This window comes from Oceanobacillus alkalisoli, assembly GCF_022213125.1.
GTDB lineage: Bacteria > Bacillota > Bacilli > Bacillales > Amphibacillaceae > Oceanobacillus > Oceanobacillus alkalisoli.
On sequence record NZ_JAKNRA010000016.1, the window covers coordinates 1 to 57,671 of the forward strand.

Below are 57,671 nucleotides of genomic sequence, written 5' to 3' on the forward strand. Positions count from 1 at the left end.
CACCGCCAAAAACTCCAAAAAAATAAATAACGATGATAAATTTCTATCAAAAAAGAATCCAAGCCGCATTTTAATGACTTGGATTCTTTTTTTATTATTTTTGGCTAGTTATGTCCCAGCCTCTTTTATTTAATTATTACGGTTTACATAGATTCGTTTATGATCTTCCACTCCAGATAAGTAGACTGCAGCAGGGTCGTTTGCAGCATCGAGGCTGGTGGTTGAACCGTCTGCTGGTAAGGTGTCAGCAAATATTTCCTCATATTCCTCTACACTTACTTCCTGACGCGCTTTAAAGAGCTCCTCATGCTGATTCACGTATAGATGTTGTTGATAACCATGCTGCAGAATCCCTGTGAAGAATTCACCAACTGCACCTGAACCATAACTATATAACCCAATTCTGTCGCCACCCTTTAAACTGTCATTTTTCTCAAGAAGAGAAAGTAAGCTCAAGTACAAGGAACCAGTGTAAATATTACCGACTTTCCGGTTATATTGAATACTTGTCTCATAATGTGCTCTCAAGCGTTCTCCGCAAGCTTCCGTTCCTTCTTCCAGAATAGTGCGTAAAGCTTTCCAGCCCATCTTCGTATATGGAACATGGTAGCAGAGTGCAGCGAAGTCTTCTAAGCTGCGGCCGGTTTGTTCTTTATATTTTTCCCATACGGTGTTGAAAAAATGAATATACTGTTCATTTGAAAATTTACCGTCGACGCAAGCTGTATCGGAGTAAAGCGGGCGCCAGAAGTCCATAATGTCATTCGTAAAATATGTACTTTCATTTTCTATCGCAAGTAATTTTGGATCTTTGCTTATAACCATAGCTACTGCTCCTGCTCCTTGGGTTGATTCACCAGGAGTTGCCAAACCATACCTTGCAATATCTGAACCAATCACCAACACTTTACTTTTCGGATTTAAAGCAATATGACCTTTAGCCATTTGAATTCCTGCAGTGGCACTATAGCAAGCTTGCTTCAGTTCAATCGAACGAGCATAAGGATTCAAGCCTAATAAGTGATGAATATAAACTGCTGCAGATTTAGAATGATCAATTCCTGACTCCGTACCGAAAAGTACAAGGTCGATTTTTTCCTTGTCCACTTCATCTAATACTTGTAACGCAGCATTGGCAGCGAGTGTCACTGCATCTTGTGTAACTGGAGCAAGCGCCATTTCATCTTGGCCAATCCCAATTGTAAACTTATCCGGGTCAATTCCTCTTGCTTCTGCGAGCTTCACCATATCTACATAATAATGCGGTGCATAAAAACCAATCTTATCAATTCCAATTTCCACTAGCGATTCCTCTTTTCCCTATATATTCCACTTCAAAAGTGATGTTTTTCACATATTTATTTTTCAGCAATATTTAAATTTTAATATAAATAGTCGAAAGAAAGCAAATGATATAGGATAATTTAAAAAACGGCTAAAGAATAATTGCACCTCTTTAGCCGCTTTCAATTAGAAACCATATTCCGCTTCTTTTGCTGTTCGAATATCTCTTAAGGCATGTGTTAAAGATACGGTATCTTCGATTAAACGTTCGATTCGGAAATGAATATCATCATTCATGATTTCTTTCCGGTAGAAGTCTTTTTCTTCAATAAACACATACGACTGCGTAAGTTGGCCTTTCATGTATGAAATGATTGGTTTGATTTGTGTCTCTGGGATCAGATAGTGCTTAGAGGAACCCGCTGTAACGACAATACTTACAACCTTATCTTGGAATGCTTGCTCTGGAAGCAAATCAAAAATATTCTTCAGAGTAGCCGGCATCGAGGCCTGGAAAATCGGTGTTCCAACTACGATTGCATCAGACTCCATCAATGTTTTCGTTACAAAGCCTGCATCACCTGTATATTCCAAATAATTTCTCCCGTCACTGAATGGGATATTATAATTAGCTAAATCTAGCATCGTTACCTCGATATCCGGATATTTATCTTTAAACACCGTTTCTACATACTGGAGGGCTGTCCTCGTCTTGGATCCGACAATCGACCCTTGCAGTAATGCCACTTTCATCCTTGTCCACTCCTTAACTTCTCCATATATAATCAGATATAATAAGTTAGTTTCGCTTTATAAGTATTTTAATTAATAACTTCATGCAATACAATTGAAACGAACTGGAGATGGTAAAAATTAAGGAAATGACAAAAAAGAAGAGGAATGAAATGACTATTCACTCCACTTCCTCTCTTACAATTTCAAGCTTGATTTCTTCCATTTCCGTCGCTGCTTCCTGGAAGATGCGTTCTAGTTCATTTTCCATTACCTTTTTTCTTTCGGGATCTATTTCTCGGATTTCATTAAGTTCAGCAATTTGTGTATCCGTATGTTCCCGCAGAATGGTAAGCTGCCTTTGCTTCTCCACTTCAACAAATTCATCCCACTCTTGGTCAACTTCTGCAATCTGTTCAGCAAGAACCTCTTTCAGACGCTCTGTCTGTATTGCTTGCTCTTCTTTAATTGCATTATCGAGTTCTACAATCGAGCGCTCCGTCTTAACATCGAACCAGCTCGTTATTATTCCTGAAAGGGAAGAATCAGCAACCGTAGCAGTAATCCCTCCACCAAACAGAAAAATAATAAATATTGTAAGTGAAATAATCCATTTCTTATTCATTGATGCTCGATACGACATCGTCAAGCGCTGTTTTTGCTTCTTCACCAAGTTGCTGGGCGGTTACCGTAATTAACTCCTTTTGTTCGTCCGCAAGCCTTGTTACGACTTGTGTAACATCTTCGCGAAGATCACGAATGGTCCAATCCACTTGGTTCATTAAATTCCTAGTCGTAATCTCCTGATTCTCAGCTACTTCTGCTGCAAGCATTTCCTGTGCTTGACGAATTGCTTCTTCCAGCTCTTCAACTGCTTCATCCCTCGCTTGTCCGATATCCGCTGTTAATTGTTCAATTGCTACATTTCCTCTATCTGCTGTATATGCAGTAAGATCATCCGTTGCAAAGTTTAGAGCAGCATTCGCATTATTTCCGATTTCTAAATACCCATCAAGAAACACGTTGTAAAACTCTAAGCCAATTCCAGCTAGAATTTCCTGTTGCTCTATATCAATCTCACCGATATGCTCAAGTTTCGCTTGAATAATTTCTTCTAAGGTTTCTCCAGTTGCAAGTTCCCTGCTTAGGTCAATATCGATGCCAACCTGTTCTTTCAGCTGGTCATATTCAGCTTGCAGCTCCGGTAAGCGACTTTCCATATATGCTTCCGTATCAGTTTCAATCTCAGCAACCGTCTGATTGAACAAGTCATCGTACCAAGCACGAAGCTGTTCTCCAGCATTTGTCGACGCAAACACCGCTCCTGCGCTCCAGACGACAACAATAGCTAATCCAATCGAAATAACTTTCCCTTTGAATGTTTTAAGAAATGATTTCAACTAATAACTCCCCTTTTTTATTTATTTTTGTGCTAATAAATCGTTTAGATATGCTGCAATCTCTTTTTCTATTTCCACTTGTATCTGCACACCTTTTTCTATTTCATAAGCAGCATACACTTTTTTTGCCGATTGCTTCTCTAATAAATGATTTAATTGCGCCTCTAAGCCCTTCCCGTATCCCCTTACTTCCGATCTAACCTGCACCCTTTCTTTATCTAACAACACCTCCAAATCTTTCGAGTTTTCTTCCCTGATCCTCTCCCACTCCTTTTCTGATTTAATAGATTTATCATAAAAGTATGCTTGCATGCTCTGCACGACTTTCTGGGATGATTCTTTATGTAATTTCCATGGATTGTAATCACTTGCTGCTTGAATAGACACATTAAAAAAAGAAAGTAAAAGTAAAACGATTACTCCTGCTCGGATTATTTTTTGCATGTCCCTCCCCCTTTAACAGATGTTACGTCCAATCCTATCAGATGGAATAGTTAAAAGAATCGGATAATTAAACTATTTTTCTAATAGGAGGAAAGATAGTTTACTAGGAATCTTTCCGAAAGAGATAGACCTTAGACGCACTCAAATGCTAGGATCTATTTCCCGAAAGCATACTTTTCCTCGTATCTTTCTTTGCAGAGGACAAAAACATTAGAAAAACAGTCTAGCTTTAGAACTATAAACAAAAGGTATTTTTGCTAATCCATGACTTAATCATTAAAAAACTGCCATTCAGAATAAATTTCTGGAATAACACGCGTTTTTTCGACAATTTCTCTTTTCCTATCTAATGAAAAATGACAAAACTGAATCCAGTAGTTATTCATTTTATTGAAACCAATTCTATTAAAATTCGTATAGAGTAGGGAGATGATTAAAGACAGGAGGAATTTCAATGGAAGCTTTGACAAAGAAACGATTAAAAGCCTCACTAATTGATGCTGGTATTAGCACTGTAGTTTCACTAGGCGTGGAATACTTCTTACGGAAAAAAATTAAAAATGAAGCCTTCCACACCATTGTATTGCCAATGTTGAGCCAGTACACATTAGAATACGTACAATTAAAAAATGGCGGGCAAACAATTGGTTACAGACTAATGGGAATTGAATTAAAAAGTGAGGATGGCAAAGGTTTGACTAGCGATCAAATTTTAAAAAGAATGCTGCACCGTGACACGACTAGCACTATCGCATACTTCAAAAATAGAGATAGCTTTGAAGCCCAAGCAGGCAGACTCTTCCCGCATGACCTCAAAACCGGCACAATTGTAAGAGAAGCAACAGAATAATGAAACGACAGCTCTTCTAATCAGATAGAGCTGTTTTTTTCTAGAAACAAACCATTTGATTTTTACTTTAATACATAAAAGCATTACTATATTAAAGAAAAATGATTGACTATTAACGAAACTCGTCATATAATTTACTCCAATTACGTTATACAGGGGAGACAAGGAGAGATGAAGGATTTTGTCAGCAAATTATTAAATGGGATGAGCATTGGGATTGTTGTTGCGTTAATTCCGAACGCTTTATTAGGGGAAATTTTAAAAATATTAATCCCATATTTTCCGTCTTTAGAACATTTATTTGATATTACGGTGATGGTTATGAGTCTACTACCTATCTTAATCGGGGTAATGGTTGGGGTTACATTTAAACTGACACCAATACAAACTGCTTCCGTCGGCATTGCAGCAATGATTGGCAGCGGGGCAGTCACAAAAACAGAAGAAGGATTATTTGCATTAAATGGAATTGGAATTGTTATTAATACTGGTATTACAGCGGCGCTTGCAGTCTTATTTGTCTTATGGATTGGTGACCGGTTGAAAGGCTATTCTATTTTATTAATACCGACATTAAGTATTATCGTGCCAGGGATGATTGGCTATGCGTTACTTCCTGTCATTCGTCATTCAACAGGACTGTTAGGGGAATTAGTTGCAGCAGTTACGACAATGCAGCCGGTACTGATGGGCGCATTGATTGCGGTAATCTTCTGTCTGATCATTCTATCGCCTATCTCTACTGTTGGTGTTGCAACAGTTATTATGCTTTCAGGGATTGGCTCTGGAGCAGCAAATCTTGGGATAGTTGCGGCTGGAGTTGGACTTGCAATTGCTAGTTATAAAGCGAATTCTCTTGGTACTGCTCTTGCCCATGTGCTCGGTTCGCCGAAGATTCAGATGCGGAATTTCTTAATGAAGCCGAAAATTGCTTTCCCGATGTTAGTTACAGCGGCATTGCTCGGTGGGCTTGCAGGAGTGCTGAATATTCAAGGGACACCATATAGTGCTGGATTCGGTCTATCCGGACTTGTTGGGCCGCTTAATTATATTAACCTGGCTGAAGGTGGCTGGACGTTGCATAATATCACAATTATGCTAGGGACATTCTTCATCTTACCAATTTTGTTAAATTTGGGGTTAATCTATGTGTTCTCAAGGAAGCTCAAAATGATTAAAGCAGAGGATTATAAATTAAACTTTGAATAGGGCCGAGGGTTGAACATCCCCCGTCCCTATTTCTTTTCCAATTCACATCGCTGTTCATTGTGTAATCTTTTCTTTATCTTTTGTTTTAGACGAGCTTGATTCACTTTTTAAAAATCGGAGAATAGTCGTTGTTGCTTCCTCTACCTTTTCTGCCAAATAATTTGTGCGTTCATATAATATACTGCGGAAATGATCGAGTTGGCGTACAACTTTTGCCGTTAAAGCCTCCTGCTCTTCCATCCGTTTCTTAAGGTCCTCCATCTTCGTTTGGTCAATGGCGAAACGTTTCGTGATTTCTTCCTGGCTCCTCAAATAAGCAGTGACTTGATTGGAAAGCTGTTCATTTTCCTTTGAGATAGCTGTCAATTTGGCTAATATATTTCCGTAGTCTGCCTCAAATTCTTCCCATTTCTGCCGGTTCCTTATATATTCCCTGTCAGCTGATGCTTTCATTCCAGCAAGATGCTCCCGAGTGGATACGTTAAAATCCTCCTGTTCTTTCAGCCTTTCAGAAGCACGGTCATGGACATAGATTACTTGATTGTTATCATTAACCGCTTCATCAGACTGATATATATCTTCGTAATCGCCATTGATATATAATCCCATGGTTTCACCCCTCGCTTGATTACTCCCATTATTTTATGCAGGAATCGACGAGTTAGCGACTTACCGGTGATCCCGAGTAAGCGGGATTGTGTAATTCGCTTTCCGTCGGCCAATCCTCCGTCCAATTTTTTCTAAGATTGGTTCAAGTGACGCTTCCTCGTTCAAGTCATAATCTGCAATATTAATCCGTAAAACAGGGCAAGCATTAAAGCTGTCAATCCACTTACTGTAACGCTCATGCATTTCTTCCCAGTAGCTAACCGGTGTTTTCTGCTCCATTTCCCGACCACGTTTGTTAATCCGCCCAATCACTTCATCTAAAGACCCTTCCAAATAAATCAATAAATCTGGATGTGGAAAATATGGTGTCATCACCATCGCTTCAAATAAATTTGTATATGTTTCATAGTCCGTCGGTGACATGGTACCTTTCTCATAATGCATTTTCGCAAATATTCCTGTATCTTCATAAATCGAGCGGTCCTGCACAAATCCTCCACCATATTCAAATATTTTCTTTTGTTCTTTGAAACGCTCTGCCAGGAAATAGACTTGTAAATGGAAACTCCACCGTTCAAAATCTTGATAAAAACTTTCCAAATAAGGGTTTTGCTCCACTTTTTCAAAAGATGTTTTAAAATGAAGTGCCTGTGCCAAGGAAGTAGTCATCGTTGACTTACCGACACCGACTGTCCCGGCAACTGTGATTACTGCGTCGTTCGGTATACCGTATTTCTCTCTCCAATTCATTTGTTTACTCCTTTAAGCCTCAACTGCTCGTGAATCATTTCTAATATTGTTTCCAGATGTTCTTGATTCTGCATGAAATCTGTTTTATCGCCGTCAATTCGGATAAGCGGGATATCCGGATGTCCTTTTTCAAATGCATCCATGAATTGTTTATAATCCTCTGTCAATTGCTGCAAGTACGTTGCTTCGATATTCTTCTCTATACCTCTTCCCCGTTTGCTAATCCGTTCCATAATCGTGTCAAGACCTCCGGTTATATAAATCATCAGATTAGGCAAGGGCATATCCTTCGTTAAAATTTCATATATTTGTCCATACTTATCAAGCTGGCTTTCATTTAATGTCCGTCTCGCAAAAATCATATTTTTTGCAATATGATAGTCCGCGACGACTGGACGTGCGTTCTTCAGAAAATCATTTTCGATATCTTCTAGCTGCTTATATCGATTGCACAGGAAAAACATTTCCGTTTGAAAACTCCACTCATTTATATCTTCATAAAATTTGTCAAGAAAAGGATTCTCACTCACAATCTCTTTCAACAAATGAAATTCAAAATGACTGGCTATCTTTTTTGCAAGTGAAGTCTTGCCGATACCAATCGGACCTTCAATCGCAATAAAAGGTACTTCCGCCATCATTACTCCTCCTTCAAATTAGATCTTTCATATTTTATCATATTTCGCATGTTCAAACCATCGCGATTCGCTGCTTCTTTTTAACAATATAGTACATTCGCCTTTCCCAATTTTTAAATTAAAGCATTTATTATTATAAGCTCTATTTTCGCAACCTGAAAAAGCTACGTACACCTTTATACAAACTAAAAACTGCCAATTGCTTTCATACAGTGTAAGTGTGCCTAACTCGAAACTTTCTACTGGAGGTCCGCAGTCCAGACACCTCTCGCACCTGCTGAGCGGCCGGCAAGCCTCCTCGCGCTGAGCACTAGCAGTGCCTAAGGATGCGCATCCGTCCACCGGGCAATTGAACGGCGATTAGAACGCCAGTCTAGAGAATGAGCAAATCACTTACGCTGGATGAGAGCAATCGGCAATTCATTTAATGGCTAGCCACAGATGCGAAAGTGGAGTTATTTGTAAGATATGAGGTGAAAAACATGCAGCGACTAGAAAAATTTGTAGATCCCCTTCCAATCTTGAACACACTCCAGCCAAACAAAAGGACAAAGCAAGGAGCGTATTACGATATTACAATGGAAGCATTCAAGACTAAATTACATCGTGACCTACCACGAACAACTTTATGGGGATATAACGGGCAATTTCCCGGTCCGCTAATTGAAGCCTTCCGCGATGAGCCTGTATCTGTAACATGGCATAACGAACTTCCAGACCGACATATTCTCCCAGTTGATACGTCGATTCACGGACTGGATAAACTCCCTACTGTACGTACAGTTGTTCATTTACATGGAATGGAAACAACTCAGGAAAGTGATGGCCATCCTGAAGCTTGGTATACAAGAAATTTCCAAATCACAGGACCGACGTTCAGCAAACGGACATTTCATTATCCAAATCACCAGCGAAGCACCTTGCTTTGGTATCATGACCATGCAATGGGACTGACAAGACTCAATGTATATGCCGGACTTGCCGGAATGTATCTATTACGGGATAAACAGGAAGCATCCCTTAACCTTCCTAGTGGCGAGTATGAAATTCCGCTAATGATTACAGACCGAAGTTTCCATCCAGACGGTTCTTTATCCTATCCTGCACAACCGGCTGACGCAGGGCCGAATTTACCATATCCTTCGATTGTTCCGGCATTTTTAGGTGATACAGTTGTGGTGAATGGAAAAGTCTGGCCATATCTGGAAGTGGAACCGCGTAAATACCGTTTCCGCATTTTGAATGGATCCAATACGAGAGCTTATCAACTATTTCTTGATGATGGAAGTGTCCTTCATCAAATCGGGTCAGACGGCGGACTGCTTCGAAAACGGGTGGATATGGAGATAATCGGGCTTCAGCCTGCCGAACGAATTGATGTTATTGTTGATTTTTCACAACTAGCCGGGCAAACGATTACACTGAAAAACAATCTTGGTCCAGATGCGGATCCAGCTGACGAAATGGGAGATATTATACAATTCCGTGTCACGAATCATGTGAAAAATAAAGATTCGAGCAATTTGCCCAGCAACCTTTCCTATGTGCCGTCTTTAAAACAAAACGATATCTCCACGGTCCGGTATTTAAAATTAGTCGGCTCAGCAGATGAATTCGATCGTCCGTTATTACTCCTAAACCATCTGAAATGGCATGACCCTGTAACAGAAAAGCCTAAGCTTGATTCAACAGAAATATGGGCATTTGTGAATACGACAGACTTTTCCCACCCTATCCATATCCATCTCGTCCAGTTTCAAGTGCTGGACCATCAAACCTTTGACCTTGAACGCTTCAATGAGGATGGGACGCTTATCTTTACAGGTTCACCTGAAGCGGCCAGCCCAAATAATCGCAGCTGGAAGGATACAATTGAAGTACCAGCTGGAACAGTGACTCGCGTGATTGCAAACTTTGGCCCTTATACTGGTGATTACGTATGGCATTGTCATATTCTTGAGCACGAAGATTACGATATGATGCGGCCGTTTCGGGTAATTACAGATGACGAGGACAAAAAATAAGGAAACCAGCTGGAAAAACTTACAATTTCCAGCTGGTTTTCTTATAATTGGGATGATTTATGGTGAAAAAAACGGGACAGAGCCTCTGTCCCGCTTCGATTAAATCGTGCGAATCCGGATAACGTCTTGAATTGTATTAATTTCCGCTTCCATACCTGGAATGACGTCTCCATTCACTTTCTCATCAATATCAATCATCGTATATGCTAAATCTCCACGGCTTTTGTTAATCATCGCCGCGATATTTAGGCCACGCTCAGAAATAATTGAATTGATTTGGCCCAGCATATTTGGTACATTATGGTGAAATACTGTAACCCGGCGTTTCCCTGTATAAGGAAGAAACGCATTCGGGAAGTTCACCGCATTTTTAATATTACCTGTTTCAAGAAAGTCTTTCACTTGGTGGGTTGCCATGCGAGCACAATTTTCTTCCGATTCAATCGTTGATGCACCTAAATGTGGTAACGTTACCGCATTGTCCATATGAAGTAAGCGGTCATTCGGGAAATCAGTAATATATTTACCGACCCGGCCCATCTCGAGCGCTACTTCTAGCGCATCTTCATCAACGAGTCCGCCACGGGAAAAGTTAAGAATATGAACACCAGGCTTCATCTGTTCGAACGCTTCTCTATTTAACATGCCATTTGTTTCATTTGTAAGCGGAACATGGATTGTTATATAATCCGCCTGTTCAAACACATCCTCTAATGACATCGCGCGCTCAATGTTCCGGGATAACTCCCAAGCGGTATCAACAGAAATGTACGGGTCAAACCCAATAACATCCATATCAAGGCTAAGTGCATCATTCGCTACCATTGCTCCAATTGCACCAAGGCCGATGACTCCCAATTTTTTTCCTTTCGCTTCACGCCCAACAAATTGCTTTTTCCCCTGTTCAACAAGCTCTGGTACTTCTTCGCCTTTTCCTTTTAATTCTTTCACCCAATCGATTCCGTTAAACAGATTACGAGAAGATGCCATGATGGAAGTAAGCACGAGCTCTTTTACCGCATTCGCATTTGCTCCCGGCGTGTTGAAAACGACAATCCCTTGATTTGAACAAGTATCAACTGGGATATTGTTTACACCAGCTCCCGCACGTGCAATTGCCTTTAAGTTGCTATCAAAAGCCATATCATGCATCGGATAGCTTCGGACGACAATCGCATCCGGATCCTTCGCTTCATTATCAATACGATAATCTTCCTTATTGAATACTGAGAGACCAACCTCAGCAATATGATTTAATGTTTTAATTCTTTTTGTTTTGTCTAATGTTATTGTTGTCATTTCTCTACTCTTTCTCCTTTTTATTTGAACTTTTCTTTCTAATCTCCAAAACGCAGCCTAGAAACATAAAAAGAGACTGGAAAAAAACTCCAATCTCAGAAAGATCTAGAAAACAACAAATAAACCTTTGTTGTTCTTCTGTCCTTTTGCCTGAGATTTTGAACCCTTCGGCGATGCATATGCATTCTCTCCAGAAGCCGCTCCCGTTATAGTGTCACCCATAACATTCGTCGCTTTTGAATATTCTATTCAATCACGTCGCCTCCTTAAACATAAAAAGGCAAGGAGTTAAAAATCCCTTACCTCTGCCCAGGCGATCGACATGATTTCATTATGTGCTCCCCCGCGGTGGTCTCCGCGTTTTCGCCAGTTACACATAACGTTTCAATTGATGATGTTATCTTATCAGAATTAAATTACTTTTTCAATGGATAAACACATTTTTTTTAAATTTATTCGTTTCGTTCCTGTTCCCTGTATTTAAATATCCATAATGCAAATTGCAAAACAAGGGCATCATGAAAGATGCGCGGATCGTAACCCGTCTCTTCTTGAATCTTATTCAGCCGATAAATCAATGTGTTCCGATGCAGAAATAATGCATCTGCTGCTTTTAGGATATTGAGATTATGATCAAGAAAGAATTGAAGATTCATTTGCTTAGTTTCGCTTATGTTTTGCAGTACCCTCTTCGCAAAACGTTTGGATAGTCTGTCATCTAATTCATGAATTAATCCCTCTACTTCTATGTTTGCAAAAGATACAATACTACGATCACTAACACGAAGCGCTAAATTACAATCTACATAAGCTTGATGAAATTCAAGCTGATGAATGAATGGCAAGCTATAAGAAATTCTTCCGGAGAGAGATAGCCTTTGCATTAATTCATGAAGGTCTTTCATTTTCCTAGTCAAGAGTTTCTCATTGATTTGACACATCGCGATATGCAGCTTATGTATACTGATAAATCCAGCAATTGTTTTATCTACTCCGAGTAATGTTTCAACGCGGCGAATGATAGCTTGTCTTTGGAATATTTGCCTATCAAATTCTATAACTATTCCTAAAAATGGTGGCGTAAAATCCAACTCAAGCAAACTAATACCACGTTCTACCTTGCTAAAAGAAGGGTGTTCTTTTAAAAGTTGTTCAATCACCATTTCTTTCATACGCTGTTTCCATTCAAGTTGGGAAGCAATAAATTCTTGATTGATCATAAGCTCTGTAGTCATTTTTACTAATTCTCCAATATTCCCCATTTTATTTGGATCCCCAGTTATCCCTATGACACCAATCACTTTATCTTGAAATACGATAGGAAGATTAATTCCAGGTTGGGCCCCTTCCCAATCTTTGTCCTGGACAGAGTAAATATGAATACTTTCTCCTGTTTGAATTACTTCTTTCGCCCCTTTATGTACTGTATCAATTCGAGAATCATCCATGGATGCAATGATTTTTCCATCTGTGTCCATAATATTGACATTCCGCTTTATCCGTAGAGATGTTTCGTTCACAATAGAGTTAGCAATATCCCTTGTCAGCAAAAAATCACCTCCCAATAGTTATAATACACATAAATAACTTAATAATAGTCTTAATATTTGTATAGTATAACCATATACAAATGATGTCAATGCATCTATAATTTATTTTACGGAATGTAAACGCTTACCTAGGAGTGATGTTTTTGGATATTATTATAGCACCAGATTCATTTAAAGGCAGTCTATCAGCAACTGAAGCGGTTGAAGCAATGGATAGAGGTATTAAACGCTGCTTCCCTCATGCTCGTACCATACATGTTCCGATGGCGGACGGTGGAGAAGGAACGATGGAAACGCTCGTAGCCGCTACAGCAGGTGTTATTAAAACCGTACATGCAATCGATCCGTTAGGTTTTGAAATCACGGCTGAATACGGAATTCTCGGAGATGAGAATACATGTGTGATTGAGATGGCAAAGGCTTCTGGACTCGATCTCGTGCCAAAAGAAAAACTTGCACCCCTTTCTGCCACGACGTACGGAACTGGTCAACTTATAAAACAAGCTTTGGATGACGGCTATACTTCTTTCATTCTAGCTATTGGAGGATCCGCAACAAATGATGGTGGCGCAGGAATGCTTCAGGCTTTGGGCTTGCAATTAATGGATGATAAAGGAAAAGAGATTGGATACGGGGGTGGTGAATTACATCGGATAAATCGTATCGACCTTGAAAAATTTGATGAACGAATTGCAAGCTGCAAATTCGTCATTGCGTCTGACGTCGAAAATCCATTAATCGGTACGAATGGTGCCTCCTATGTTTTCGGCCCGCAGAAAGGAGCTGATACAGACGACATAAAAATACTTGATAATAATCTTACCCACTGGGCGGATATGGTTGCTGAAGTTACTGGAGTTCATCTGCATCATGCTCCCGGAGCGGGTGCAGCTGGTGGAATTGGTGGTGCCTTTCAGGCATTTTTTCCAAGTGAAATGCAACGAGGAATTGATGTTGTTTTAAAATACAGCAATTTTAATGCTTATCTTGAACAAGCGGATATTGTTTTAACTGGTGAAGGAAAAGTTGACCACCAGACTGCTTCTGGTAAAACACCAATGGGCGTTGCACAGGCTGCAAAAAAAGCAAACATACCGACAATTATTATTGCTGGTTCTGTTGGTCCTGGTATTGAAGCTTTATATAAATATGGCGTTGTCAGCGTTAACAGCATGATCAATGAACCGATGGAATTGGGGCATGCAATCCAACGTGCTTCCGAATTATTGACCAATGCAACGGAGCAAATAATGCGTACGTATTTTTATCAATAAAATGAGGGATATAAATGAAAACAGATATTTTATATGGTAAAGAAGGATTAACTGTAGATTTACCGGATAACTCGTTCATCATCGAACCTACAAATTTACCGAAAGTGGAAGATGAACAGAAAGCGCTACTTGATGCCGCTAGAAACCCAATCGGAATGGGCGCCTTACGAGATCAGGTCAAAGCAACGGATACGGTAGCTATCGTTATAAGTGATATTACTCGTCCTACTCCCAATCATATTCTTGTTCCTTTTCTAATCAAGGAACTCGAACATATTCCGCATGAAAACTTTGTCATTATTAATGGTACAGGCACACATCGTGATCAAACAAGAGGAGAATTCATCGAAATGCTTGGCGAATGGGTAGTGGATAATATCCGTATTATCAATAATCAATGTCATAATAAAGAAACCCTTGTCAATCTAGGCAAGAGTAAATTTGGTTGTGATGTTTATTTAAACAAGGATTATGTGGAAGCAGACTTTCGGATTGTTACTGGCTTTATCGAACCCCACTTTTTCGCCGGCTTTTCAGGTGGTCCAAAAGGGATTATGCCCGGGATTGCGGGAATTGAAACGATTCTTACTTTCCATAATGCACGTATGATTGGAGATCCGCTTTCTACTTGGGGTAACATGGTTGATAATCCTCTTCAAGAAATGACAAGAGAGATCAATAGAATGTGTAAGCCTGATTTCATGCTGAACGTGACATTAAATCGAGAAAAAGAAATTACAAATGTATTTGCTGGAGAGCTGTATGAAGCGCATGACAAAGGTTGCGCCTTTGCAAAAGAACATGCGATGTTTCGTTGTGAAGAGCGTTTTGATGTAGTCGTCACATCGAATTCAGGTTATCCCCTCGATCAGAACCTTTACCAAGCAGTAAAAGGGATGAGTGCTGCCCATAAAATTGTAAAAGAAGGTGGTTCAATTATTATTGCAGCAGAATGTTCTGATGGATTACCTGACCATGGTAACTATGCAAAGATTTTTGATTTTGCTGATACACCCCAAGAGTTACTTGACTTGATTAACGATCCGGAATTTGAAATGTTCGATCAGTGGCAAGTTCAGAAGCAGGCAGTCATCCAAGTTTGGGCAAATGTTTATGTGTATTCCAAACTGACAGATGAGCAAGTTAAAGCATCCATGTTAAAACCAACAAGGGATATAGAACAAACGTTAAAAGACCTGAAGGCAAAGTATGGTCCCGACATGACAGTTGCTGTTTTACCCCTTGGACCACTAACAATACCTTACGTAGAGGAAGAAGCAATTGTAAAATAATATCAATCATGAAAAAAAGAGAAAGAAACGCAAGAAAGTGCTTCTTTCTCTTTTTTTATGTTTATGTCCCGCAAAATGTTTGAAAACTTGTGCCTGTATCATAATCTCTTTTCGCAAATTCTTTCTGTACATCTGTATGGGCATATGGACTTTTCAAGACATGGATTAATTTTTCTGCCACGTTGTAATCCTCCTCCTCTACAGCAGCTTCTATCGCTTCCTCTACCCACTGATTCCTCGGAATCAATGCGGGATTATGTTCATGCATAAGTTTGATGCTTGCATCCTTCGTTTCTTCTTGTGATTCAAGCCGCTCTTGCCATTTGATTTTCCAATTTATGAATTCATCCATCCGTCCAAGCGGAAAATCTTCTTCCTTATCATAAGTTAATGCTAGGAATGTATTCGTATAATCGGCATGATAATGCTGCATCAATGTGAGCAATTCTTCAATGAGAGCTTCGTCTCCTTCTCTTTCACCAAAGATCCCGAGTTTCTGCCGCATCCCTTGCAGCCAATATTTCTGATATAAGGGACCAAATTCCGAAATAGCATCTTGCGCATATTCCAAGGCTTCCTCTTTGCTCTTACCGAGTAAAGGCAGCAGTGTTTCCGCAAAACGCGCGAGGTTCCATGCAGCAATGCTCGGCTGATTCCGGTAAGCATAACGTCCATTCAAATCAATCGAACTAAATACAGCTTCTTGATGATATGCATCCATGAAAGCACACGGTCCATAATCGATCGTTTCACCGCTGATCGTCATGTTATCCGTATTCATCACGCCATGGATGAAACCGACAAGCTGCCATTTTGCAATTAACCCCGCCTGCCGTTCAACCACATTTCTTAGGAAAGCGAGGTAGGGATTATCCGCTTGTTTTACTTCTGGATCATGTCGCTCCATCGTATAATCAGCAAGTTGCACAAGTTCCTCAATCTCACCGAAGTGTGCTGCGAATTCAAATGTTCCTACCCGAATATGACTGGCGGCAACCCTCGTCAAAATCGCACCAGGTAATCTCGTTTCCCGTTGAATCCCCTCCCCTGTCGTCACCACTGCGAGACCCCTTGTCGTTGGGATTTTTAATTCGTGCATCGCTTCACTAACAATATACTCCCTAATCATTGGTCCGAGCGCCGCCCGACCATCGCCACCACGAGAATACGCTGTCCTCCCCGCTCCTTTCAGTTGAATATCGAAGCGTTTGAAATCCGGTGTCACTTGTTCTCCAAGCAGCATGGCACGTCCATCACCGAGCATCGTGAAATGGCCGAATTGATGACCAGCATAACTTTGGGCAAGAGGGATTGCATTTGGCGGAAGAGCATTTCCCGCATATACAGCAACAGCATCCTCATGCTGCATTTGTTCATTGTTAAGTCCAAGTGCTTTGCCAAGTTCCTCATTATAGAAAACAAGTTGGGGTGCCGCAACCGGATTCGGGGTCAATTTTTGGTAAAAAATCTCAGGAAGTTCACTATAGGTGTTCTCCAAGTTGAAATTGAATGTTTTCGTCATAGGTTCTCCTCTTCTAGCTTGTCATTATCTTATAGTATACTTGTTTAGGTCTAGTCTATTCCAATACAAAAGCTTGGTTGAAATATTCAAGTCTTTCCTCTTGAAAAAACACTCCCACTCCTTTATAGTATACATTAATTGCATAAGTTGAATGTTTTCTAGGGTTCCGCAACTTTGTTGGTCTGAGACCGAGAGAAAACTCGCAGCTTTGCTGTGCCACGGAAGGATAAAAGCCTGGGAGATACTGTATTTTACAGTTTCTCCCAGGCTTTTTATGTTTTTCCGGGGAAACTAAATTTGGAGGTGCAATACAAATGAATAATGAATGGATGAAAGTATTTATTGCTGCTTTCTTTGAAATTTTTTGGGTGATTGGTTTAAAGCATGCACATGATTTTTGGACGTGGGTTGGAACCATAGTTGCTATCTTCGTCAGCTTCTATTTAATGATTATGGCTGGAAGGAAACTCCCGGTCGGTACGGTATATGCGGTTTTTGTCGGCTTAGGAACGGCGGGAACTGTTTTCTCGGAGATTGTATTCTTCGGGGAGCCATTTGTGTTAGGTAAAGTATTATTAATTCTTGTTTTATTAACAGGTGTCGTTGGTTTGAAATTAGTGACACCGGATAAAACTCAGGAAGGCGGTGAATCCTAATGGCATGGACTGCGTTAGTTTTGGCAGGTTTATTTGAAATGTTCGGTGTTGCCATGATTAATAAATTGCATATCGACCGAAACTTTAAAGCATTAGCTTTATTAATTCTTAGGTTTGGTGCTAGTTTTATTCTTCTTGCTTACGCCATGATAACTCTTCCGATGGGAACGGCTTATGCGATTTGGACAGGGATTGGCGCTTCTGGTGGAGCAATTTTAGGTATGCTGATTTACGGCGAATCTAAGGACTGGAAAAGGATTGTTTTCATAGGTATGGTTCTTGGAGCTGCAGTTGGTTTGAAACTGATTTCATAAATCGGAAAAAAAGCGGAATCCCCTTTTTCAAGAAGGGGATTTTTTCATGTGTTGAATGATAGCTATGATAGCAAGCCCAATACACGCACCTATCACAAAAAATATAATCGGCAGGAAAACAGGTCCTATCAGTAGACCCAAAATTCTTAAGTTGGAGGAATATATTAATCCAACCGTTCCAAAGTATGCACTGAAAACAAACGGAAGAAAAGAGTAAGGATTCCTCCCTCCCCCAGCATCACGATAAGCATCCCAAATCGCAAACATATACACACACGGATAGAACATAAGCCAGAGATAATTTGTCTCCGCAATAGCCATTTGCATGTCACCATGGAAACTATAAATGATCACCTGATTCAAATTCGCTTTCACATTAATAATGAATTCTGCTGTAATAAAAATAAGACCTTTCACAATTTTTCCATTCAACAACTGTCCAAAGCCCGGCAGCGCAATACTCCAAAATATTTTTTCGAGCGGTGTTTGCTTCATCCTTTCACATCCTACAGATTAAACGTTTGAAACGAGATTAATTATGCTTGGTTTTATTTTTAGCTAGCTTTTCCTTATCGACTGTACCAGGAGGTTGCTCCAACCATTCGTTTTCTATCATAATTTCTGCACCGTCTTTTGCATATTGCGCGACTTCAAGGGATAAACGTTCATAGCCCACCACAAGATCATTCCGCTGACTGGCACCGGCTGCCAATGCGTAATTTCCGATTCCGATTGCACACAACTCCGAGAACAAGAACATCCCTAGCTTTTCAGAAAAAGGAGGGATCGTTGAATCTGTAATCGAAATATCTGACGAAAGGGGTGCCTGTATATCATTATCAGCAAGAATTTTCGAAAAGATTTCAATATGTTTCTTCGTCATATCCCTTCCTCTGAGCATCCAACCTTGCACCTTCTTAATAGCTGAAGTTTGCGCAAAGCTTATGGCGAGCTTCCCTCCAATCATATTTGTCCGTATATTCATATGGAGATAGGATATTTCCACCGCATTCAATGGTCGTTTGCTGCTGAATGGGTTCATTCCACTAAAATATTTCTTGCTAACAATCATGTCTGTTTTCATTGGATAAGGAATATATGGAGGTCTCACATATAACCCTTTATCCATGGAAATATCTGTCGCCTTGTCATATAGCTCCAATACTCCTATGATTCCTTCTTTAAAAAGTGTTTTAATATCTTTTCTGGCACTAGTAGTCGTTAAACCGCTATATGCAAGTAACCCAACCCTAGTTAAATATCCAATATATTCCAGCATAAATGCGTCAGTATATAAACGTGGTGCATTCAGATTAATATCTTCCTTCCCAAAGCCAGTAGGTAGCGGAAAGGCTTCTTTAATAAAAAGTTGCTCTAATTTAGTTACATGTGTATTGGTAAAATCATAGGCTTGCTGGACAAGTGAGCGAATTTCCATATCCTCGGCATCTTTCAAAAAATATTCTAATATACATCGATTCATACTGTCATTCATGTAAGACGTCCAAATCGCTGCGATTTCAGAAGTCGTTAATTGTGCATTATAGTTCGTCATCCCATTACCTCCAACGAATAATTACAAGCATTTTTATTCTTCACATATAATGTAAATTGATACATAAAAATTGAGCGCCCCTTAGCGGGAACGCCCTTTAGTAATGCATGTATAAGATGAATAAGCTTACTCTTCTTCTGGGTAACTGTTATCTTTTCCATTCTTGCTCAATTCAAACAATCCCGTAGCAGCAAGTCCACTAATTCCTCCAGCCCAGCTTCGTACAAGGAGATCCGCACCGAGAAATGTTGCAGATGCACCAAGACCAACCCCAATAAAAATAGCGGCTAAAGGTAAAAAGCGCTTAGGAACTATTTTCGAAACTTTTAATGCCTGAACAATGCCAGAAGTAACAGGAGCAATTACGGTTCCCATCATAAGAATCTCTATCATGGTTAACCACCTCACCATCTTACAACATCTTATGAAAAGCAATCATAACATGTCTCTGCGGTTTGCTTAGATAGCATTCAGATTGGTTGCTACGCTGAAAATTAATAAGGTGTGTTCCCTTTCCATAAAAGAACAAACCTTTTTTAAATTTAGTCCGTATTTTTCTCTGATTTTCCTTTCCCATAAAACTTCCATAAAATAATTCCCTGTATAATTAAACCTCCTATTGCCATAAATAACCAAATGGATAACATAGGATTAATCCACATCAATTCTTAAGCTCCTTTCCTTATTGTTTTTTAACAATTAAAATTAACCATTCTGATCATCTGGCCGTTTTAATACATTAGCCAAAATGACCATCACCGCAATACCGACACAAGTTGCCCAACCGCCGGCTGCAAGCGGACTCGATTCAATTCCTGTGAGCACAATGATTAAATAGGATACAAGCCCAAAAATCATAGACGCTTCGGCCGCACGTGGTGAAGCTTTTTTCCGGCTGAAAACAGCGTACATAATAGGACCAAGTGTACCTGCAGAAACACCTGAAATCCCAATCCACATCAAGTCCCCAAGAAATGGAGGCGGACTTAAAACAAGAAAACACGCAAGTACTCCGACTACAATCACAGCCCAGCGACTAATGCGCCTCGCCGTCTTTTGCATTTGTTCTTCGGTTACTTTAACAATACCCCGCTTAACTAAAAATTTTCTATAAATGTCATTCGCAAAAACGGTAGACATGACGACAAACAATCCATCTGTAGTTGATAGCGCAGCAGCTAAAATCGTAACGACAACAAGTGCACCTAAAAATGCCGGCATGCCCCACTCGACATAAGCAAGTAAGCCTAAATCAGGATTTTGCAGCTCCGGTACAGCAACACGGCTATAAAAGCCACCGAATAAAACAAGTAAGCAAAGGATCGTCGTAATAATATATACAATAAACATTTTCCGTAAATCTTGAGGCTTTTTAAGTGACAATACTTTGTTGAATAGCTGAGGTTGGGATGCAAAAGCAAACTGAATGATAAATAATCCCAACACTGCTGAAAATGCGTAATAATTCGATTCCGGGTTAAAAACTTTTAATAAATTCCCGTCTTGTCCTTTAAAGTTCTCCGTAATATTAGTAAAAGCTGTATTCATATTTCCATCACCGAATATAACAATACCAGAAATAAATACAATGATAGCAACGATAATCATTAACATTGCTTGGATGGCGTCTGTATAAATGTCAGCATAAGAACCTCCTACAAACACATATGCTATAACAATAACCGCTATGATAACTAACCCTACACCATAACTGGTTCCAACAATCGTTTCAAATATTTGTGCACCAGCAGAGAATTGAGCAGCGATATAAAACAAGTTAAATAACATGATTAATCCAGAACCCACTCTTAGAAAGTCACTATTATAATAGTCTCCAAGCCAATCTGGAAGTGATAAGGAACGTTGGGTCGTATTTACTTTTCGAATCATTTTTCCAACTGTAAGAAAGCCGATAGGGGTAGCTACGGATAATGATAAATACAACCATAAGTTACTAAATCCCCATGCATGAGAATATCCTGGATAGCCCATAAATGTCGCAGCACTCATTACCGTTGCAGCGAAAGATAAGCCTAAAACAACGGGTCCTAAGTTTGCTCCACTTATAGCAAAGTCATCGATTGTTTTTGTTTTTTTCGTCGCAACTACGATTACTGCAATCATCGCTAAAATAAATATCGCCAATTGAATCCAAAACCATGTTGATAACATTATCTCCCTCCTAATGATTAGAATTTTTAAAAACCAATTTATTTCATTTTTATAAGCAATAATGTGCTTTTAAAGACATAAAGTGGTTGTACTACTATCAACATATCTAAAGGGGGAAGGTTTTATGAATGAATTCTTATTTAAAGATATTCATCGTCTGGCAAAACAAGTAAAAAAAGGAGAAATATCTCCAGTGCAAATTGTCAAAAGCGCGCTAGAACGAATTAAAAAAATTGATTCTAAATTAAATACGTTTATCACAATTAACGGAAAACAAGCTATTGCAGATGCGAAAGAAATGGAAAAGGATATTAAAAAAGGCAATTATAAAGGACCGCTTCACGGTATTCCACTCGGAATTAAAGATAATATTTTCACAAAAAATATTAAAACGACAATGGGTTCTGAAATATATAGGGATTTCACACCAGCGAAAAATGCCTTCGTAATAGACAGACTAATACATGCAGGGGCCATTATTATCGGTAAAAACAATACACATCAGTTTGCTTATGGCCCGACAGGAGATCGCTCTCATGTTGGGCCAGTACACAATCCTTTTAATACAATGAAAATGTCAGGCGGGTCCAGTGGCGGTTCAGCTGCCGCAGTTTCAGCTTATCTTTGTTATGGTTCTTTAGGAACAGATACCGGTGGCTCTGTTCGTGTCCCAGCATCTTTTTGCGGGGTTGTAGGCATGAAACCTACTTTTGGCAGTATTAGTAACCGTGGCGTCTATCCCCTTTCTTGGTCACTCGATCATGTTGGACCTTTGACAAGGTCTATAACGGATAATGCTTTATTATTAAATGCGATGGTTGCTTTTGACCGCGAGGATCCTAAGTCGATACAGCGAAAAAAAGAGGATTTCACTCGTCTATTGGGGATAAATGTGAGGGGGAAAAAAATCGGTATTCCTGCAACTTATTATTCCGAAGCCATCGATGAAGAAATTCAGCTTGCCGCCACGAAGGCCATCACTATTTTTGAAAAGCTGGGAGCAGAAGTAAAGCGAATTAATCTTTCCATTAGCGAAAAAAGTTTAGAAGCGCAAAGTATAATTCTTAAGACCGAAGCCTATGCCGTCCATGAGAATAATCTCAAGAGATATCCAGATCCTTGGGATGTGGAAGTAAAAGAGAGATTACTGACCGGTGTTCTAGCAAAAGGATTTGAATTTGCTCAGGCGCTTCGGCAGAGGGAAAATGCAAAACAGGAGTTCAACGAGGCGCTCAGTGATTGTGATATTCTCCTGACCCCTACCATGTCTATTTTGCCGCCTGAAATTGGAAGTAGAGATACAACAAGTAGCAATGGAGATAAAAGTCATATCCGCTCGACAATTACGCGACTGACCTCTCCGACCAATTTAACGGGACTTCCGAGCTTATCCATTCCTTGTGGTTTTTCAAAAGATGGCCTGCCTATTGGAGTACAACTGATAGGAAAAGAATTGGATGAAGCAACTTTATATCAGTTCGGTTATGCCTTAGAGCAGGAACTCGACCATGAAATTAATAAAAAACGTAATGCTGTCATGCTATCTTTATAGGTAGCATTTTCCAGCAAAGTTAAAGGAGAGAACGAAATGAGCATGAAGGCTACTATATTATTTGCAAATGATCCATTAATTACGGGCAAATCCCTAAAGCAATTTGTAGAAAACAGCTCAACATCCATTAATAAGGTATACAAGGGTGGCGAGTTATTTGTTGTTATAAAAAAAACGGAAAGAGGAACGAAATCCTATGAAAATGTGAGAATGACAGCTGGATCCATTGCCCGTGAGTTAAGCAAACAGAAGGTGGAATATGCTTCTATAAATGAAAATGCGCTTACAGGAGCGTACGACTCGTTAGAAAAAGGACTGGTCGTAACGGCTTTTGTTGAGGGGTGGGCATTAGGTTCCTATCAATTCCTGAAATATAAATCGATAAAAGAGGCTTTTAAGACAAATTTACAAGTAGATGGCTATGGCAAAACACAATCCTATATAAATGCAGGTCAAATACGAGCAGATACTGCTAGTTAACGCATATGAAAGCTACTTAGCAAGTGATTATGCTGATTTCAACAATACCGGCAGTAAAGCGGAAGCCGGGTCAATCGTTGCAGCATTGTTCCTCCGTCGTTCCATTCCAAAATCCAGTAAGTGGCTGCATGTCGATATGGCGGGCATGATGACCAGTCAAGAAACAGGTTATTACGCGAAGTCCGCTACTGGGTTTGGTGTGAGATTATTAGCTGACTTTACGGAGCATGTATCGAAAGACTAGTGTGCGTATATACAAATAATCGTGGATAAGGTCGATGGCAAGATCTTACCCACGATGATTATAACTATTTCTTAATCAAGTCAATCTCTAATTGTTTGAGCAACCATTTCGGCACGACAAATCGAGCTGTTTTTAACGGATTGACAACTTGACAGACTTCCAACTGAGCGTTCATGCTCACGAGCATGGTCACTTCACTCAACGAACGGCCCGACTTTTCGGCAATACGCCGAGTCATGAGTGCTGTAGCAAGATTAGCCGCTTCATCAAACGTTTGACCTGTCGCAATCTGCGTAAACACTTCGTCATTTTCAAGCATTGGCTGCTCCAGCTTGTCACTTTTTATTACATCCAACCTAACGGTGACCTCGCCTGCTATCTCTACGCCAGTTCCACTTACTTCCCCGTCACCCATTGCTGCATGGAGATCTCCAAGGGCAAAAAGAGCACCATCAGCAGACACCGGGAAATAAAGGGTTGCTCCTTCTTTCACCATCGTATTATCCATGTTTCCACCGTGAGCACCTGGTGTTCCGGAGTTCACTCCTTCACCTTCAGGAGCAACACCGATAACACCTATCATTTTGTTTACTGGGGCTTCCACTCCGTTAAACCGTACTTTATCATCTTTTATCTGCATGATTCTCGCTTCCATTTTTTCGATGGACTCACCCATGACACCCAATTCTGGCACAACAGCCATCACACCTTGATCCTTAACATCAATCTTTTCAATCTTGACCTTTAGAATATCTCCCGGCTTGGCGTTTTCAACAAATACAGGGCCTGTTGCTGGATTGATTCGGTTCCAATCGATTCTGCCGATAACCGTGTCTTCTGATTGAATCTGATCTTCAAAGCAATCATAAGTCTCAATCGTTAACGTTGTTCCTGATGCAACCTTCTTTGTTGGCACATTTTCTTTATTGAATTCATAAATAATACCTGAATCTTTCGTTAGTTTTGTGATTACTTCTGCCATTGTCTACTCCTCCTATGTTTCTATTATAATTATAAATATAATGAATTTCATAATACGTATTTAATGCTTCACCATCACCATATGTAGTTGAGTTGGTTCGTTCCCAACTACATATGGTGATGGAAAAGCCGACTTTGGTAATTATGAAAATCATTCAATAAATTGAATGAAGCAGTTGAGAACCATCATGAAGTTTTATGTAATATTGTATCAAACATTTGTGATCACTGCACTTGATACAGCTTTTATCAAGAAGTAAAAGTCTGGTAAGTGTTCCAGAGAACATACAAATAAGCGCACTTCCCTGTTCTCATTTAAGGGTAAGTACGCTTCTTATAATTCCCTGTTATTGGCAAGGGAAAAGTAGCATTTTAATTCCGCATTGCTCCTGCTTCTCGAGATGTCATTGCACCTTGTCCCCGGCTCACACCTTTCCGAATCTCCTGTTTTACCTTATCTGGATTTGTTCCAGATTTACTGGATTCTAATTTCTGTTTAGTTTGGTGACCTTGCCGCATCTAATACCTCCTATGCTGATTGCTTAACAGGTATATTATTTACATAATCAACTGGAATATCCGCGGAACCCTCGTCTTCCCTTCTCATCAAATAAAATAAAATCCAATCCCCATAATAAAATACGCTGCAATTAACGCTAATCCATCAAACCAATTCGAATCGCCATCACCCGACAGGATAATCATTAAAAATACTGCTGTCACCATACTGATTAATTCCGGCCACGTGAAAACAAGCGGCATGGATGTCGTAAAGAATTGGGATAGAATAACAAGAATAGGCAGGACAAACATTGCTACTTGCAAGGTTGAACCGACAGCAATTTCAATTGCGACATTCATTTTATTTTTATAAGCCATGATGACGGCTGACGCGTGCTCTGCCGCATTTCCAACAATGGCAACGATAATCACACCGATAAATAGCTCCGACCAGCCAAATGTCGCCCCTACCACATCGAATGTCGAAACCAAGCCTTCTGATACATAAGCAACGGCAATTGTTGCGAGTGCTAATATCATGATAGCTTTTCCTTTTCCCCATTCCGGTATTTCCTCTTCTTCATTTGATTGCTTTTCCGCGGGCTGGTAAACCCCGCGGTGTGTTACAAATTTAAAAAGCAGAGCGGCTAAATATAATACGATTAAAATGATGGAAACACCGACACTAAGAAACATGGTTTCCTGTTCATTCATCGTATGTGTAAACACCTCAGGAATAACAAATGCTACAATAACAGCAAACATGAGAAGTCCAGCATTATGCCGCGCTTCAAAAATATCGAATGATTGACGCTTATACTTCAGACCACCTACAAAAAAGGAAAGTCCTCCAACAAGAAGCAAATTTCCTAAAACAGACCCTGTTAACGAAGCAAGGACGATACTAATCAATCCTGCTTTAAGCGCAAAAATGGATATAATAAGTTCAACAGCATTACCAAAAGTGGCATTAAGTAACCCGCCGACCCTAGGTCCCAATACAATTGCCAAGCTTTCCGTAGCCCTTCCGATAAAACCTGCTAAAGCGATAATGGTTAAACAATATATAATAAACATAATCACTGCTGACCACTGAAAAATCGATCCCGTGACAGCAAGCGGTAATCCAATACAAACGAGTGCAGTAAATAACTTATTCATTACCTATCTCCGCCTTATATGATGATAAAGTTAGCATTCCCGTTGTGAAAGCAAACTAATCATGAGAGGAAAGCTTCAATAAGCCCACATCTATTATTCAGATGTGGGCTTATTGAGGTTAAATGAGTACGTTGTTAATAGAATAAGTCTTCTTATAGAAGCTAGGTCTATATATGCTCTCCAGTAATAATTAACTTATCGCACCTATCTCATTCATTAAATCATAATGACGAAGTTTTAACTCAAACAAGATAAGGGGATCTTGATATAACTCGGGCTGTTCACGCATCTTATTTAAAGAACCGTTCTGTTCTGCTATAGCTGCTTGTACTTCCTCGATTATATGATGAAGCTCTTCCTGTGGATGTAAGAAAAACTTGTTAACATCCCATTCGATGGATTCCTCAAAAAACTGTAATTGCTGGGTAAATGTGTTTGTCATTTCCCCTGCCACTTCACTGTAATCTGCATTTTCGATATAGTCCTTATACCTACCGAGGAGCATCTCTTTATTTTTTGATAAAGGAGCTAACAATTTCCCCGCACCTTTTAATAACAGCTGGGAAGGATTATTCCGCAACAATATATTTATTTCTTCAAAACGTGATGCTCCCCTTGATATTCGCTCAATATCCCGTTTCCAGTCATCCAATACTTTAAAGTCGCCGGACAATACAACTTTCTCTTCTTTAAATTGCTCGTTTATATTTTCACTCACTTCATTAAAGAGCATCTGACTTTCTTGAAACTCTCTTTCACTAGTTTCTAGCCATTCCTCTGTGGCAGATTTAAAATCAGCTAAGACTTCCATTTCCATATAATGTGCCATCCGGTTATTCATTTCCTCATTTAATACAAGGTGAAGTTTGGAAAAGTCACTGTCCTCCTTCACTAAATCGGAACAGTTCTTCAGCAGCTCGGGTAATTTAACCTGCACCTTCTCCATTAATTTATGCTCTAAATCACGGAACGAACTTGTCATAGTCTTGGCCTTTTCTTTTTCCACATCAAGTATCTCTTGACGGAATTCATGCAATTCTGTTAAGACTTCTTCGCTCCAGTCGATTTCCCGCAAAACAACATTCTCGAGTTCCGCCTGTTGATCTGAAATATATGCTAATGCATCTTTAATAACATCTCGCACCCTTGTTGGGCCTACCTCTTCTATTTTATATTCATCTAGTCTTGGCCCCATATACTCTGTTAACCCTTCCAGCATGCCTTCTTTCTCCGCCCACACTTTAATAGAATCCAAAAGCTCTATACCTTCTTCTTTAGCGTTTTGACTCGGACTAGCATTTTTAAACGCTTGTTCTGCTTCTTGAACCAAAGCTGCATCCAGCGCTGACGGGAAGAGCTCATTCCAAGCCAGTATTGCAGCTGAAGAGCTGAGCCTGTCGGAAACTTGGGAGACCGCTAACCAATTCGTTAAATGATCCGGTACTAGAGCCGAAATATCGTTCATGAAAAATCTGCCACTAATGAAATAGAAATACCCTTCCTTAAATAAGGATGGTAGCTTCTTCCAGTTGTAAGAGGCTTCCATGTTCTCATACAAGAGAAGCTGATTTATCTCTTCTAGCCAACGAAAATAAAACTCGCTCTGCTTAAAGCTGTTCCATAATCCAGCCGTCAAACGTTCAAATTGATATTTATCTATAGAATATAATGTCACCAACACGTTATTGAAAAAGCTTGGCTCATGGTTAGCTGTCACGCCGAGGTTGGCATACCCTTCCAACACCTCAAACCAATGGAGAGATTCCGTCCGGATTGCCTCGTTAATGGCGAGCTCTATTGCACTATCCCAATCTTGAATACTTTCAAAATAACGCTTTGCTATTTCTGTTACATCGGCATAATCCGGATTTAATTGAACCGCCTTCTTAATGATATCAACAGCCTTTTCTTGTTTGTCTTGTTGGATATACAGCGAGAAAAGTTGCAGTAAGACTTCCGTTTTCAATAGAACAGAATCCGTCTCTACTTCCTGATAAAACTTCTCTGCGTAATCCAATAAGCCCATTTCCATGTGCGCATCCGCTATATTTTTCTGTCCCCATGGTATGAAGGCTTTGTCCAAAGGATGCTGCCACTTATAAATCGCAGCTTCATAGTCTTGATTCAAGAAATAAACTTCTCCTTGAGCAAAACGGATAGCGGAAAGTTCGGGCTGTTCCCCTTTCATTTCTTCCATATACATCACACCCAATGTCTTGATTGGATGCTCTTTTTCATTTTCATCTATAATCGTTTGATAAAAGGATTTCATAATTAATTCATTCTCAGCTGTCACAATCATCCCTCCGTATCTTATAATAATTTCGACTGACTCATTTTCACACTGATACATAATTAATCGTATTCATTCGTTCACGTATCAATCACCAAATTTTACTACAGGATGGTAAAGGGTACAAATCTTATCGTCAAAAAATGCTCCTCCCCCACCAACTTGCTTCTTAAAACGTACACAAATGGCTAGAACGCCAATCCATCACTGTAGAAATAGCGCTCCTTGATTTCAAAAAGTGATTCGATTAAACGATACTTCATTAAGTGAGAGCTTTATGAGCAGTTCAACGCGGTAAATTTCTGGATAGGCTGGATTATTCCCACTCGGAACATGGATTTAACCAATTTTATCCTCGGATATGAATCCATCCCTGCTTCCAGCATAAGTAGACACCTGTTTTTCTGTCATCAAATCGTCTAATATTTTCTTACTGTATCCTAATGCAGTCTGCATCACCGGGCCAAGTCCAAAAGCCATGATGACCGTACCAAGACCGATTGGCCCGCCTAATAAAAATCCAGCGAACGCAACAATGACTTCTATCATCGTACGTGCAACACGTATACTAAGTTTAAGTTTTTTAACGATAAGCAGCATTAAGCTATCTCGCGGTCCTGCTCCCAGATCCGCCGAAATGTAAATACCAGAACCACTACCCAGCAATAAAATGCCTAGAATAAAACTGACAAGTTGCAGAGGAAAAGTTTGGGGATCAGGGATCAGCCAGTTAAAAAAGTCGATAAATAAACCGACCAGAATCATATTCAAAAAGGTGCCTATTCTTGGAAATTTACGTAGACCAATAGAAGCAATCGTAATAACGATAATTCCAGCAATAATGGACCACATGCCAATCGATAGCCCTAGATTTTGGAATAATCCGATATGCAGCACATCCCAAGAACCAACACCGAATCGCTGACCTTTAATGGTTAACGATGCTCCGAGACCTAACAGCATGATTCCGATAAAAAAGAATAGCCAACGGTAAACAAATGCTTTAGTCATCTATATCCTTCTTTCTTTTAATGTACGGCAGAAAATGCGTATATTTTTCATCATTAATAATTACTCAACTTAATGAATTTCATAATACGTATTTAATTTTGGTAATTATGAAATGCAATCAACTAATCTATTATAGCAGATAAAGCTTACTTATTGAAATTAGTTGACCAATATGACTAAAGCCGTCAAATTCTTTGAGTCAGCGGAAACTCGCTACCAATTGCACACTTCTAAGGGAAATTTTAAGAAGGAAGATAAAGCTAGATTTAAACAGATTAAACACTTGAATTTTAATGCTTAAAGTTGTATCCAATAGACAAAATCGCTCAAATCAACCACAACCCGTTGAAAGAATATGGAGTGTTAAACTTTCTATATGGAATAGAAAAAAATCAGTCCCCTGCCATGCTAATCCTTTAGCACAACAAGGAACTGACCCTACCACTTCAGAGATTCGCCTCTATGGAACAATTGCTCCACTCATCTTACTTTTATATTTTCAAATACATCAACCGCAGCCTGGGCAACTTGGATATCATGCTCAACAGCACTTCCACTTGCGCCGACAGCACCGATTACTTCATCATTTTCCACTAAAGGGATGCCTCCGCCAAAGAGAACTAACCGTCCATTATTTGTTGTGTTCAAACCATAGAGCTCTGCGTGCGGAACAGTCGCTTCAGCTAAATCTGCTGTTGGCATTTTTAATGCAACCGAAGTCCATGCTTTGTTTTGCGCGATATCAACGCTAGCTAACCATGCATCATCCATACGATGTACTGCAATTAGATTTCCACCTTCATCCACCACAGAGATAACCATCTGGATTCCAAGCTCTGCTGCTTTTTTCTCGGCTCCTTCGATAAGCTGTTTGGCCAACTCAAGATTCATTTTAGTCATGTATGATATTCCTCCCTTTTTTATTAACAATAACTTCAATAAAGTCTACAAATCTAGATAAAATCGCCGAATGACGGGCACTGCTTGCCCTAGAGGGTCCCCGACTATTTTTTTAGACTGTCATAACTTACTTTTTTGTTATCTGCTATTAAAACAAGTTCCTCTTTAAAAACCTCAATCTGCTCAATGTCAGGGTGATTCCCAAATCCTGTAACAAAGGCACCGTCTAATTTGCGATTCAAAATATCTCGTATTAAATCATTGTTGACACCTGTTTTCATGGTTAACTCTACATTTGGATAATTATTATGATTAATGAATTTCATAATATGTATTTAATGCTTCACCATCACCATATGTAATTGAGTTGGTTCATCCCTAACTACATATGGTGATGGAAAAGCCGACTTTGGTAATTATGAAATTCATTCAACTATTTAATAAACATCTAGTTAGACCTTCATACAAAAAGGCAGTCTGATCACTCTATAAGCGTGATGTTTACTGTTTTTCTACCCCAGTTGTATGCTTCCTTCTTTGTCGGAAGATGTACATCTATTTTATATCCTTTGATGGCACCGCCTGTATCACCTGCCACGGCATATCCATAGCCTTCTACAAAGACCTGTGTACCTAGCGGAATAACATTAGGATCTACGGCAATGACTTTTGCGTATGGATCGTTATTCAGATTAATTCCAGTTGCCGTAATACCAGAACAGCCAGAGCAGCCTGCAGTATAGGCGGTTGCTTCAACTGCAAATGTTTCCCCTTGAACGTCATTGGTTGTTGTTTCCTTTACCTTTTCGGATGATTCAACTTGCTCTTCTTCTACTTCTTCACTTGCATCGGCGCCTGTCTCAACTACCGGTTCATCAGCTGTTTGCTCCACCTCTTCGGTTGTTGTCTGTTCAGCTCCAGTTCCATTCACCGTTAAACTCTGCCCCGTTATTATCAGATCAGCAGATAGATTATTCCATTCCTTCAATTTATCAACTGTTACATTATCACCATATGCATTACTAATATGTGTAAGGGTATCTCCCTCCTGCACAATATAAGCCTCTGCTTCCGTCTCTTCCACTCCGAGTTTCAATACTTGTTTCGGATGAATTAATGACGTTTTGAGTTCGTTTATTTCCATCAATACTTCAACAGTTGTATTATGTTCATTCGCTATTTTCCAAAGACTGTCTCCCTTTTGCACCTCATAATCAGCTGCTGACACTGATGTCGCAGCAATACCAATCATAACCAGACCTATCAATACGGATACTAACTTTTTCATTAGTAGTCCCCCTTTTGTTATTGATAAGTCTAATCCTAGCATGAGGAAGTCCCTCTGTGGTTACAGCTTGTTTAAGAGGTTATTACAAATAATCCTAATATATTAAAAATTTGATAAATATTTACTTTTAGGTTCTATTTACTTTTTTTAAACATATGAATGAATTTCATAATTACCAAAGTCGGCTTTTTCATCACCATATGTAGTTGGGAACGAACCAACTCAACTACATATGGTGATGGGAAAGCATTAAATACGTATTATGAAATTCATTAATATAAGAAGCATATCTATACTCCAAATTCTAGTTAATTGACGTAGTGCAGAGTGAGTGAGAAAAGAGTAAGGTTTGGAGAAGTTTAAAGAAAATGAACTTAGGGAAAATCATTAAAGCACAGGGTGACAATACAATTGCGCAACCTGTTTAATAGGGTATTCAGATCTTTTTGCGAACAGATAGGAGATGATTTTTAATGAAAAATTCATATCTAACCGACCCACGAAAGATGTTCCATACGGAAGAGTTTCCGGATCAGGAACAGAACACTCCAGCGATACAAAATAAAATGAGACCTAAACCTGACAGCGGAGAAGAAGCTTATAAAGGAAACAATCGCCTGGAAGGACGCAATGCCTTGATTACTGGTGGCGATTCCGGGATTGGCCGTGCCGCTGCTATCGCTTATGCACGCGAGGGTGCCAATGTTGCCATTCAATACTTCCCCGGAGAAGAAGAAGATGCCAACGAAGTCAAAGAATTAATTGAAAAAGCAGGCAAAAAAGCATTATTGCTGCCGTATGACTTGCGGGATGACGGAGCAGCAACGGAGATTGTTACAAAAACAGTGGAAGCTTTTGGAAGACTAGACACACTTGTATTGAATGCCGCGCAACAAATCGCTCAAGCCTCCTTGAGTGATCTTCCAATGAAGCAAGTGCATGACACCTTCAAAGTTAACATCATCAGCATGTTTGAGACGGTAAAAGCGGCTGAAGAACATCTCGAACCAGGAAGCGCCATTATCACAACGACATCCGTTCAATCGTTTGATCCTTCCACCCCTTTATTGGATTATGCAGCTACAAACGGTGCAATCAGCAACTTCACGGTTTCCCTGTCTTCGTACTTTGCGTCAAAGGGGGTACGTGTCAATGGTGTCGCTCCAGGTCCAATTTGGACGCCGTTACAACTCGATAACGGAAAATTGGAAGGGCAAATCCCTGAGTTTGGGCAAAACGCTCCTCTTGGCCGTGCAGGACAGCCGGTAGAGCTTACGCCGGTGTATGTTCTTCTTGCATCCGATGAAGGGAGTTATATCACCGGTCAGATTTACGGGGTGACTGGTGGAAAACCGATCAACTTGTAATCTTCAGTGTGAGACAAACAAATCCCAGAAATCAGTGATGCTTCATTGTATCGGAATCTATTACTGGAAGGGGCACGAAAAAAAGGCGTCAATCCTCTGATATACAAAGGATTGACGCCTTTTTAGATAGTGATTCCGATTGGGCTCGAACCAACGACCTCTACCCTGTCAAATCTGTAGTAATCATATTCTCATTTATGTTTATTTACAAAAACACTTGATATATAAGCAATTGAATACGTTCTATTAGGGTTAAATATATATTTTTAGGCAACATTTGGACAACAATTTGGGCAACAATCTAACAAAGCTATAAACGATATGTTTCAACATTTCGCTTAACGAATACCGTAGATCGGGTTGAAAATGAAGAACAAAACGGCTTGTCAAATCCATTCGTAAAAATGAATATCTATTTCTATAGAATTATGAGGGGCCGTAGTTATCCCACTACGTCCTGATTAGATTTCGATACGAGTAATCAATAAAAACTACAGATATTATCACGTTTCCTGAGTATCCCTAATATCTGTCCTCTCATTTAACTTTTTAGTTAAACGAGAGTCCCAAATTAATTTAACTGTCTTCAAATGTTCTTTTCATAACCAGGTTGTTCTATCTACTCTATATAATGTGAAAATAGCACCATTATATAGTTAATTTTTTTTTAGACTGCGACATTTTTTATAATGTCATATTACTTTTTATCTTTCTTCTTTCTCATTATAAAAAGATATAAAGCAATAACTACTACTCCAGAAACTCCCATAAACATTATATAGTTTAGTAATGTATCTAATGGAGTGATTTCTTGAGCAAATCGTATTTCATAAATAGGTTTGACAATATAGTCAAATAGTACAGACATTGATAGGATAAAAGAAACAAACCCAACTATAAAATGAAAAAGGCTATCTCTTTTTGCTTTTGTAAACTCCTTTTGTCGAAAAGATATATCTGCTAACCCATCAATGCGATCAATTTGATCATTTATTTTGAAAAGATTATTTATTGCATAATCCATTACTGTGTGTGCTTTAAGAATGTTTGTATATTTAAGTGAAATTTGTTGCTTCAGTAGATGAAGTTCTTTTTTTGATTTCAGCAACTCGTCTAAAGATTCATCATCAACAACTTTTGAATATACAATCATTTTAGTATTTAAAATTGCTAGCTCCTCATCCAAAACTGCAGCAGGCATATATGAGTCCATAATATCACCCATTGTTAAAGTGATATGTTCAAAAACATAAAATTTTGTCGATGGATGCTCACTAAAATTAATAAGTTTTCTGTCATATAGCGGGTTATTTTCTGTGTACTCAAATCCATTTCTTATTAATTGAATTTGTTTATCTGTTAGATTAGGATTATCTAGCGAAATTAGAGTCCTTCCGAACCATGAGTATTTCTCATATTTTAATAACATTGATAAAAACATTTCTGCTAGTTCATGAACATCCCTTATCGAAATATCTTCAAAGTTATATACTGCAGATACATTAGATTCAAAGTTGAATAACTCTCCATTTTCTTTGTTCATTTCTAGACCTAGTGCTATAAAGTAAGTATATGGCAGTTTTAAGTTCTTTATTTTATCTCCAATTCTTAGTAATCTATCTGCAAATTCTTCGACAGTCTCTGTCTCATCGTGTGGATAATAGTTAAAATCTACTACTACAATTTCATTATTCACAACTTTGACCACAGGATAAATCCGATAATAGTATTCTGTTTCCTTTTCCAACTCAATAACTATAGGCTGAAAAATAAAATAGCTATATTCATCTATATAATCTTCATCTTTTGAAAAAAAGAAGTTTCTAAATAATTTCTCACCAGAAATATGAGCTAAATAATGAGATTCAAAGTCATCAATATTGATTTCGCCAAATTTCAATTTAGCCATCGTTGTGTAATCTTCAGTGTGAAAGTCTATCTTAGATTTTTCAAGTTTACCATCTTTTACACGGGTCATATTAAAATCATCATCAATGTAACAATATAAAGCCCTTGTAGCTATGAGACTTGAAACAATTTCAGGATCTACAACAGCATTATATAGCCCAAAAGAAAAGCTCTTCCTAACTCTAAAATCTTTAATATACGTCTGCATAGTACCTCCTTAATTAACTATGTAAAATTCACACTTTATAAGTGATAAAACTCCCCTATAGCGTTTAAAAATTGACTAAAAATAATCCACTATATTTCTAAATTGTGAATTCATGGTTTTTGAACAGATACTCTAGAGTAATCGTTATAGATGATTCCATTTTAATAACGCCACCGGAGAGTATATTTTATAGTCTTATTGTACCATAATTAAATCAAGTGTTTTGATGCCTTGTTTATACTTAGGTTAATATAATTATACAATGGTAATTTCACATTCTTGTTAAATAACTGTACTTAAATTAATATTAAAACATCAAAAAGCTATTGTATGCTGATTATACCTCCCTGTCAGCCAACCCATATATGTTTGGGCTATGTAATTTTTATTATTTACCATCATTCGTTAATTTTCGCATCGCTAGGATTAGATAACCGAATAGAGCCACTAATTCACTTAAAAATAGAATGATTAATACCACTTTTGTAAGTGAATCATTATATGTGTTTGGAGGATAAGGCAATAATGTTACTGGGTAAGCGATACCTACAATACCACTGTATATGAGGACAGCTAAACCACTCCAGACTCCATTAGGCTTTCCATATTCGGTTAAAATTTTATCCTGCTCTATTTTCTGGAGTTTTAAGACTGCCAATTCCGTTTCTAACTGTTCCTTTATTTTAACTTGGTTGCGATAATAATGATTTACTGGAGGTACTGTTTTATGTAGATTTGATAAAGATGATATATCTGGAAGATAAGGGTAACCCGAATTTTTACTAGGCAATGATTCATATATATAATCATATGCTAATTCATACCAATCTAGTTTTCCAGGTTGGGAAACTTCAGTGGATAATCTTTTTTTAAACTTATAAAAATCACTAGGAACAGAATCAAACTGGCTTACAAGGTCTTTTACTTCATTAAAAATAGATTCATATTCTTTAACATATGGATACAACTGTTCCAAACTTAATCCTGTAAATCGATCCTCTTTATGTATTTCTTCCAATGATATTTTACCTTTTGATAGTTCCTCAACATTATCCCTTATAAAATCAAATGCATCTTCACTTATGATATAGTCCGTTACTTGGGACAAAGTATCTTCTTTTGCAGTGATTTCATTATTTATTTCTCTTAGTTTTCTATTGATCCCATTTTGTTCACTGGAAAGCGTAATGACCCTACTAACTAAAAATCCTCCGATGATGGCAATTAATGCTGCTGTTGACGTCACTATCGTTGAGATTAAGATTTCTAAATTCATATGGTTCCCCTTTCGCTTACTTATTTCTACCATACAAATTACATTACCAATTTAATTCTTCCTTTGTTTAGAGTAAGTTATTCTAGTATTTTTTCCATCTGTTGCAGCAACTCCTTTTGCTGCGTTTCTAAAACAAAAAAAGGTACTTTTTTCAAAAGTCGTTTGGTATGTTAAATATCTGTCAACATATAGTGCTTATCCTTCTTTAAGCATAGCACCCGTTATATGAAGAAAGATGAAGTAATACCCTAATTATGTGAGTAACCCAATATACTATTAGAAATTAGAATAAAGTAAATGATTAATTATTAAATTATTTATAAAATGAAATTACTCGTATGTTTTTTCTGAAAGCTCTTGTTCAACTAGGATATCCTTACCTTCAATTTCCGAACCAATCACACCATTAAATCTATAAATACGCTTGGTTACTTTTCTCCCGTTCCCATTAACCCCCAAGTTAAAGCCACCTTCCGAACCAGATTGAAGACCAACGCCTCCACTACCACTATTATCATAAAACTCTTCAATCTCTACTTCCGCTGCAGTTTCAATTCTTTTTGCTATTGCTAACTCTTGTGCAACTCGAGCTTGATATTCCGAAATTCTGTTTTCAATTTCTTGGAGACGTGCTTCATTTTCTAGTTTAGAAAGATCACCTTGCTCTGTAATAGAACTTGATTTTTTGATTGATTTAGCTAACTCTTGTACCAATAAACTTGTAAGTGGCTCAAGCATTAATTTTACCCCTCTCCAATAAAATATTATTAATAATTAAATAATACCATATTGATTTAGAATACCCCTAAACTTCACAGCAATAAATAACTATTCTATAATCAAAATAGTCATATTCATTCTTCAACTAAGTGCCTCGTTGGTTGAAGTATATATTCTTTCACAAATCTCCATACTTGGTTTAATATAAGCCTTTATGACCCTAGATATATCTTATAATGGATGCTAATTCGCTTGCTAAAACACTTGTTATTCTTATTTAGACAACAATTGGGCAACAAAACCAAACATTTTATAATGATTACAAATACAAAAAAACGCTCAATCCCTTACAGGACAAGCGTTTCAATTAATGATTCCGATTGGGCTCGAACCAACGACCTCTACCCTGTCAAGGTAGCGCTCTCCCAGCTGAGCTACGGAATCGTTTTTTCAACTGCAAGATTTAGTATACAATAAATTTACATTTCTTGCAAGCAACATTTTACATTTCGTATTTTTTATACTTGAATATCAATTTTTCCACCTAAATACGGATGACCTGCATCCGGTGCACTTACACCTTCATCCAGCATTTCAAGCATATCATTCGCTTGAACTTTTCCAGTGTCCATCATCATTTTCATTACTGAAAGGCTTGCTTGCTGCTTCACTTGGGATTGGCTTAATACTGTAGAAAGCTTTGCAATATCCATTTCCTTACCCCTTTCTCTGTAAATCATTTGACTATATCTATCATACCATATCTATGAACGTTTCCAAGTCTCTCTTTCTATCAATTTGATAGCTAGGAGCAAACGAGAAGCTCCCACTGTATCGAACCAACGACCTCTAAGCGCTCTGCCAACTGAGCGATGAACAATCATTCTAAGCGTAAGATATTGTATATACTGACCTATATATTTGCGTTGAATTAAGGATTCTGTTTTCCTTTACTGCCTATTATTGAAAATGCTTTTACATACAAAGGTGTTAGGATTATAAATGTAACCGTTACAAGTAATCCATCAGCCATTAAGTCAATAAAGGCTCCATTCATCACAATGATGGATAGTAAAATTAAAACTATCAGTAAATAAACATAATCAAAACTCATTTGTTTAAAAATAGGAGGTTTCAAATAAATGAAACAAAAAACACCAATCATTAAAAGTATAAACGCCATCTTACCCACCACCTTATTTTCGATCTGAAATGCCCGTATATTTGAACCTAAGTTTAACTTGACCTAAGCATGAAATCAACCATTCTTCAATAAATGCTACAAAACTTCGACCCCCGAAATATGATAGTGGATAAATAACCCGATTCCCCTTATAATAATTAAATAATTGCTATTATTTTTCTTGCTTGGAGGGTCAGCGTTTGAAAAATGTTTTTTCCTTTTTAAAACCTTATAAAATATCCATTATTTTGGCTTATATATTTATGTTTTCTGAACTGATTATCGAGCTCCTTCTCCCTTTATTTCTCGGGTTGATGATCGATCAGGGAGTGCTGCAGGAAGATGTAGGAAATATTGTCATGTGGGGAGGCATCATGATTGGACTCGCAGCTTTATCCCTCGTTGTCGGAGTGTTGAACTCATTCTATTCTTCTCATGTCAGCTTTGCATTCGGTTATGACCTAAGACAAAAGCTGTTCTCCCGCATCCAATATTTTTCCTTTAAAAGCTTAAGTAATTACCCAACTTCAGCACTTGTGACACGCTTTACGAACGATATTCGCCAGATTCAAAATATGGTCTTCATGGCGCTTCGGATCATGGCAAAAGCCCCTTTCCTTGTGCTTGGCGGAGTGACGATGGCATTTATTGTAAATACACGCCTAGCGTTGATCTTTCTTGTGACAGTTCCTTTACTCATACTCTTTTTATTCCTTGTGATGAAGTATGCCAGTAAGATGTTTTCGAACGTTCAGGCGAATGTCGATCACGTCAACCGGGTTATGCAGGAGAATCTTGCAGGCATGCGGCTCATTAAAGCGTTTGGGCGTAGGAATTTTGAGAAAGACCGCTTCACGAGTGCAAATGAGAATTTAGCGACTTCAACGAAAAGTACTTTCCGCTTTGTGGAATCCACGATGCCGATCCTTTTATTTATTATGAACTTAAGCCTCATCTTCATCATTTGGTTCGGAAACGTCCAGTCGCTTGCCGGGAATGCAGCAGTTGGAGAAGTTGTTTCTATTGTCAATTATGCAATGCGCGTTGCGATGGCAATTTCGATGTTTTCCTTTATTATTATCATTCTCTCAAGAACGAAAGCATCGGCAGAACGGGTAAATGAAGTACTGACATTAGAAGATGAAGGTGAGTCAGAGTATGATGAAGCTGAAACAGAGGGTAACATTGCAATTAAGGATGGTACAGTGGAATATCGCAATGTATATTTCCAATATCCTGCAACAGATGAGGTTATTTTAAAAAATGTTTCCTTCACGATTCAAGCAAAAGAAACCCTTGCGATTATGGGCGCCACCGGATCGGGCAAAACATCAATATTCCAACTGATGCCAAGACTTTTCGACCCGACTAAAGGAGAGGTGCGGATTGACGGACAAGCAATTAATTCCTATGCCTTTCATACCTTAAGGGGCAGTATTGGATATGTACCGCAAAATCCGCTCCTATTCACCGGAACGATTCGAGATAATATCGTTTGGGGAAAAGGTGGTGCGTCTGATGCAGAAATGATACAAGCCGCAAAAGATGCACAAATTCACGATACAATCATGCATTTACCTAAACAGTATGATACGAGAGTCGGACAAAAAGGAGTGAATCTCTCCGGCGGACAAAAACAGCGGATTTCGATTGCAAGAGCACTGATCCGGAAACCGAAGATACTCATGCTTGATGATAGTACAAGTGCACTTGACCTTGCGACAGAAGCACGATTGCTGCAGGCAATTGAAGCATACAGCTGTACCATCATGATTATTACGCAAAAAATTTCCACCGCAAGAACTACTGACCGGATCCTATTAATGGATGAAGGAGAAGTGCTTGCAATAGGGACACATGATGAATTACTTAAACAATCCAAGCTTTATCAGCAGATTGTGGAATCCCAGCACGGAAAGGAGTATGCAAATGTCGAATAAAGACTGGAAGGCTCCCTTCCACTATGAGAAGATCAGGCTTGATTCTATCCAGGTCAATCAAGACAAACGGGCGAAAAATATGGGAGCTACCCTAAAACGGATTTGGGAATACCTCTCCGGGCAGAAAGGGATGCTTTTTCTCGTCATCTTCATGGTGTTATTTAGTTCTAGTCTCGGTTTACTTGGTCCCTATCTGATTGGGATGGCGATTGATGATTATATTGTAACCAGAGAAACAAGTGGACTTGGAACGCTGCTTCTCGGCTTGATTTTTGTTTTCCTCTTCCATTCACTTACGATTTTCTTACAAAACTTCTGGATGATTGGCATTGCCCAGAATACGGTATTTGACTTGCGAAAGGATTTATTTGAACAATTTCACAGACTGCCGATTTCTTATTTTGATAAACGGCAACACGGGGAATTGATGAGCCGACTGACAAACGATATCGATAACGTCAATAATACGCTCAACCAATCGGTCATTCAAATCTTCTCAAGTGTTCTGACGCTTGCCGGGACCTTGATTGTCATGCTTATACTCAGTTCGATCCTAACGGTTGTTACGCTCGTCATTGTTCCTCTCATGTTTTACGCGATGAAATGGATCACTTCCCGCACCGGTCCGCTCTATAAAATGCAACAAAGACATCTTGGGGAAGTGAATGGTTATGTAGAAGAAATTATTTCCGGTCAACATGTTGTGAAGACGTATTCGCAGGAAGAGAAAGTGATTAACGGGTTTGAAGAAAGAAATAATGAATTAAAGCGCACTGGTTTCTGGGCGCAGATGATTGCCGGTCTCATTCCGAAGATCATGAACATGCTGAACTTCTTAAGCTTTGGATTAATTGCCCTTGCTGGTGGCCTGCTTGCGATTTACAGTAATCAGGAGCTTGTTACAGTTGGGATTATCGTTATATTCACGGAGTATGCCAGACAGTTCACCCGGCCTTTGAACGAGCTTTCCAACCAGTTCAATATCCTTTTATCCGCGATTGCCGGCGCAGAGCGTGTATTTAATGTGATGGATGAGGAGATAGAAGAACGGGATGAACAGCATGCAAAAGAACTAATGGAAACGTCCGGGCACATTATATTTGATGAGGTTCAGTTTGCTTATGAAGCGGATACCATCCTGGACGGGATAAGCTTTGAAGCAAAACCCGGCGAGACGGTTGCCTTTGTCGGACATACTGGTGCAGGGAAAACGACAATCATTAATCTGATCTCCCGCTTCTATAATTATAATTCAGGGGAAATTACCTTAGACGGCATCGATATAAAAGACATTACGAGAAGCAGCTTAAGAAAACAAATGGCTTTCGTCCTGCAGGATGCCTTTCTGTTCCAAGGAACCATCAGAGAAAATATCCGTTATGGAAAGCTTGATGCAACGGATTCAGAAGTCGAACAAGCTGCAAAAGATGCGAATGCACATGACTTCATCACAAAACTTCCCAATGGGTATGATACAATTCTCGATCAATCGGGAAGCGGTATTAGTCAGGGACAGAAACAGTTGCTCACGATTGCTCGCGCACTGATTGCCAATCCATCGATTTTGGTTTTGGATGAAGCGACAAGTAATATTGATACGATTACAGAACTCAAAATCCAGGAAGCTCTTAAACGGCTAATGGAAGGCAGAACAAGCTTCGTCATCGCCCACCGGCTGAATACAGTCAAAGAAGCAAATACCATCATCATGCTCGAACACGGAAAAATCATTGAAAAAGGAAGCCATGCTGAACTTATTAAGCAAAAAGGTGCTTATTATAATCTTCATGAAAGTCAACTGCTTGAACAGGCAAACTAAGCAATAGAACAACAACTACAGACATGATATTATAAAGTTAACATATGAACAAGAGGTGGAATCATTGGCACGAAGAGGGAAAATGGTCGACAAAGAAATCGAGAGCAAATATTTAGGAGAAACAAAAGTATTAAAAGTTTATTACCCGGAAAGCTTCTCAGACTTATACAAGTACAACATTTGCATGATGTTCGACGGGGATGATTATTATCAGATGGGACGGATTGCAACCTTTAGTGACCGACTGCATGAAGACTATGAACTTACGAACACAATATTTGTTGGGATCCATTACAAAGATGCGGAGGATAGACGGAGAAAATACCATCCAAATGGAAATGAATACGACGCTTTTACGAAGTTTGTCGTGAAGGAAGTTGTTCCGCTGCTTGATGACCTCCTTCCTACGTATCATATGGGGAAATCGCGTATTCTGATGGGAGACTCACTTGCCGGAACTTTTTCGTTACTGACTGCTTTGCGGTATCCGAATACATTCGGAAAAGTAATTCTGCAATCCCCTTTCATCGATGAACCGGTGATGGAACAAGTAAAACAAGCAAAAGACCTAGCCGCACTTGATATATATCACACAATCGGCGCAAAAGAAGACGAGGCGAAACTAACGGACGGAAGCACCGTAGACCAATTAACTCCGAACCGCGAACTAAAAGCCTTATTGGAAGCTGGAAACAGCAATTATCTCTATTACGAGTTAGAAGACGGCGAACATACGTGGAAATATTGGCAGAAAGATATGATCCGTGCATTAACGTCCATCATCGACTAGAAAAATACAGCAATTTTCATCTATATTATTAACTTTCTGAAACAAATGTAGCATAATTTTCTAAGTTTGTTATAATTGAAAACAAAGGTGGAAACGCCCGTTTAGCAACGCACAAACTGTGCCTCCCAGGATGGGAGGTAGTCCGATGTTGCCCCAGGAAGGGGCGAACTTAATCGAACCTCCTTTTTACCGGAAGGGAGATAAAGGAAACTCAGGCGAAGATAGTGAGTTGATGTTGAGTTTCACCACAAGGGTATAAGTGCGACTAAGCCTCTGGCTGAAGCCAATCGGCAAGTCTTCTTTATCGATTAGAGGAGTGTGAAGTTTGATTGTTGTTGGGCGTTGGAACCGGACGTGGCTAGGGTTAGCGATGTTGGTTAACCACAGCATTTTCGATTTAGAGTTTACTACGCAAAATAAAATTACCTATCTATGTGCACTCAAACAGACTACTAATAAACGGGAGGTTTTATGATGAACTTTGGAATTGCTTTTTTTCCGTCAAAAGAAATTCAAGATGCAGCCAACTCCTATAGAAAACGTTATGACCCACGCTACACACTCATCCCGCCTCATATTACGTTAAAGGACAGTTTCAAAATTGAGGATGGTAAGATGGATGAGACTGTCACGGAGTTGAAACGAATCGCAATGGAAACAGCGCCTTTTCCGATTCACATTACAAAGGTAAGCTCCTTCGAGCCTGTGACCAATACAATTTATTTCAAAGTTGAAAAGTCTGAGGAAATCATAAAACTGGAAGAGAAACTGCATAGTGGAAAATTTGAAGATACCCGGAAGCATCCTTTTGTACCGCATGTCACCTTAGCACAGGAACTGACTCATGTGGAATTTACGGATATCCTTGGGAGACTCAATATGGAAAATCATACGTATGAAGATACGTTTGACCGTTTCCAGTTATTATATCAATTAGATAACGGACAATGGACGGTCCATGAAACGTTTGTACTTGGAAGGGAATAATCGAATGGATTTACGCATTGTGACAACAGAGAAAGAAAGAGATGACGCCACCCTCGTGCGCATGATTGTCTTTGTAAAAGAACAGCATGTTCCGGAAGAAGAAGAGCTTGATCAATACGACAAGACAGCTATTCACTTTGTTGGATATGTTCAAGATGAACCGATTGCTGCCAGCAGACTGCGTTATGTGGACGAATATGGTAAGCTGGAACGAATCTGCGTACGAAAAGAGTTTCGTGGTAAACATTTTGGCAAGATGATAATAGATGAAATGGAACGAAAAATTCGAGAGGACGGCTACCTGAAAGCAAAGTTGAACGCTCAAACCCATGCAATCGGATTTTATGAAGACCAAGGATACACGAAGTTATCCGATGATGTTTTTATGGATGCCGGAATTCCGCACGTAACGATGATAAAAGAATTATAATGAATAAACCGTATGAAAGCATGCGGTTTATTTTTTTAGCTTTTTCCCCAATTGATAAGTGGTTACCGAATAAAATGCTTGGTAACGGTTAAGCTATACTCGTTGATTGGAGGAGATTCCTATGTCTGGCTATGTCGAAATGTTTTTTGACCTTGTCTTTGGCTTCTTTGCCTTATTCGCATTGACGAAAATTCTTGGTAAAACACAAATATCCCAAATCACAGCATTTGACTTCATTTCAGCAATTGTCCTTGGGGAACTAATCGGTAATGCTCTTTATGATGATAAAGTCGGTATTCCTCAAATTGGATTTGTCGTCATTGTCTGGGGTGGTTTAATGTATACGACAGAATATATTACCCAGCGATTCAAAGGTTCACGTTACCTGTTGGAAGGAAGCCCGGCAATCGTTATCTATAATGGAAAGCTTATCCGTGACGTAATGAAAAAGAATAAATTGGACGTCAATCAATTGAAACATATGCTGCGGGCGAAGGACATCTTTTCTATGGATCAAGTGGAATATGCAATCCTTGAAGCGAACGGGACAGTCTCGGTGTTAAGGAAATCGGATTACCAATCACCGACAAGGAAAGATATGAAACTCGCGGCACAACCGGTTCAATTGCCGATTACATTAATTAATGATGGAGAAATAATTTATGATAATCTCAAGGAGAGAAACTTAACGGAGGATTGGTTGCTTGGGGAACTAAAAAAACAAAATTACAAGCTGGAAGATATTTTTCACGCGGAGTATGAAAAAGATAAAGACCTGCAAATATACCCGATTCAAAATCGGAACCATCAAAAATGGGATGTTTAACCGTTTCTTAAACATCCCATTTTTTTATATTGTTTCGCTGAAGATCCTCCCTTTTCCTGTTATCTCCGCATACGTCTCCTCTACTGCTTGCTGATGTTGTGGTGTCCTCGTTTTATAATTACTCGGGAATAAACGTTCATATTCACTGGACACTTCTTGATGCTTTCTTTCCAATATCGGACGAAAGCTGGCATTTACCGGTGACACAGATAATTTATCCGAAACCGCCCGTTCTTGATAATTGATGTACTGATATCGATCAACCGGCATAATATAACCCATCAGCTCCCCCTCCCTTTCGTCTTTACTTTGTATTATATGTTTCGGTATTGAATATTGATTTCTGACGGTACTCCTATTAAACGATACCCTTTATTCTGAAAAATATGCCTACTTCAGCTAGACAATCACACTAAATTTGGATGAGATTTGCCCACACCAACCACCTATTCACACATATGTTATTACAGAAAGTCAATAATTTGTGAAAGGAGTAATTATGTATGAGTTGTGGTTGTGGAAAAGATTATAACACAGGGAACTGTGTCATCGACGTGTTGAAAGAAATAGAGAGAGCACAGAAAGATGTAGTGGAGCAATGCTGCAACACAAGTTGCGAACGCTCAATCAATGACCTGCTTGGCGAGACAGATACGAACAATGGTTTAGATACTGTACCAGTTATTCTATACTGTAAAGACGGGTGTAAGCCATTTAAAGGATTTGGAGCAGACCGTAAATGGGAGGAAAAAATTGGCCCAATTGTAGCAAGCTTCATTTTCCGTGTGAAAAGCATTGATGATGATGGTTGTGCAGTCTTAGAGTTGTTATTAGCACATGAACAGCCATGTGGCTATAACGACTTGAAAGATCCAACCGAGCAAAAAACAAAAAATTTACAAGCAACAGGAATCTGTATTACGGTTGACTTGCATTGCTTCTGCCACGTTACATGTCTTCCGGCAATTAGCGTCTTTAACTAAGCATGATGAAATAAGCGCCCGAATGATGAATTCTTTCATCATTCGGGCGCTTACCTTTTTTGACTCGGAAATTATAGACTAAGCAAGCGAATCCGTTCGATTGTTTCATAAGGGAGCTGGAGGCTTCTTCTTCCGCTTCGTATTGTAGCTGCTCCGTCCTTATAATCTAAAACAATGCCCTTATAACTGCGTTCGGTCGTTCTAATTTCACAAATCAGCCGTGGTGCATAAGAAGGTTTATCGGCTAAGTAAATGAGCTGCTCCTCAACCGTCATATCCTGAAAGTTTTTATCTTTCTCTCGTTCCGTGTCATCTGTTTCGCTTTCATCTGAAACTGAGTTATGATTGTAAATCGGTACCGTTCTTTTAATCCGGCCGGGATTGGATGGTTTTTCTTTTTTTTCTGCAGCTTTCATTTTGGATGACCGATAGTACTCTTGCATATTGGCATTGATCTTCTCTGTGCGAGCCTGGTGAATATATAATAATGGAGCCTTGGCATACCGTTCCTTATCCAATATCCGTCTCCCCTTCAATTATAAATTTTCATAATCAGTATATGCCGAAGACGCCCAGCCGTGTGTAAGTATATTGGAACAAAATAAACGGATTGAAATATACTGTTTAAAAAGCCTAATCATTTAACATCCATTAGGTCTTTAGAGAGGATGGATAGTTCTAAAATAATCCTTGGGGTGCCATTATATGGATAAGACTGGGAACTACCTTATAATCCCAATACGATAGCAACTGCCATTTCGAACCATGATGCAGTCGATCTTGCAATGCGTTCTGGCAGTCCGATTCGTTTCTCCGCAGAATATGCGTCACCTTATTTTTACTACGCTGATCAATTCGGACAAAGCCACGTTGTTTGGTTCGAAGATTCTAAAAGTATAGCCGAAAAGTTTTCGCTTGTTAGAGAATACGGGCTTCTCGGTACGGGAGCTTGGCAAATTGGTCTTGGCTTTACACAAGGGCCTTGGATTTTGACTAAGTTTTTTAATATTAGAAAGGTGACATGATATTTATTTTCCCGATTTAATTCGGGTATTCTTTGAACCTCCCAACACGGAGGTCACGAGTGTTCTTGGTTTATTTATAAAAAAAAGGGGGGCTCACTCCACCCCCAGCTTCCATTCACACAAGATACGACATGAAAGTTGTTGCCATGCCGAAATAGATTAGGATCGATGTAATATCGTTCAAAGTCGTGATGAATGGCCCAGATGCAACCGCCGGATCGATGTTCAATCGTTCCATGAGCATTGGAATGAAAGCTCCTGCGATTGTCGCTACAATCAGAGATGCCATAATCGATACTCCAACAAGCATCCCTAAAACCAGATTCTGTTGCCAAATAAAAATAACGATAGAAATAATGACGCCGGATACGCTCCCTGTGATAACACCTGTCCCAAGTTCACGCAGCAACCATTTAAGGTTCCCCTGCTTGCCGAAATTGCCTGTTGCAAGCCCTCGAACTGCAACAGCTAGCGACTGTGTTCCAGAATTACCTGCCATCCCGGCAATTAATGGGATGAAAATGGCAAGGACTGCAACCTGTTCCAACGTTTCTTCAAATTGTCCGATCAAACTTGCAGTAAAGAGACCAAGGAATAATAAAATGATTAACCATGGCAACCGTTTTTTGGCTGCTTCAAACGGTGTATCGGTGTGATGTTCGCCATCTGCCACCCCAGCAAGCTTGGAATAGTCTTCACTCGCTTCCGCGTCTACAACATCTAAAATGTCGTCGACCGTAATAATCCCGATGAGATGATTTTGAAAGTCAACAACCGGAACAGCGAGAAAGTCGTAATCCATAAACAATTGTGCTACTTCTTCTTGGTCTTTGCCGACGGATACTGTAATGACCCATTCGCTCATGATGTCTTTAATCAACATATCGCTGTCAGAAATGATAAGGTCACGAATGGACAGTACTCCCGCGATCTTCTTCATTTCATCAACGACATATAAATAATAAATCATCTCCGCATCGGGTGCTTCTTCTTTTAACACTTGCATGACCTGCTCGACGGTTTGAGTATCGTATAAGGCGATAAACTCCGTCGTCATAATACTACCGGCTGTTTTCTCCTCATAATTTAAAAGGATTTTAATTTCTTCAGCAGCTTCCTGATCCATCAGCGTCAAAAAACTTGCGACTTCTTCTTTTTCTAATAAATTCAGAATATCAACCGCATCATCCGCTGGCAGTTCGGTCAAGATTGCCCCGGAATATTGTGGATCCATCTCCGTAAAGTATTCCAACGTATCTTCAAAATCCATACTTTCGATAATTTCGGCAAATTCCGCTGGAGACAAGTATCCATATATCCACTGGCGGAGCGGCTCAGGCTGTTCCTTGAAAAAACTTGCCTGTTCATACGTGTGCATATCAAGAAAATCTTCCCTAAAATTTTCAATATCATCTTTTTCAAGAGACGTTTGTAATGTATTAAAGCGAGCTTGATAGTTTTCTTCTTTTTCTGCTTCATATCTCTCTAATGATTCACTCATGTTCACCAATCCTTTCCTACAAACCTCTCTATGTATATATCCTTTCCACTAATGAACATTTAAAAACTACAGAAACTACTAATTACTTTCATTCAGTGTTCATTCACTAATTTTAGCTTTCTAATCGCCGTTCAGGAGGTACGAGAGGTGTTTGGACTGCGGACCTCCTGAAGAGAATAAGTTCTTATTTCATAATACGAGCGATATTGTGTACAATAGTTCATAAAGGAGGTACGAATGATGAAAGTTGATTGTATTGGAGATGTGCACGGATGTATCGATGAGCTGCACGATCTTTTCCAAACATTAGGATACCATTATGAAAATCAAGTTTTCAAACATCCCGGCGGACGCGTTCCTGTTTTTCTTGGTGATTTAACCGACCGCGGTCCGAACTCGCTTGCAGTTATTCGCCTCGTTTACCGAATGGTCGTCACAGAAAAGATCGCCCGCTATGTACCAGGAAACCATTGCAATAAATTATATCGCTTTTTTCTTGGTAATAATGTCCAACAGAAGCATGGACTGGAAACAACCGTTCAAGAATATGAAACCCTTGATAACAAAGAAAAGCAGCACATTCGAGAGCAGTTCATGTCTTTATATGAGCAGGCTCCTCTCTATCTTGAAATTCCTGAAGTAAATGCCGTCATCGCACATGCCGGAATAAAAGAAGAATATATCGGTCGTACGGATAAGCAAGTGAAAAGCTTCGTCCTTTACGGAGATACTACCGGCAAGTCCGATGATTTGGGTAGGCCGATCCGACGTGATTGGGCAAAACATTATCACGGAAAGCGTTGGATTATTTATGGCCATACCCCAGTTAAGGCTCCACGAATCATCCATCATACGATAAATATTGATACTGGCTGTGTGTTCGGAAATGCATTGACCGCTTATCAGCTTCCCGAACAGACTATCGTTTCGACCCCATCCACGCAACCGTGGAATGAAGAGAAATTTCGTTCGTTCGATTAATCACTTGATAGTTGATTCATTGCCTTCACCATATCTTCCGGCAAATCAGTAACGACCGTAAGTGCTTTTCCTGTAAACGGGTGTAAAAAACGAATCTCATGGCAGTGGAGAGCCTGACGATTCAAGCTATCTTTTTTCCCGCCATATAAATCATCGCCTAATAAGGGGTGATTTAAATATGAAAAATGAACCCGAATCTGATGCGTTCTCCCTGTTTCAAGTTCCACTTCCACAAGTGTATGTTCAGCTAACCGTTTCTTCAATTTATAGTGCGTTACTGCGCGTTTTCCAGTATCTGTTACCATGCGTTCTACAATGGAGGCTGGATTCCTTCCAATAGGCGCATCAATCTTTCCTTCTTTCCTGTCCATATGGCCCTCTACAATCGTCATATACTTCCTGTTGATTGTGAAGCGCTGTTGACTTTTTGCAAGGAGGCTATGGCTCAATCGGTCTTTTGCTATTAATAATAAACCAGAGGTATCCTTGTCCAATCTCGTGACAATATGGATTGTATGAGGGTTTCCGATTTTTTCATAATGGGCAAGGACTCCGTTTGCGACCGTGCCTGATTTATATTTCGGTGATGGAAGAGTTGGCATTCCCGGCGGTTTGTTGATTACGAGTACCGCTTCATCTTCATATTCAATTGTAAGATCAAGCTGTTCAGGAAAGAGCCACTTACTTACAGGCTCGGGAGGCAACTGTACTTCCAATATATCCCCTGCCTTCAGTTGTGCCCTTACCGTCTCCCTTACCTCATTCAGTAAAATATTACCTTCATCCGATTTTGCCGCAATTAAGATTCGTCTTGAAAAACCGCCTACTTGTTGTAAAAAGTCTCGGATTAACATTCCCGCTTGCTCGTTCTTGATTGTCCATTTCATTTATTGATTGCCTCTCTATTCTCCCATCCTATAATTCCCATCGGAAACGAATGAATCACGTACTCGGTTCCAGAATGGGAATTGCCTAAATCTTGCAAAGCGCGCTTTTTCCTTTGCTACGCGGCACTGGATGGACTTCACTTCTGAGTATGTGTTTGTGTAATGATCAATTGAAATCAGAAAACTGCTATCACGCATTGGACGCAACATGCACGTATGGTGCTGTGGCAAAATAAGCGGTGAGCCTATCGTACGGAAAACCCGATTATTAATCGAAGCCATTTCTGTTAATTGAATCGCTTCGAGTGATGGGTGGATAATCGCGCCCCCCAGTGCTTTATTATAGGCAGTACTTCCCGATGGTGTAGAAATACAAATACCGTCTCCTCGGAAAGTTTCGAAATGTTCACCCTTAATTTCAACATCGAGGACGACAGAAGAACCATCTGCTGTCTTGATCATCACTTCATTCAGTGCGAGTAACCGGTCTTCTTTTTCTCCCGTTTTCGAACGGATAATGACTTCGAGAAGCGGGTACTCTACCGTTTGGAATGGGGTCTTCGCAATTTCAATAATTAGTTTTTCCAACTCATCAGGTGTGTAGTCGGCGTAGAAACCAAGATGACCGGTATGAACCCCAATAAAAGCAGTCTCCTGCAGGCGATGATGATAACGGTGAAAAGCTTCCAGAAATGTACCGTCTCCGCCAACTGATATGACGAGTTCCGGCTCTTCCTTACTATATTCCAAATCAAATTCCGTTAAGTATTGTTTCATCGTTGCTTTAATTGTTTTTGAACGATTATCGTCTCTTGACACAATTACAAATTTCATGATCTTCTCCCCCTTAAATGCGGTTGTCTGATTACATGATTACAACCGGTGGAAAATCCGGTTTGCTTCTTGAATTTCATTTTTAATTTTTGACATTTCTTCATCTAGATTAAAAGCTGCTTCTGCTGCAAGCTGTAATCGTTTTTGGATTTTTTCAGGTATTCTTCCTTTATATTTATAATTTAAGGAGTGTTCATTCGTCGCCCAGAAGTTCATGGCAAGTGTACGGATTTGGATTTCCGCAGTAACGAGCTTTCTTCCGTGAATCGTTTCGGTAGGATATTGAATAATCATATGAAAGGATCGGTAGCCACTGCTTTTCTTACTTTTGATATAATCTATTTCTTCAAGAATAGTAAAATCGCTTCTTTCACGCAACATGTCGACTACGGTATAAATATCATCGACAAATTGACAAACAACACGGATTCCCGCGATATCTTGGATTTCATCTGCAATCTCGTTCAGCGGTACTTGTCTTCTCTCCGCTTTTTCCAAGATGCTCGGAATCGGCTTTACCCTTGCTGTAATAAATTCAATTGGGGAGTGTCTTGATTCATGTTCAAATTGTTTGCGCATTCCTTTTAGTTTCACTTTTAATTCTTCTACTACCTGTTCATAAGGAGCTAGAATTACTTCCCAATTCACTGTCACCACTCCTCTTTCTTTTGAGTCTGTACCTAGTCTATTTTAACACATGCAGAGAAAAAGGCTATTCATTGCATATTACTTGAGAAATTGCCATAATCAATTATAATCACTTTACAACGGAGGCATTTCGAGTGGCACAGGAAATTGAAATTGAATTTAAAAACTTATTGACGAAAGCTGAATTTGATACATTACTGGAGACATTTCCCTTCCCTAAAGAACCAATCAAACAAACGAACCATTATTTTGAAACAGAAAACCTAGAGTTGAAAAAGCATCATAGCGCCTTAAGAATTAGGGAGAAAAACGGGGAGTTTACGTTAACATTAAAAGAGCCTTTTGGTGACAGCCTACTGGAAACGCATGATCAATTAACGCAAAAAGAAGCCGCAAGTTGGCTAAATGGGAAGCCTGCACCGAAAAAGAATGTTGGAAAACAGTTGGAACAGTTAGAAGTCGATTTCACCGATCTAAAATACTTCGGTGAGCTGTCAACCGAGCGCTGGGAATATCAGAATAAAGACACCCTCTATGTCCTTGATTACAGTACGTACAACGAACAGGATGATTATGAATTCGAGCTGGAAGCGAAAAGCCGTCCAGATGGGGAAAAAGTGTTTAAATGGGTACTGGAAACAAATCATATTCCAAAACGCCGGACACCGAACAAGATTGAGCGATTCTTCATGAATTTGAAAAATCTGGATGGAAAACATTAGATGCTATGTAAATAATCCCTGTTATAAATCAGATTTGTTGCTCATATACTAAACCCCTGCTACAATAATGAAAAACAAAATTAGGAGAAATCCATATGCAGGACATCAGACACCGCTCTATTTATGAAGCAATTGGCGGCTATAGTGAAATAGAGAAGATAGTTGACAGTTTTTACGAACGAGTAGCAAAACATCCGTTACTCATTCCAATTTTTCCGGAAGATTTGACGGAGACGGCAAGAAAGCAAAAATTATTTCTTACCCAGTTCTTCGGCGGACCGAGGCTTTACGAAGCAGAAAGAGGTCACCCGATGATGCGCAGAAGGCATCTCCCCTTCCCCATTACACCAAGCAGGCGTGACGCCTGGCTGGATTGTATGGAAGAGGCACTGGAAGAAGCACGTATCGATGAACCTTATCGGACGGTTATTTTTGAGAAATTGACGTTGACAGCTAACCACATGATGAATACACCAGAGTAAAAGAAAGGAGGACTTGATGTGAGCTGGCAGCAACCTGAGTTATTGAGTATGAATCACTCTAACCCATCAGCCACTTATACTGATTTAGATTCTGTTCAGAAGCCTGTAGAAGTTTATCTGTTTTTGGATCCTTTTTCCGCGGAATGTTGGTCTCTGCAATTTTATTTAAAGAAGTTAACATTAGAATATGGCAGATTTTTCACTGTGCGAGTGATTGTAAACAGCCGCTTTTCTTTAGTGAACAAGCAACAGGTACATGCTCCCTTCATTAGTCATGCAGCAATGGTGAGTGAAGGCAGAGAACGCTATCCAGTCACACATCCACTGATTACCTCCCTTGCCATTAAGGCATCTGAGCTGCAAGGTAAGCGGGCAGGGAAAGAATTTTTACAGAAGTTACAAGAAAAGCTGTTCATCGAGCACTTGAATATCTCTGAATTGGATGTCCTGTTCGCTTGTGCGAAAGAGACAAAATTAGATATGCAGGAATTTAAGAAAGATATCGTTTCACCTTCAGCAAAAAGAGCGTACCAATGTGATTTACGCCTTACGAATGAAATGGATGTCGATGCAATGCCGACGATGGTGTTCTTTAATCAGACAGTGGAAGAGCATGGTATTAAAGTTTCTGGATTATACCCTTACGAGATATATGAACTTGTTTTAAGTGAAATCTTACAATATCATCCGATTCCATCCACGAAACCTTCTCTGGAAGATTTGATAAGCCGTTCAACCATTATCGGCAACAAAGAAATTTCCATTATTTATGACTGGTCAGAAACAAAAACTTTAAGGGAAATGAAAAAATTACAATTAAAACAACTAGTGGAGAAAATGGAAATAAATAATGAAATCTACTGGAAACCAAAAATTTGACGGACTATTCATTAGTCGGTCTATTTTTTTGGTTTGGGACAAGGGGTCAGGTGCACTGTCCCAAAATAAACAAAAAAATAAAGGATATACGGGGCAGCGTATATCCTTATTCCGTCTTTGTATGAATACAAAGGGGGGATGGGAGAAAGTTTCATGATCAAACAAAAGGGGTTTTTGTTTGTTTCAACTTATGTATATATCATAACAACTCATAATCAGTTTGACAATAGTTTTGTGTGATAGTTCACAAAAAGTTCAAATTCTGGACATTTTACGCCCGGGGTGGTAATTTTCCGTCCCCCTAAAACTTCTATTTAAAAAGAGCAAAAAAAAAGAGAATATACGGGGCAGCGTACATTCTCTAATATCCGTCTTTGTATGAATACAAAGGGGGATGGGAGAAAGTTTCATGATCAAACAAAAGGGGTTTGTTTGCTTCAACTTACAATTATATAGTAACAGGTATTTTTTCAGTGTGCAAGGGATATGTTCAAGTTTTCACAAATTGTTCAATAATAATTACTCACAGCTGGTATATTTACGTTTCTGCATCATATTTTATACTAGACGAGGAGGATGCGTATGAATCAGTTGTATCCGATTTTATTGTTTATTTTAGTGGTGATTGCTTTATTTGTTAACATGATTGGTTTGATGCGGTTGATTCCATTATTTATAACGTTGCCTCTATTATTTATTTCGATTTATTTCATGCTTTATTCTATTCTGAATCGAAAAAAAGTATATCGGCGCATGCGGTAAATAGGGGAGCGGTTATACAACCTGCTCCCTTTCCCATTATCCTAATAACTTTTCTAATTCCTCTAGCTTCTCTTCAAATACATCTAGCGCGTCCAAGATTGGCTGCTTGGAGTTCATATTGACGCCCGCTTTTTTCAAAACTTCAATCGGGTAATCGCTGCTTCCTGCTTTTAAGAAATTCGTGTAGCGTTCGACTGCTGAGTCCCCTTCTTCCAGGATTTGTTTGGCAAGTGAAGTTGCTGCGGAATAGCCAGTTGCATATTGATATACATAATAGTTGTAATAGAAATGGGGTATTCTTGCCCATTCAAGGCCAATCTCCTCATCACTTACTACAGATGGACCATAATACTTCTTGTTCAAGTCATAATAAATCTCTGTCAGTCGATCTGCAGTGAGTGCTTCTCCGTTTTGTGCACGTGCATGAATGTCATGCTCGAACTCAGCAAACATTGTCTGGCGGAATACTGTTCCCCGAAAGCCTTCCAGGAAGTGGTTAAGGATATACATCTTTTCCTTTTCGTCTTCCAGGTTTTCCAGCAAGTAATCATTAAGTAGCGCTTCATTCGTTGTTGAAGCAACTTCAGCTACGAAAATTGAATAATTCCCATAACGGAATGGCTGATGCTTCCGCGAATAATAGCTATGCACAGAGTGGCCAAGCTCATGCGCAAGTGTAAATGTATTATTAATATTATCCTGCCAGTTCATTAAAATATAAGGATTTGTTCCATACGCACCAGATGAATAAGCTCCACTCCGCTTCCCTTTATTCTCTTCCACGTCAATCCAGCGATTCTCATACGCTTCTTTTAATATTTGCTGATAATCACTACCGAGTGGCTCAAGTCCTTTAGAGACATATTCTTGTGCTTTCTCGTACGGAACTTTCATATCAACCTCTGTCACTAATGGTGTATAGAGATCATACATATGCAGTTCCTCGACACCAAGAACCTTCTTCCTCAATTCTACATAACGATGTAATAATGGAAGACGCTCGTTCACCGCTTCCACGAGATTATCATATACTTCCTCTGGAATATGGTTGGCTGAAAGTGCCGCCTGTCTTGCAGATTCATAGTTACGTACTTTTGCATAGAAATTATCTTTCTTTATATTTCCGCCTAACGTTGCTGAAAAGGTGTTTTTAAATTTACCATATGTTTCATACATTGCCATGAATGCATCTTTCCGCACGCGGCGGTCTTTTGATTCAAGAAAAGTCGAGTATCTGCCATGAGTGACATCAACCTCTTCCCCGTCCTCATTTTTAATCGCTGGAAACGTCAAATCCGCATTATTCAGCATGCCAAAGGTCTGTGCACCTGTTCCAAGAGCTTCCCCTGCTTCTGCAAGCAATGCTTCCTCTTTTTCACTCAGGACGTGCGGGCGGCGTTTCGCGATATCCGCTAACACTTTTTCATAAAGCTTCAGTTCTTCCTTCTCCTCTAAAAATTCGTCCAGCTTGCCTCCATCCATAGCAAGGATCTCTGGAACGATATAGCTCATCGCACTGGATGCTTTCGTAAGCAGCATTTCCGCTTCCGCATTCAACCCTTGATAAAAGGAATTCGTTGTATCTTGATCATAGCGCATATGAGCGTATGTATATAATTTTCCGAGCCTGCTGGACAATTCATCCTGCAGTTTCAATAGATTATATAGCGTATCCGCGGATGTTGCTAACTTTCCTTGATACGCTTCGATTTCTGGAAGGTCTTTCCCAAGTTGAGCATGTTCTTTTTTCCATTCTTCATCATTTGGAAAAATATCTTCCAGCCGCCATGTACGCTCCTCTGGAACTTCACTTCTTGATTTCAATTTTTTCGTCGTATTTGACATCAAATTTCCTCCTTTATATCTGCTTACTATATTAATTCTAGAAAAATATAGAAAACCCCTTCTTTTAGTATAACGAATTAATGACGATTCATGCTCGAATGATGTTTATTTCTTTTGAAAAAGCTCTGTAATGAAGTCACCATCTTCTATCATTGCGGTCTCAAGCTGGTCAGGAAGATGAATCTCCGCTATTTTATGAAAGGAGTCAGCAGAGACATGCCGTAAAATGCCAGCCGAACAAAGATGTCTAAGATATTCGCGGACGGGTTGTACTGGAGTCACAATTAAGGGGAAGTATTCAGAGGGGAACAAATAATTTTGAACGATATGGTTGCAGGCTTGCGTCGTAATTACAGATCCGTTCGGTTTCACAGCGATCACCTCAAACAGAATCCAACTTTGCCATATCCAACCGGGCAGCTTCATGCGGTAAGCTCCTGAAACTGGAAGGTGAACAATCGCCGGCAGCTTTTCGAATTGCAGATCTTTCCTATATAACCAACGATGCCAATTCCGTTCTTCTCCAAACATCCTGCCTCGCCCTCTTAATCTGAAATAGTTCTTTTCCTTTTTCCAGATTGTTGCAAATTGATAGTTCGGTAAAAATTCCTTTGCAAGCAGTCCGGGAAACGTCAATGCTTCTAGTCGATTAATTGTAAGTTTCCCCATTGCACGGTTTTTAT

60 protein-coding genes, 1 tRNA gene, 1 pseudogene and 3 riboswitches (1 of these 65 running past the window's edge) are annotated in these 57,671 nt (G+C 39.3%); of the genes and pseudogenes, 24 read left to right on the top strand and 38 right to left on the bottom strand.

Going from position 1 to position 57,671, the window contains the following annotated elements:
* Positions 1–129: 129 nt before the first annotated feature.
* The 5 genes from L3V42_RS15670 to L3V42_RS15690 all read right to left on the bottom strand — a co-directional run bounded on the left by L3V42_RS15670 (position 130) and on the right by L3V42_RS15690 (position 3,860).
* The gene (locus L3V42_RS15670) at positions 130–1,302 is read right to left on the bottom strand and encodes a hydroxymethylglutaryl-CoA synthase (RefSeq protein ID WP_235761274.1); all 1,173 of its coding nucleotides are present in this window, start codon (positions 1,300–1,302) and stop codon (positions 130–132) included.
* Between the two features lie 168 nt (positions 1,303–1,470).
* Positions 1,471–2,037 carry an NADPH-dependent FMN reductase gene (locus L3V42_RS15675; protein ID WP_235761273.1) on the bottom strand — a complete coding sequence of 189 codons (567 nt, stop codon included), beginning with the start codon at positions 2,035–2,037 and terminating at the stop codon, positions 1,471–1,473.
* 160 nt (positions 2,038–2,197) lie between these two features.
* The gene (locus L3V42_RS15680; RefSeq protein WP_235761272.1) at positions 2,198–2,641 is read right to left on the bottom strand and encodes a hypothetical protein; all 444 of its coding nucleotides are present in this window, start codon (positions 2,639–2,641) and stop codon (positions 2,198–2,200) included.
* Entirely contained in the window at positions 2,634–3,416 is a 783-nt protein-coding gene (locus tag L3V42_RS15685) for a hypothetical protein (protein ID WP_235761271.1), read from the bottom strand. The genes L3V42_RS15680 and L3V42_RS15685 overlap by 8 nt, the downstream gene beginning before the upstream one ends.
* A 21-nt stretch (positions 3,417–3,437) precedes the next feature.
* Positions 3,438–3,860: a hypothetical protein gene (locus tag L3V42_RS15690; protein WP_235761270.1), complete on the bottom strand. Its 423-nt coding sequence runs from the start codon at positions 3,858–3,860 to the stop codon at positions 3,438–3,440.
* A gap of 454 nt (positions 3,861–4,314) precedes the next feature.
* On the opposite strand from L3V42_RS15690, the gene L3V42_RS15695 reads away from it, so the two are divergent.
* Both L3V42_RS15695 and L3V42_RS15700 read left to right on the top strand, forming a co-directional pair.
* Complete coding sequence (locus tag L3V42_RS15695) at positions 4,315–4,710, top strand: RDD family protein (RefSeq protein WP_235761269.1); 396 nt, start codon at positions 4,315–4,317, stop codon at positions 4,708–4,710.
* 171 nt (positions 4,711–4,881) lie between these two features.
* Positions 4,882–5,919, top strand: coding sequence for a PTS sugar transporter subunit IIC (locus tag L3V42_RS15700; protein WP_235761268.1), 1,038 nt, complete (start codon positions 4,882–4,884; stop codon positions 5,917–5,919).
* Between the two features lie 54 nt (positions 5,920–5,973).
* On the opposite strand, the gene L3V42_RS15705 is transcribed toward L3V42_RS15700, so the two are convergent.
* Genes L3V42_RS15705 through L3V42_RS15715 form a run of 3 tightly spaced genes read right to left on the bottom strand, consistent with a single transcriptional unit; the run spans position 5,974 to position 7,916 of the window.
* Positions 5,974–6,528 (bottom strand): hypothetical protein, encoded by a 555-nt coding sequence (locus L3V42_RS15705; protein WP_238472424.1) that lies wholly within the window; start codon positions 6,526–6,528, stop codon positions 5,974–5,976.
* 60 nt (positions 6,529–6,588) lie between these two features.
* Positions 6,589–7,278, bottom strand: a complete 690-nt coding sequence (locus L3V42_RS15710; protein WP_235761266.1) for a deoxynucleoside kinase — start codon at positions 7,276–7,278, stop codon at positions 6,589–6,591.
* A complete protein-coding gene (locus L3V42_RS15715) occupies positions 7,275–7,916 on the bottom strand; it encodes a deoxynucleoside kinase (protein WP_238472425.1) in 642 nt (213 codons plus the stop codon). Before L3V42_RS15715 ends, L3V42_RS15710 begins: the two co-directional genes overlap by 4 nt.
* Before the next feature lie 482 nt (positions 7,917–8,398).
* Between L3V42_RS15715 and L3V42_RS15720 the strand changes: the two genes are divergently transcribed.
* The gene (locus L3V42_RS15720; RefSeq protein ID WP_238472426.1) at positions 8,399–9,940 is read left to right on the top strand and encodes a multicopper oxidase family protein; all 1,542 of its coding nucleotides are present in this window, start codon (positions 8,399–8,401) and stop codon (positions 9,938–9,940) included.
* Positions 9,941–10,039: 99 nt separating this feature from the next.
* On the opposite strand, the gene L3V42_RS15725 is transcribed toward L3V42_RS15720, so the two are convergent.
* Both L3V42_RS15725 and L3V42_RS15730 read right to left on the bottom strand, forming a co-directional pair.
* Positions 10,040–11,239, bottom strand: coding sequence for a phosphoglycerate dehydrogenase (locus L3V42_RS15725; protein ID WP_238472427.1), 1,200 nt, complete (start codon positions 11,237–11,239; stop codon positions 10,040–10,042).
* Positions 11,240–11,367: 128 nt separating this feature from the next.
* A riboswitch (glycine riboswitch) is annotated at positions 11,368–11,443 on the bottom strand.
* 96 nt (positions 11,444–11,539) lie between these two features.
* Positions 11,540–11,623, bottom strand: a riboswitch (ZMP/ZTP riboswitch).
* Between the two features lie 68 nt (positions 11,624–11,691).
* Positions 11,692–12,789, bottom strand: coding sequence for a CdaR family transcriptional regulator (locus L3V42_RS15730; RefSeq protein ID WP_238472428.1), 1,098 nt, complete (start codon positions 12,787–12,789; stop codon positions 11,692–11,694).
* A 143-nt stretch (positions 12,790–12,932) separates the two neighbouring features.
* Here L3V42_RS15730 and L3V42_RS15735 point away from each other — a divergent pair, with 143 nt between their 5' ends.
* Together L3V42_RS15735 and larA are read left to right on the top strand one after the other, a co-directional pair.
* Entirely contained in the window at positions 12,933–14,063 is a 1,131-nt protein-coding gene (locus tag L3V42_RS15735) for a glycerate kinase family protein (protein ID WP_238472429.1), read from the top strand.
* Positions 14,064–14,077: 14 nt separating this feature from the next.
* Positions 14,078–15,355: a nickel-dependent lactate racemase gene (gene larA, locus L3V42_RS15740; protein ID WP_238472430.1), complete on the top strand. Its 1,278-nt coding sequence runs from the start codon at positions 14,078–14,080 to the stop codon at positions 15,353–15,355.
* A gap of 61 nt (positions 15,356–15,416) precedes the next feature.
* On the opposite strand, the gene L3V42_RS15745 is transcribed toward larA, so the two are convergent.
* Positions 15,417–16,877, bottom strand: coding sequence for a protein adenylyltransferase SelO (locus L3V42_RS15745; RefSeq protein ID WP_235761259.1), 1,461 nt, complete (start codon positions 16,875–16,877; stop codon positions 15,417–15,419).
* Positions 16,878–17,024: 147 nt separating this feature from the next.
* Positions 17,025–17,120, top strand: a riboswitch (guanidine-I (ykkC/yxkD leader).
* A gap of 71 nt (positions 17,121–17,191) precedes the next feature.
* Between L3V42_RS15745 and L3V42_RS15750 the strand changes: the two genes are divergently transcribed.
* Entirely contained in the window at positions 17,192–17,533 is a 342-nt protein-coding gene (locus L3V42_RS15750; protein WP_235761258.1) for a DMT family transporter, read from the top strand.
* Entirely contained in the window at positions 17,533–17,847 is a 315-nt protein-coding gene (locus L3V42_RS15755; RefSeq protein ID WP_238472431.1) for a DMT family transporter, read from the top strand. Before L3V42_RS15750 ends, L3V42_RS15755 begins: the two co-directional genes overlap by 1 nt.
* Before the next feature lie 27 nt (positions 17,848–17,874).
* Here the strand turns inward: L3V42_RS15755 and L3V42_RS15760 are convergent, their stop codons facing one another.
* From L3V42_RS15760 to L3V42_RS15775, 4 genes are all read right to left on the bottom strand, one after another.
* A complete protein-coding gene (locus L3V42_RS15760; RefSeq protein WP_235761256.1) occupies positions 17,875–18,342 on the bottom strand; it encodes a hypothetical protein in 468 nt (155 codons plus the stop codon).
* Between the two features lie 37 nt (positions 18,343–18,379).
* A complete protein-coding gene (locus L3V42_RS15765) occupies positions 18,380–19,402 on the bottom strand; it encodes a DUF3231 family protein (protein WP_235761255.1) in 1,023 nt (340 codons plus the stop codon).
* Between the two features lie 126 nt (positions 19,403–19,528).
* Entirely contained in the window at positions 19,529–19,795 is a 267-nt protein-coding gene (locus L3V42_RS15770; RefSeq protein WP_235761254.1) for a holin, read from the bottom strand.
* 312 nt (positions 19,796–20,107) lie between these two features.
* Positions 20,108–21,574, bottom strand: a complete 1,467-nt coding sequence (locus L3V42_RS15775; protein ID WP_238472432.1) for a sodium:solute symporter family protein — start codon at positions 21,572–21,574, stop codon at positions 20,108–20,110.
* Positions 21,575–21,698: 124 nt separating this feature from the next.
* Here L3V42_RS15775 and L3V42_RS15780 point away from each other — a divergent pair, with 124 nt between their 5' ends.
* From L3V42_RS15780 to L3V42_RS15790, 3 genes are read left to right on the top strand one after another with little or no spacing between them, the layout of a single operon-like run.
* Entirely contained in the window at positions 21,699–23,126 is a 1,428-nt protein-coding gene (locus L3V42_RS15780; RefSeq protein WP_238472433.1) for an amidase, read from the top strand.
* A gap of 36 nt (positions 23,127–23,162) precedes the next feature.
* Positions 23,163–23,606 carry a M17 family peptidase N-terminal domain-containing protein gene (locus tag L3V42_RS15785; RefSeq protein WP_238472434.1) on the top strand — a complete coding sequence of 148 codons (444 nt, stop codon included), beginning with the start codon at positions 23,163–23,165 and terminating at the stop codon, positions 23,604–23,606.
* The gene (locus tag L3V42_RS15790) at positions 23,572–23,850 is read left to right on the top strand and encodes a hypothetical protein (protein WP_238472435.1); all 279 of its coding nucleotides are present in this window, start codon (positions 23,572–23,574) and stop codon (positions 23,848–23,850) included. Before L3V42_RS15785 ends, L3V42_RS15790 begins: the two co-directional genes overlap by 35 nt.
* Positions 23,851–23,914: 64 nt before the next feature.
* Here L3V42_RS15790 and L3V42_RS15795 read toward each other — a convergent pair whose 3' ends face one another.
* The 9 genes from L3V42_RS15795 to L3V42_RS15835 form a co-directional block, all read right to left on the bottom strand.
* On the bottom strand, positions 23,915–24,832 hold the full coding sequence (locus L3V42_RS15795) for an acetamidase/formamidase family protein (RefSeq protein ID WP_235761249.1): 918 nt from the start codon (positions 24,830–24,832) through the stop codon (positions 23,915–23,917).
* On the bottom strand, positions 24,783–24,986 hold the full coding sequence (locus L3V42_RS15800) for a hypothetical protein (RefSeq protein ID WP_238472436.1): 204 nt from the start codon (positions 24,984–24,986) through the stop codon (positions 24,783–24,785). Before L3V42_RS15800 ends, L3V42_RS15795 begins: the two co-directional genes overlap by 50 nt.
* 217 nt (positions 24,987–25,203) lie before the next feature.
* Positions 25,204–25,350 carry a hypothetical protein gene (locus L3V42_RS15805; protein WP_238472437.1) on the bottom strand — a complete coding sequence of 49 codons (147 nt, stop codon included), beginning with the start codon at positions 25,348–25,350 and terminating at the stop codon, positions 25,204–25,206.
* An 87-nt stretch (positions 25,351–25,437) separates the two neighbouring features.
* Positions 25,438–26,493, bottom strand: coding sequence for a calcium/proton exchanger (gene cax / locus L3V42_RS15810; RefSeq protein WP_235761247.1), 1,056 nt, complete (start codon positions 26,491–26,493; stop codon positions 25,438–25,440).
* 190 nt (positions 26,494–26,683) lie between these two features.
* Positions 26,684–28,789, bottom strand: a complete 2,106-nt coding sequence (locus tag L3V42_RS15815; RefSeq protein WP_238472438.1) for a tetratricopeptide repeat protein — start codon at positions 28,787–28,789, stop codon at positions 26,684–26,686.
* A gap of 336 nt (positions 28,790–29,125) precedes the next feature.
* The gene (locus L3V42_RS15820; protein WP_238472439.1) at positions 29,126–29,797 is read right to left on the bottom strand and encodes a YczE/YyaS/YitT family protein; all 672 of its coding nucleotides are present in this window, start codon (positions 29,795–29,797) and stop codon (positions 29,126–29,128) included.
* 480 nt (positions 29,798–30,277) lie between these two features.
* A complete protein-coding gene (locus L3V42_RS15825; RefSeq protein WP_235761244.1) occupies positions 30,278–30,697 on the bottom strand; it encodes a GlcG/HbpS family heme-binding protein in 420 nt (139 codons plus the stop codon).
* A gap of 104 nt (positions 30,698–30,801) precedes the next feature.
* Positions 30,802–31,023 carry a LysR substrate-binding domain-containing protein gene (locus L3V42_RS15830; RefSeq protein WP_238472440.1) on the bottom strand — a complete coding sequence of 74 codons (222 nt, stop codon included), beginning with the start codon at positions 31,021–31,023 and terminating at the stop codon, positions 30,802–30,804.
* Between the two features lie 155 nt (positions 31,024–31,178).
* The gene (locus L3V42_RS15835) at positions 31,179–31,985 is read right to left on the bottom strand and encodes a 3D domain-containing protein (RefSeq protein ID WP_238472441.1); all 807 of its coding nucleotides are present in this window, start codon (positions 31,983–31,985) and stop codon (positions 31,179–31,181) included.
* Positions 31,986–32,458: 473 nt separating this feature from the next.
* Here L3V42_RS15835 and L3V42_RS15840 point away from each other — a divergent pair, with 473 nt between their 5' ends.
* Complete coding sequence (locus L3V42_RS15840) at positions 32,459–33,352, top strand: SDR family oxidoreductase (protein WP_235761241.1); 894 nt, start codon at positions 32,459–32,461, stop codon at positions 33,350–33,352.
* A gap of 697 nt (positions 33,353–34,049) precedes the next feature.
* Here the strand turns inward: L3V42_RS15840 and L3V42_RS15845 are convergent.
* The 6 genes from L3V42_RS15845 to L3V42_RS15870 form a co-directional block, all read right to left on the bottom strand.
* A complete protein-coding gene (locus L3V42_RS15845) occupies positions 34,050–35,468 on the bottom strand; it encodes a hypothetical protein (RefSeq protein ID WP_238472442.1) in 1,419 nt (472 codons plus the stop codon).
* A gap of 388 nt (positions 35,469–35,856) precedes the next feature.
* Complete coding sequence (locus L3V42_RS15850) at positions 35,857–36,744, bottom strand: hypothetical protein (protein WP_238472443.1); 888 nt, start codon at positions 36,742–36,744, stop codon at positions 35,857–35,859.
* Positions 36,745–37,074: 330 nt separating this feature from the next.
* Entirely contained in the window at positions 37,075–37,482 is a 408-nt protein-coding gene (locus L3V42_RS15855; RefSeq protein ID WP_238472444.1) for a hypothetical protein, read from the bottom strand.
* A 353-nt stretch (positions 37,483–37,835) separates the two neighbouring features.
* Positions 37,836–37,908 (bottom strand) — tRNA-Val (locus tag L3V42_RS15860).
* 74 nt (positions 37,909–37,982) lie between these two features.
* Positions 37,983–38,177 carry a YjfB family protein gene (locus L3V42_RS15865; RefSeq protein WP_235761240.1) on the bottom strand — a complete coding sequence of 65 codons (195 nt, stop codon included), beginning with the start codon at positions 38,175–38,177 and terminating at the stop codon, positions 37,983–37,985.
* 218 nt (positions 38,178–38,395) lie between these two features.
* Positions 38,396–38,647: a hypothetical protein gene (locus L3V42_RS15870; RefSeq protein WP_238472445.1), complete on the bottom strand. Its 252-nt coding sequence runs from the start codon at positions 38,645–38,647 to the stop codon at positions 38,396–38,398.
* A 200-nt stretch (positions 38,648–38,847) separates the two neighbouring features.
* On the opposite strand from L3V42_RS15870, the gene L3V42_RS15875 reads away from it, so the two are divergent.
* From L3V42_RS15875 to L3V42_RS15900, 6 genes are all read left to right on the top strand, one after another.
* Positions 38,848–40,587, top strand: a complete 1,740-nt coding sequence (locus tag L3V42_RS15875; protein WP_235761239.1) for an ABC transporter ATP-binding protein — start codon at positions 38,848–38,850, stop codon at positions 40,585–40,587.
* Positions 40,577–42,406 carry an ABC transporter ATP-binding protein gene (locus L3V42_RS15880; RefSeq protein WP_238472446.1) on the top strand — a complete coding sequence of 610 codons (1,830 nt, stop codon included), beginning with the start codon at positions 40,577–40,579 and terminating at the stop codon, positions 42,404–42,406. The genes L3V42_RS15875 and L3V42_RS15880 overlap by 11 nt, the downstream gene beginning before the upstream one ends.
* 64 nt (positions 42,407–42,470) lie before the next feature.
* A complete protein-coding gene (locus tag L3V42_RS15885; RefSeq protein WP_235761237.1) occupies positions 42,471–43,196 on the top strand; it encodes an alpha/beta hydrolase in 726 nt (241 codons plus the stop codon).
* Positions 43,197–43,670: 474 nt separating this feature from the next.
* The gene (locus tag L3V42_RS15890) at positions 43,671–44,183 is read left to right on the top strand and encodes a YjcG family protein (protein ID WP_235761236.1); all 513 of its coding nucleotides are present in this window, start codon (positions 43,671–43,673) and stop codon (positions 44,181–44,183) included.
* Positions 44,184–44,187: 4 nt separating this feature from the next.
* Positions 44,188–44,613 (top strand): GNAT family N-acetyltransferase, encoded by a 426-nt coding sequence (locus tag L3V42_RS15895; RefSeq protein ID WP_235761235.1) that lies wholly within the window; start codon positions 44,188–44,190, stop codon positions 44,611–44,613.
* Positions 44,614–44,734: 121 nt separating this feature from the next.
* Positions 44,735–45,439 (top strand): DUF421 domain-containing protein, encoded by a 705-nt coding sequence (locus tag L3V42_RS15900; protein WP_238472447.1) that lies wholly within the window; start codon positions 44,735–44,737, stop codon positions 45,437–45,439.
* A gap of 24 nt (positions 45,440–45,463) precedes the next feature.
* Here the strand turns inward: L3V42_RS15900 and L3V42_RS15905 are convergent, their stop codons facing one another.
* Entirely contained in the window at positions 45,464–45,721 is a 258-nt protein-coding gene (locus tag L3V42_RS15905; protein WP_235761233.1) for a hypothetical protein, read from the bottom strand.
* A 221-nt stretch (positions 45,722–45,942) separates the two neighbouring features.
* On the opposite strand from L3V42_RS15905, the gene L3V42_RS15910 reads away from it, so the two are divergent.
* On the top strand, positions 45,943–46,422 hold the full coding sequence (locus tag L3V42_RS15910) for a CotY/CotZ family spore coat protein (protein WP_235761232.1): 480 nt from the start codon (positions 45,943–45,945) through the stop codon (positions 46,420–46,422).
* Between the two features lie 71 nt (positions 46,423–46,493).
* On the opposite strand, the gene L3V42_RS15915 is transcribed toward L3V42_RS15910, so the two are convergent.
* Positions 46,494–46,940: a CotO family spore coat protein gene (locus tag L3V42_RS15915; protein ID WP_235761231.1), complete on the bottom strand. Its 447-nt coding sequence runs from the start codon at positions 46,938–46,940 to the stop codon at positions 46,494–46,496.
* A gap of 156 nt (positions 46,941–47,096) precedes the next feature.
* Between L3V42_RS15915 and L3V42_RS18665 the strand changes: the two are divergent.
* A pseudogene (locus tag L3V42_RS18665) lies at positions 47,097–47,447 on the top strand (glycosyl hydrolase family 18 protein); the annotation flags it as partial.
* Between the two features lie 115 nt (positions 47,448–47,562).
* Here L3V42_RS18665 and mgtE read toward each other — a convergent pair.
* Complete coding sequence (gene mgtE, locus L3V42_RS15920; RefSeq protein WP_235761229.1) at positions 47,563–48,948, bottom strand: magnesium transporter; 1,386 nt, start codon at positions 48,946–48,948, stop codon at positions 47,563–47,565.
* 240 nt (positions 48,949–49,188) lie between these two features.
* Here mgtE and prpE point away from each other — a divergent pair, with 240 nt between their 5' ends.
* Positions 49,189–49,929, top strand: a complete 741-nt coding sequence (prpE, locus tag L3V42_RS15925; protein WP_238472448.1) for a bis(5'-nucleosyl)-tetraphosphatase PrpE — start codon at positions 49,189–49,191, stop codon at positions 49,927–49,929.
* Here prpE and L3V42_RS15930 read toward each other — a convergent pair.
* The 3 genes from L3V42_RS15930 to yjbM are packed head-to-tail and all read right to left on the bottom strand — an operon-like array spanning position 49,926 to position 52,298.
* Positions 49,926–50,816 (bottom strand): RluA family pseudouridine synthase, encoded by an 891-nt coding sequence (locus L3V42_RS15930; protein ID WP_238472449.1) that lies wholly within the window; start codon positions 50,814–50,816, stop codon positions 49,926–49,928. The genes prpE and L3V42_RS15930 overlap by 4 nt on opposite strands.
* A gap of 15 nt (positions 50,817–50,831) precedes the next feature.
* Complete coding sequence (locus L3V42_RS15935) at positions 50,832–51,650, bottom strand: NAD kinase (RefSeq protein ID WP_235761227.1); 819 nt, start codon at positions 51,648–51,650, stop codon at positions 50,832–50,834.
* Between the two features lie 39 nt (positions 51,651–51,689).
* A complete protein-coding gene (yjbM, locus tag L3V42_RS15940) occupies positions 51,690–52,298 on the bottom strand; it encodes a GTP diphosphokinase (RefSeq protein ID WP_235761226.1) in 609 nt (202 codons plus the stop codon).
* A gap of 134 nt (positions 52,299–52,432) precedes the next feature.
* Between yjbM and L3V42_RS15945 the strand changes: the two genes are divergently transcribed.
* From L3V42_RS15945 to L3V42_RS15960, 4 genes are all read left to right on the top strand, one after another.
* Positions 52,433–53,020 carry a CYTH domain-containing protein gene (locus L3V42_RS15945; protein ID WP_235761225.1) on the top strand — a complete coding sequence of 196 codons (588 nt, stop codon included), beginning with the start codon at positions 52,433–52,435 and terminating at the stop codon, positions 53,018–53,020.
* A gap of 95 nt (positions 53,021–53,115) precedes the next feature.
* Positions 53,116–53,502: a globin domain-containing protein gene (locus L3V42_RS15950; protein WP_238472450.1), complete on the top strand. Its 387-nt coding sequence runs from the start codon at positions 53,116–53,118 to the stop codon at positions 53,500–53,502.
* An 18-nt stretch (positions 53,503–53,520) separates the two neighbouring features.
* Positions 53,521–54,381 (top strand): DsbA family protein, encoded by an 861-nt coding sequence (locus tag L3V42_RS15955; protein WP_235761223.1) that lies wholly within the window; start codon positions 53,521–53,523, stop codon positions 54,379–54,381.
* Between the two features lie 582 nt (positions 54,382–54,963).
* Complete coding sequence (locus L3V42_RS15960) at positions 54,964–55,143, top strand: hypothetical protein (RefSeq protein WP_238472451.1); 180 nt, start codon at positions 54,964–54,966, stop codon at positions 55,141–55,143.
* Between the two features lie 36 nt (positions 55,144–55,179).
* Here L3V42_RS15960 and pepF read toward each other — a convergent pair whose 3' ends face one another.
* Together pepF and L3V42_RS15970 are read right to left on the bottom strand one after the other, a co-directional pair.
* Positions 55,180–56,988, bottom strand: coding sequence for an oligoendopeptidase F (gene pepF, locus L3V42_RS15965; RefSeq protein WP_238472452.1), 1,809 nt, complete (start codon positions 56,986–56,988; stop codon positions 55,180–55,182).
* 105 nt (positions 56,989–57,093) lie between these two features.
* On the bottom strand, positions 57,094–57,671 hold the 3' portion of the coding sequence (locus L3V42_RS15970; protein WP_235761220.1) for a competence protein CoiA. Its footprint extends 598 nt past the window's final position; only the last 578 of its 1,176 coding nucleotides appear in the window; the start codon falls outside the window, past its right edge; the stop codon is at positions 57,094–57,096.

Coding starts and splice junctions, on each gene's coding strand:
- L3V42_RS15675 (WP_235761273.1), bottom strand. CDS start 2,037: ATGAAAGTGGCATTACTGCAAGGGTCGATTGTCGGATCCAAGACGAGG.
- L3V42_RS15680 (WP_235761272.1), bottom strand. CDS start 2,641: ATGAATAAGAAATGGATTATTTCACTTACAATATTTATTATTTTTCTG.
- L3V42_RS15690 (WP_235761270.1), bottom strand. CDS start 3,860: ATGCAAAAAATAATCCGAGCAGGAGTAATCGTTTTACTTTTACTTTCT.
- L3V42_RS15695 (WP_235761269.1), top strand. CDS start 4,315: ATGGAAGCTTTGACAAAGAAACGATTAAAAGCCTCACTAATTGATGCT.
- L3V42_RS15700 (WP_235761268.1), top strand. CDS start 4,882: ATGAAGGATTTTGTCAGCAAATTATTAAATGGGATGAGCATTGGGATT.
- L3V42_RS15705 (WP_238472424.1), bottom strand. CDS start 6,528: ATGGGATTATATATCAATGGCGATTACGAAGATATATATCAGTCTGAT.
- L3V42_RS15710 (WP_235761266.1), bottom strand. CDS start 7,278: ATGAATTGGAGAGAGAAATACGGTATACCGAACGACGCAGTAATCACA.
- L3V42_RS15715 (WP_238472425.1), bottom strand. CDS start 7,916: ATGGCGGAAGTACCTTTTATTGCGATTGAAGGTCCGATTGGTATCGGC.
- L3V42_RS15720 (WP_238472426.1), top strand. CDS start 8,399: ATGCAGCGACTAGAAAAATTTGTAGATCCCCTTCCAATCTTGAACACA.
- L3V42_RS15725 (WP_238472427.1), bottom strand. CDS start 11,239: ATGACAACAATAACATTAGACAAAACAAAAAGAATTAAAACATTAAAT.
- larA (WP_238472430.1), top strand. CDS start 14,078: ATGAAAACAGATATTTTATATGGTAAAGAAGGATTAACTGTAGATTTA.
- L3V42_RS15745 (WP_235761259.1), bottom strand. CDS start 16,877: ATGACGAAAACATTCAATTTCAACTTGGAGAACACCTATAGTGAACTT.
- L3V42_RS15750 (WP_235761258.1), top strand. CDS start 17,192: ATGAATAATGAATGGATGAAAGTATTTATTGCTGCTTTCTTTGAAATT.
- L3V42_RS15755 (WP_238472431.1), top strand. CDS start 17,533: ATGGCATGGACTGCGTTAGTTTTGGCAGGTTTATTTGAAATGTTCGGT.
- L3V42_RS15760 (WP_235761256.1), bottom strand. CDS start 18,342: ATGAAGCAAACACCGCTCGAAAAAATATTTTGGAGTATTGCGCTGCCG.
- L3V42_RS15765 (WP_235761255.1), bottom strand. CDS start 19,402: ATGACGAACTATAATGCACAATTAACGACTTCTGAAATCGCAGCGATT.
- L3V42_RS15770 (WP_235761254.1), bottom strand. CDS start 19,795: ATGATAGAGATTCTTATGATGGGAACCGTAATTGCTCCTGTTACTTCT.
- L3V42_RS15775 (WP_238472432.1), bottom strand. CDS start 21,574: ATGTTATCAACATGGTTTTGGATTCAATTGGCGATATTTATTTTAGCG.
- L3V42_RS15780 (WP_238472433.1), top strand. CDS start 21,699: ATGAATGAATTCTTATTTAAAGATATTCATCGTCTGGCAAAACAAGTA.
- L3V42_RS15785 (WP_238472434.1), top strand. CDS start 23,163: ATGAGCATGAAGGCTACTATATTATTTGCAAATGATCCATTAATTACG.
- L3V42_RS15790 (WP_238472435.1), top strand. CDS start 23,572: ATGCAGGTCAAATACGAGCAGATACTGCTAGTTAACGCATATGAAAGC.
- L3V42_RS15795 (WP_235761249.1), bottom strand. CDS start 24,832: ATGGCAGAAGTAATCACAAAACTAACGAAAGATTCAGGTATTATTTAT.
- L3V42_RS15800 (WP_238472436.1), bottom strand. CDS start 24,986: ATGATTTTCATAATTACCAAAGTCGGCTTTTCCATCACCATATGTAGT.
- L3V42_RS15805 (WP_238472437.1), bottom strand. CDS start 25,350: ATGCGGCAAGGTCACCAAACTAAACAGAAATTAGAATCCAGTAAATCT.
- cax (WP_235761247.1), bottom strand. CDS start 26,493: ATGAATAAGTTATTTACTGCACTCGTTTGTATTGGATTACCGCTTGCT.
- L3V42_RS15820 (WP_238472439.1), bottom strand. CDS start 29,797: ATGACTAAAGCATTTGTTTACCGTTGGCTATTCTTTTTTATCGGAATC.
- L3V42_RS15825 (WP_235761244.1), bottom strand. CDS start 30,697: ATGACTAAAATGAATCTTGAGTTGGCCAAACAGCTTATCGAAGGAGCC.
- L3V42_RS15830 (WP_238472440.1), bottom strand. CDS start 31,023: ATGAAATTCATTAATCATAATAATTATCCAAATGTAGAGTTAACCATG.
- L3V42_RS15835 (WP_238472441.1), bottom strand. CDS start 31,985: ATGAAAAAGTTAGTATCCGTATTGATAGGTCTGGTTATGATTGGTATT.
- L3V42_RS15840 (WP_235761241.1), top strand. CDS start 32,459: ATGAAAAATTCATATCTAACCGACCCACGAAAGATGTTCCATACGGAA.
- L3V42_RS15845 (WP_238472442.1), bottom strand. CDS start 35,468: ATGCAGACGTATATTAAAGATTTTAGAGTTAGGAAGAGCTTTTCTTTT.
- L3V42_RS15850 (WP_238472443.1), bottom strand. CDS start 36,744: ATGAATTTAGAAATCTTAATCTCAACGATAGTGACGTCAACAGCAGCA.
- L3V42_RS15855 (WP_238472444.1), bottom strand. CDS start 37,482: ATGCTTGAGCCACTTACAAGTTTATTGGTACAAGAGTTAGCTAAATCA.
- L3V42_RS15865 (WP_235761240.1), bottom strand. CDS start 38,177: ATGGATATTGCAAAGCTTTCTACAGTATTAAGCCAATCCCAAGTGAAG.
- L3V42_RS15870 (WP_238472445.1), bottom strand. CDS start 38,647: ATGGCGTTTATACTTTTAATGATTGGTGTTTTTTGTTTCATTTATTTG.
- L3V42_RS15880 (WP_238472446.1), top strand. CDS start 40,577: ATGTCGAATAAAGACTGGAAGGCTCCCTTCCACTATGAGAAGATCAGG.
- L3V42_RS15890 (WP_235761236.1), top strand. CDS start 43,671: ATGAACTTTGGAATTGCTTTTTTTCCGTCAAAAGAAATTCAAGATGCA.
- L3V42_RS15895 (WP_235761235.1), top strand. CDS start 44,188: ATGGATTTACGCATTGTGACAACAGAGAAAGAAAGAGATGACGCCACC.
- L3V42_RS15900 (WP_238472447.1), top strand. CDS start 44,735: ATGTCTGGCTATGTCGAAATGTTTTTTGACCTTGTCTTTGGCTTCTTT.
- L3V42_RS15905 (WP_235761233.1), bottom strand. CDS start 45,721: ATGGGTTATATTATGCCGGTTGATCGATATCAGTACATCAATTATCAA.
- L3V42_RS15910 (WP_235761232.1), top strand. CDS start 45,943: ATGAGTTGTGGTTGTGGAAAAGATTATAACACAGGGAACTGTGTCATC.
- mgtE (WP_235761229.1), bottom strand. CDS start 48,948: ATGAGTGAATCATTAGAGAGATATGAAGCAGAAAAAGAAGAAAACTAT.
- prpE (WP_238472448.1), top strand. CDS start 49,189: ATGAAAGTTGATTGTATTGGAGATGTGCACGGATGTATCGATGAGCTG.
- L3V42_RS15930 (WP_238472449.1), bottom strand. CDS start 50,816: ATGAAATGGACAATCAAGAACGAGCAAGCGGGAATGTTAATCCGAGAC.
- L3V42_RS15935 (WP_235761227.1), bottom strand. CDS start 51,650: ATGAAATTTGTAATTGTGTCAAGAGACGATAATCGTTCAAAAACAATT.
- L3V42_RS15950 (WP_238472450.1), top strand. CDS start 53,116: ATGCAGGACATCAGACACCGCTCTATTTATGAAGCAATTGGCGGCTAT.
- L3V42_RS15960 (WP_238472451.1), top strand. CDS start 54,964: ATGAATCAGTTGTATCCGATTTTATTGTTTATTTTAGTGGTGATTGCT.
- pepF (WP_238472452.1), bottom strand. CDS start 56,988: ATGTCAAATACGACGAAAAAATTGAAATCAAGAAGTGAAGTTCCAGAG.